Annotated in this window: 44 protein-coding genes, 2 pseudogenes and 1 riboswitch (2 of these 47 cut by a window edge); of the genes and pseudogenes, 19 read left to right on the top strand and 27 right to left on the bottom strand. The window is 57.2% G+C overall.

Going from position 1 to position 57671, the window contains the following annotated elements:
* The 3 genes from IB263_RS24750 to IB263_RS24740 form a co-directional block, all read left to right on the top strand.
* Positions 1–303, top strand: partial view of a glycosyltransferase family 2 protein gene (locus IB263_RS24750; RefSeq protein WP_034798004.1) — the 3' end only. The gene continues 714 nt to the left of window position 1, outside the view; 303 of the gene's 1017 nt are visible here — the last part of the coding sequence; the start codon falls outside the window, past its left edge; its stop codon occupies positions 301–303.
* Positions 304–307: 4 nt separating this feature from the next.
* Positions 308–1213 (top strand): UTP--glucose-1-phosphate uridylyltransferase, encoded by a 906-nt coding sequence (locus IB263_RS24745; protein ID WP_034798018.1) that lies wholly within the window; start codon positions 308–310, stop codon positions 1211–1213.
* Positions 1214–1286: 73 nt separating this feature from the next.
* Positions 1287–3647 carry a polysaccharide biosynthesis tyrosine autokinase gene (locus tag IB263_RS24740; RefSeq protein ID WP_110819094.1) on the top strand — a complete coding sequence of 787 codons (2361 nt, stop codon included), beginning with the start codon at positions 1287–1289 and terminating at the stop codon, positions 3645–3647.
* Between the two features lie 28 nt (positions 3648–3675).
* Here IB263_RS24740 and IB263_RS24735 read toward each other — a convergent pair whose 3' ends face one another.
* Positions 3676–5130, bottom strand: a complete 1455-nt coding sequence (locus tag IB263_RS24735) for a TrkH family potassium uptake protein (protein WP_034798022.1) — start codon at positions 5128–5130, stop codon at positions 3676–3678.
* Positions 5131–5484: 354 nt separating this feature from the next.
* On the opposite strand from IB263_RS24735, the gene IB263_RS24730 reads away from it, so the two are divergent.
* On the top strand, positions 5485–5727 hold the full coding sequence (locus tag IB263_RS24730; RefSeq protein ID WP_112977314.1) for a hypothetical protein: 243 nt from the start codon (positions 5485–5487) through the stop codon (positions 5725–5727).
* A 50-nt stretch (positions 5728–5777) separates the two neighbouring features.
* On the opposite strand, the gene IB263_RS24725 is transcribed toward IB263_RS24730, so the two are convergent.
* The 7 genes from IB263_RS24725 to IB263_RS24695 all read right to left on the bottom strand — a co-directional run bounded on the left by IB263_RS24725 (position 5778) and on the right by IB263_RS24695 (position 15617).
* On the bottom strand, positions 5778–6851 hold the full coding sequence (locus IB263_RS24725) for a glycoside hydrolase (RefSeq protein ID WP_371814211.1): 1074 nt from the start codon (positions 6849–6851) through the stop codon (positions 5778–5780).
* A gap of 46 nt (positions 6852–6897) precedes the next feature.
* On the bottom strand, positions 6898–8070 hold the full coding sequence (locus IB263_RS24720) for a polysaccharide pyruvyl transferase family protein (RefSeq protein ID WP_060529226.1): 1173 nt from the start codon (positions 8068–8070) through the stop codon (positions 6898–6900).
* A gap of 142 nt (positions 8071–8212) precedes the next feature.
* Positions 8213–9391 (bottom strand): polysaccharide pyruvyl transferase family protein, encoded by a 1179-nt coding sequence (locus IB263_RS24715; RefSeq protein ID WP_089044792.1) that lies wholly within the window; start codon positions 9389–9391, stop codon positions 8213–8215.
* A 38-nt stretch (positions 9392–9429) separates the two neighbouring features.
* Positions 9430–12111 carry a glycosyltransferase gene (locus IB263_RS24710; protein ID WP_113553403.1) on the bottom strand — a complete coding sequence of 894 codons (2682 nt, stop codon included), beginning with the start codon at positions 12109–12111 and terminating at the stop codon, positions 9430–9432.
* Positions 12098–13570, bottom strand: a complete 1473-nt coding sequence (locus IB263_RS24705; RefSeq protein WP_192439201.1) for a DUF6212 domain-containing protein — start codon at positions 13568–13570, stop codon at positions 12098–12100. The genes IB263_RS24710 and IB263_RS24705 overlap by 14 nt, the downstream gene beginning before the upstream one ends.
* A gap of 174 nt (positions 13571–13744) precedes the next feature.
* On the bottom strand, positions 13745–14998 hold the full coding sequence (locus tag IB263_RS24700; RefSeq protein WP_192439200.1) for a glycosyltransferase family 4 protein: 1254 nt from the start codon (positions 14996–14998) through the stop codon (positions 13745–13747).
* A 46-nt stretch (positions 14999–15044) separates the two neighbouring features.
* Complete coding sequence (locus tag IB263_RS24695; RefSeq protein WP_060521069.1) at positions 15045–15617, bottom strand: MarR family transcriptional regulator; 573 nt, start codon at positions 15615–15617, stop codon at positions 15045–15047.
* Positions 15618–15849: 232 nt separating this feature from the next.
* Here IB263_RS24695 and IB263_RS24690 point away from each other — a divergent pair, with 232 nt between their 5' ends.
* The 9 genes from IB263_RS24690 to IB263_RS24650 all read left to right on the top strand — a co-directional run bounded on the left by IB263_RS24690 (position 15850) and on the right by IB263_RS24650 (position 28672).
* Positions 15850–17595, top strand: a complete 1746-nt coding sequence (locus IB263_RS24690) for a type I secretion system permease/ATPase (protein ID WP_113187713.1) — start codon at positions 15850–15852, stop codon at positions 17593–17595.
* Complete coding sequence (locus IB263_RS24685; RefSeq protein WP_192439199.1) at positions 17592–19010, top strand: HlyD family type I secretion periplasmic adaptor subunit; 1419 nt, start codon at positions 17592–17594, stop codon at positions 19008–19010. The genes IB263_RS24690 and IB263_RS24685 overlap by 4 nt, the downstream gene beginning before the upstream one ends.
* 312 nt (positions 19011–19322) lie before the next feature.
* Positions 19323–19982: a calcium-binding protein gene (locus tag IB263_RS24680; RefSeq protein ID WP_192439198.1), complete on the top strand. Its 660-nt coding sequence runs from the start codon at positions 19323–19325 to the stop codon at positions 19980–19982.
* Positions 19983–20048: 66 nt separating this feature from the next.
* Positions 20049–22301: a glycosyltransferase family 2 protein gene (locus IB263_RS24675; protein ID WP_192439197.1), complete on the top strand. Its 2253-nt coding sequence runs from the start codon at positions 20049–20051 to the stop codon at positions 22299–22301.
* The gene (locus IB263_RS24670) at positions 22298–23143 is read left to right on the top strand and encodes a class I SAM-dependent methyltransferase (RefSeq protein WP_113189757.1); all 846 of its coding nucleotides are present in this window, start codon (positions 22298–22300) and stop codon (positions 23141–23143) included. Before IB263_RS24675 ends, IB263_RS24670 begins: the two co-directional genes overlap by 4 nt.
* On the top strand, positions 23140–24402 hold the full coding sequence (locus IB263_RS24665) for a glycosyltransferase family 4 protein (RefSeq protein ID WP_192439196.1): 1263 nt from the start codon (positions 23140–23142) through the stop codon (positions 24400–24402). The genes IB263_RS24670 and IB263_RS24665 overlap by 4 nt, the downstream gene beginning before the upstream one ends.
* A gap of 10 nt (positions 24403–24412) precedes the next feature.
* Positions 24413–25144, top strand: a complete 732-nt coding sequence (locus IB263_RS24660; RefSeq protein ID WP_192439195.1) for a hypothetical protein — start codon at positions 24413–24415, stop codon at positions 25142–25144.
* A gap of 10 nt (positions 25145–25154) precedes the next feature.
* Positions 25155–27374, top strand: coding sequence for a hypothetical protein (locus IB263_RS24655; RefSeq protein WP_192439194.1), 2220 nt, complete (start codon positions 25155–25157; stop codon positions 27372–27374).
* On the top strand, positions 27371–28672 hold the full coding sequence (locus tag IB263_RS24650; RefSeq protein WP_192439193.1) for a glycosyltransferase family 4 protein: 1302 nt from the start codon (positions 27371–27373) through the stop codon (positions 28670–28672). The genes IB263_RS24655 and IB263_RS24650 overlap by 4 nt, the downstream gene beginning before the upstream one ends.
* Before the next feature lie 23 nt (positions 28673–28695).
* On the opposite strand, the gene thiD is transcribed toward IB263_RS24650, so the two are convergent.
* Positions 28696–29571, bottom strand: coding sequence for a bifunctional hydroxymethylpyrimidine kinase/phosphomethylpyrimidine kinase (gene thiD, locus IB263_RS24645; RefSeq protein WP_192439192.1), 876 nt, complete (start codon positions 29569–29571; stop codon positions 28696–28698).
* A 117-nt stretch (positions 29572–29688) separates the two neighbouring features.
* Positions 29689–29792, bottom strand: a riboswitch (TPP riboswitch).
* 563 nt (positions 29793–30355) lie between these two features.
* Between thiD and IB263_RS24640 the strand changes: the two genes are divergently transcribed.
* The 3 genes and pseudogenes from IB263_RS24640 to IB263_RS24630 form a co-directional block, all read left to right on the top strand.
* Positions 30356–31159 (top strand): hypothetical protein, encoded by an 804-nt coding sequence (locus IB263_RS24640; protein WP_192439191.1) that lies wholly within the window; start codon positions 30356–30358, stop codon positions 31157–31159.
* Between the two features lie 33 nt (positions 31160–31192).
* Positions 31193–32560: a hypothetical protein gene (locus tag IB263_RS24635; RefSeq protein ID WP_192439190.1), complete on the top strand. Its 1368-nt coding sequence runs from the start codon at positions 31193–31195 to the stop codon at positions 32558–32560.
* Positions 32561–32772: 212 nt separating this feature from the next.
* Positions 32773–33150, top strand: a pseudogene (locus IB263_RS24630) (transposase); the annotation flags it as partial.
* Here IB263_RS24630 and IB263_RS24625 read toward each other — a convergent pair.
* The 5 genes and pseudogenes from IB263_RS24625 to IB263_RS24605 all read right to left on the bottom strand — a co-directional run bounded on the left by IB263_RS24625 (position 33128) and on the right by IB263_RS24605 (position 37701).
* Positions 33128–33795: pseudogene (locus IB263_RS24625) on the bottom strand (IS66 family transposase). The pseudogenes IB263_RS24630 and IB263_RS24625 overlap by 23 nt on opposite strands.
* Before the next feature lie 251 nt (positions 33796–34046).
* A complete protein-coding gene (locus IB263_RS24620) occupies positions 34047–34985 on the bottom strand; it encodes a class I SAM-dependent methyltransferase (RefSeq protein ID WP_192439189.1) in 939 nt (312 codons plus the stop codon).
* Positions 34986–35263: 278 nt separating this feature from the next.
* Positions 35264–36883 carry an IS66 family transposase gene (locus IB263_RS24615; RefSeq protein WP_192439188.1) on the bottom strand — a complete coding sequence of 540 codons (1620 nt, stop codon included), beginning with the start codon at positions 36881–36883 and terminating at the stop codon, positions 35264–35266.
* Between the two features lie 75 nt (positions 36884–36958).
* A complete protein-coding gene (tnpB, locus tag IB263_RS24610) occupies positions 36959–37231 on the bottom strand; it encodes an IS66 family insertion sequence element accessory protein TnpB (RefSeq protein WP_011970902.1) in 273 nt (90 codons plus the stop codon).
* Between the two features lie 68 nt (positions 37232–37299).
* The gene (locus IB263_RS24605) at positions 37300–37701 is read right to left on the bottom strand and encodes a transposase (protein ID WP_246811079.1); all 402 of its coding nucleotides are present in this window, start codon (positions 37699–37701) and stop codon (positions 37300–37302) included.
* Between the two features lie 752 nt (positions 37702–38453).
* On the opposite strand from IB263_RS24605, the gene IB263_RS24600 reads away from it, so the two are divergent.
* From IB263_RS24600 to IB263_RS24590, 3 genes are read left to right on the top strand one after another with little or no spacing between them, the layout of a single operon-like run.
* Positions 38454–40484, top strand: a complete 2031-nt coding sequence (locus IB263_RS24600) for a glycosyltransferase family 2 protein (protein WP_192439186.1) — start codon at positions 38454–38456, stop codon at positions 40482–40484.
* 45 nt (positions 40485–40529) lie between these two features.
* On the top strand, positions 40530–42737 hold the full coding sequence (locus tag IB263_RS24595) for a glycosyltransferase (protein ID WP_192439185.1): 2208 nt from the start codon (positions 40530–40532) through the stop codon (positions 42735–42737).
* Between the two features lie 18 nt (positions 42738–42755).
* Positions 42756–43793 (top strand): hypothetical protein, encoded by a 1038-nt coding sequence (locus IB263_RS24590; RefSeq protein WP_192439184.1) that lies wholly within the window; start codon positions 42756–42758, stop codon positions 43791–43793.
* A 56-nt stretch (positions 43794–43849) separates the two neighbouring features.
* On the opposite strand, the gene IB263_RS24585 is transcribed toward IB263_RS24590, so the two are convergent.
* From IB263_RS24585 to IB263_RS24525, 13 genes are all read right to left on the bottom strand, one after another.
* Positions 43850–44566, bottom strand: a complete 717-nt coding sequence (locus IB263_RS24585; protein WP_210338313.1) for a hypothetical protein — start codon at positions 44564–44566, stop codon at positions 43850–43852.
* 196 nt (positions 44567–44762) lie between these two features.
* Positions 44763–45638, bottom strand: a complete 876-nt coding sequence (gene rfbA / locus IB263_RS24580; protein ID WP_192439180.1) for a glucose-1-phosphate thymidylyltransferase RfbA — start codon at positions 45636–45638, stop codon at positions 44763–44765.
* Positions 45639–45675: 37 nt separating this feature from the next.
* Positions 45676–46572 carry a dTDP-4-dehydrorhamnose reductase gene (gene rfbD / locus IB263_RS24575; protein ID WP_192439178.1) on the bottom strand — a complete coding sequence of 299 codons (897 nt, stop codon included), beginning with the start codon at positions 46570–46572 and terminating at the stop codon, positions 45676–45678.
* Entirely contained in the window at positions 46569–47642 is a 1074-nt protein-coding gene (gene rfbB / locus IB263_RS24570; protein WP_192439176.1) for a dTDP-glucose 4,6-dehydratase, read from the bottom strand. Before rfbB ends, rfbD begins: the two co-directional genes overlap by 4 nt.
* A gap of 53 nt (positions 47643–47695) precedes the next feature.
* Positions 47696–48277, bottom strand: coding sequence for a dTDP-4-dehydrorhamnose 3,5-epimerase (gene rfbC, locus IB263_RS24565; protein ID WP_192439175.1), 582 nt, complete (start codon positions 48275–48277; stop codon positions 47696–47698).
* An 82-nt stretch (positions 48278–48359) separates the two neighbouring features.
* Complete coding sequence (locus tag IB263_RS24560) at positions 48360–50555, bottom strand: glycosyltransferase (protein ID WP_192439173.1); 2196 nt, start codon at positions 50553–50555, stop codon at positions 48360–48362.
* A 6-nt stretch (positions 50556–50561) separates the two neighbouring features.
* Positions 50562–51380 carry an ABC transporter permease gene (locus IB263_RS24555; RefSeq protein ID WP_371814201.1) on the bottom strand — a complete coding sequence of 273 codons (819 nt, stop codon included), beginning with the start codon at positions 51378–51380 and terminating at the stop codon, positions 50562–50564.
* Positions 51377–52423 carry a hypothetical protein gene (locus IB263_RS24550; protein WP_192439171.1) on the bottom strand — a complete coding sequence of 349 codons (1047 nt, stop codon included), beginning with the start codon at positions 52421–52423 and terminating at the stop codon, positions 51377–51379. The genes IB263_RS24555 and IB263_RS24550 overlap by 4 nt, the downstream gene beginning before the upstream one ends.
* Before the next feature lie 89 nt (positions 52424–52512).
* A complete protein-coding gene (locus IB263_RS24545) occupies positions 52513–53784 on the bottom strand; it encodes a capsule biosynthesis protein (protein ID WP_192439170.1) in 1272 nt (423 codons plus the stop codon).
* Between the two features lie 38 nt (positions 53785–53822).
* Positions 53823–54476 (bottom strand): ABC transporter ATP-binding protein, encoded by a 654-nt coding sequence (locus IB263_RS24540; protein WP_192439168.1) that lies wholly within the window; start codon positions 54474–54476, stop codon positions 53823–53825.
* Positions 54477–54484: 8 nt separating this feature from the next.
* Positions 54485–55762, bottom strand: coding sequence for a capsule biosynthesis protein (locus tag IB263_RS24535; RefSeq protein ID WP_192439166.1), 1278 nt, complete (start codon positions 55760–55762; stop codon positions 54485–54487).
* A 20-nt stretch (positions 55763–55782) separates the two neighbouring features.
* Entirely contained in the window at positions 55783–56832 is a 1050-nt protein-coding gene (locus IB263_RS24530; protein WP_192439164.1) for a hypothetical protein, read from the bottom strand.
* Between the two features lie 17 nt (positions 56833–56849).
* Positions 56850–57671 carry the 3' portion of a bifunctional 2-polyprenyl-6-hydroxyphenol methylase/3-demethylubiquinol 3-O-methyltransferase UbiG gene (locus tag IB263_RS24525; RefSeq protein WP_246811078.1) on the bottom strand. 33 nt of this gene lie beyond the right edge of the window, so 822 of the gene's 855 nt are visible here — the last part of the coding sequence; its start codon lies beyond the right edge, outside the window — the gene reads right to left on this strand; it ends in the stop codon at positions 56850–56852.

Genomic DNA, 57671 nt, shown 5'->3' with positions numbered 1-57671 from the left:
CGGGAATTCCTTGCCAGGCACACGCTCGATGCCGAGGCGCTAGCGATGCAGCGCCGGCGCGACAAAAGCCTCGTCGAGGCGCACGCCTTCCTTCGCCTTGTCGAACACCTGAAATCCAAATCGTTGGCCGGAGCCACCCAGGTGGCTCTGACCAACCCCAGAGCGCTTCGGCACCTCAGAATGCCGATCGCCGTGCGATTGCGCCGGCTACTTGCGCCAATCGCACGCATGAAGCCTGCCACCTCGACGGTGGCGGCCGAACGACCCACCTCGGGCGAAAGCCCACACGTAAGTAAAGGATAAGACCATGGACCGTATCAGGACCGTCAGGAAAGCTGTGATCCCGGTCGCCGGCAATGGAACGCGGTTTCTTCCCGCGACGAAGGCGATACCGAAGGAGATGTTGACGATCGTCGATCGTCCGGTCGTGCAATATGCGGTCGATGAAGCCCGTGAAGCGGGCATCGAGCACATCGTTTTTGTGACCAGCCGCAACAAGCAGGCGATCGAAGACCACTTCGACGACACGCCTGAACTCATCTCGTCGCTGACCCGCTCCGGTAAGAACGCCCAGATTTCCGAACTGGAGCAGATGCTGCCGCGCGCCGGTTCCGTCAGCTTTACCCGCCAGCAAGCGCCGCTCGGCCTCGGCCATGCCGTCTGGTGCGCCCGCGATCTCATCGGCGACGAGCCCTTCGCACTGCTCCTGCCGGACATGCTCTGCCACGGCGGACGCGGCTGCATGGCCGGTCTTGTCGACCTCTACCGTCAGACCGGCGGCAACGTTGTCGGCGTCGAGCAATGCGCTCCGGAAGATGCCTCGAAATATGGCATCGTCGGCAAGGGTACGGCCGTCCCCTATGGCTTCGAAGTCACCCAAATGGTCGAAAAACCGCTTATGGGCGAAGCCCCGTCCAATTTTTATCTGAATGGTCGTTACATCCTGCAGCCGCAGATCTTCGACATACTCGCCCATCAGCCGCGCGGCGCCGGAAACGAGATCCAGCTAACCGACGGCATGCTGAAACTGTCGCAAAATCAAGCGTTTCACGCTCATCCCTATGATGGGCGCACGTTCGACTGCGGCTCCAAGGAAGGCTTCATCGCGGCCAATGTCGCCTTCGCGCTGGCGCGTTCCGATCTCGGCGACGCGGTCTATGCCTCGGTCAAGGACATGGTCCTGTCTCACGAAGGCCGCATCCGCGCCGCATAACTGGCTTCGGCGCCTCTTTTGAAAAGAAGAGGCGCCAGCCTTCGGACCAAAGGGAAACGGACAGAGCGACCCAATGAATCAAAGAAGTCTCCCCTTCAACAGTGTCGTACCGCGCAACGTGGAGGAGCCCGACGGCTTCATCGACCTCGATCGTCTGTTTTCGGTCGTCTTGCGTCGCGCCAGAATGGTCGGCCTGTTTGTGGCGCTCTTCATCGCGCTCGGTGTCGCATACCTGGTCTTCGCAACACCGCTCTACACATCGGCAACGCAGGTCCTTCTCGACGAGAACCTGTCGAAATTTGCCGAAGAACAGGCGCCGCCGCAAAACAGCGCCCTGCTCGACACCCAGATTGCCAGCGCCGTGGAAATCCTGAAATCCGGCGAACTCGCCCTGCGTGTCGTCGACAAGATGAACCTTGCCGACAACGATACCGTCCTCAATCCGCCGCGCTCGCCGTTCGACGTCGTCAAGGACGGGCTGAAGTCCGTTACGGGCATCTTCTCGAGCGGGCCGGAGATTTCCGAGGATATGGCCCGCAACGGCCGGAGGCAAAAGGCGGCGGCACTGCTCCAGCAGGGACTGGCCGTCGAACGCGTGACGCGAAGCTCCGTCGTCTCGCTTGCCTATCGTTCCAGCGATCCGCAGCTTGCCGCCGGCATCGTTCGCACCTATGCCGACGCCTATCTCAACGACCAGCTCAACGCCAATTTCGAGGCGACCGAACGGGCCTCGGTCTGGCTGCAGGAACGTCTTGCAGACCTTCGGCAGCGCACGCAGACCGCGTCTCTCGAGGTCGAAAAATACCGCAGCGAAAATGGCCTGACGCTTGCGCGCGGCGAACTCATGTCGGAACAGCAGCTGGCCGATCTCAACAGCCAGCTGATCATTGCCCAGGCCGATAGCGCAAGCGCTTCGGCGCGCTACAAGCAATTCCAGGCGATCGTCGACCAGGGACCGGAGACGGCCGTCAAGAACGCCACGATTTCCGCCAAGGAAGGCGACAACTCGGTCATCCGCGATCTACGCACGCGCTACCTTGCGGTCAGCAAGCGCGAACAGGACGTGAGCCAGAGCTTCGGCGCCGACCATCCGCAGGCTGTGTCGCTGCGCAAGGAGAAAACCGATGTCGGCCGCCAGATCTTCCAGGAACTGCAGCAGCTGACGGCAAGCTACCGCAACGAATACGAGGTGGCGCGCTCACGCGAAGCGTCGCTGCGCGAAAACATAGAAGGCACCACCGGCCGCAACGCAAATGCAAATGTATCGCTCGTGCACCTGCGCGAACTGGAGCAGCGGGCAGCCGCGCTGAAGACGCTCTATGAGACCTATCTGAACCGCTACGAGCAGGCCTCTCAGCAGCGCTCCTTCCCGATCGCCAAGGCGCGGGTGATTTCCAGCGCCGGCGTCCCGGCCTCGCCTTCGAGCCCGAAGAAGACGATGGTGCTGGCCCTTTCGGCGGTGCTCGGCCTGATGGCGGGCGGCGCGTTTGCCGCTTTCCAGGAATTTCGCGAGCGGACGTTCCGGCTCGAAGGCGACGTGCGCGCCATCCTCGGGCACCGGTCGTTCGGCTACATTCCATTGGTCGGCCCACGTCACCCTGGAACGACGGATCTCGTTCGCGCCAAGCTGATGAAGAACAAGATGCCGCCACCGGTAACGCAAGGGGCTCCGTCTTTCGAGCGCCTCAGCCGCATCGTGCTCGACGCTCCGCGCTCGTCCTTCACAGAGACCTTCCGCAACGCCAAGCTTGCCTGCGACCGTATGCTGACCGGCAACGGCTCGCGCGTCATCGGCATCGCTTCGGCGGTGCCCGATGAAGGCAAGTCGATCATCGCCGCGAATTTTGCAGCCCTCCTTGCCGCAAGCGGCAAGAAGACCCTTCTGATCGATGCCGACATCCGCAAGCCGGGTTTGAGCAAGATGATCAATCCGCCACCGAAGGCGGGTCTGGTGGAAGCGTTGACCGGGCAGGCATCCTGGCCGGCGGGCATCAAGATCGACCAGCAGACGAAGCTTGCGATCCTGCCGGTCGGCGGTGAAGCAGTGGACGGCAACGGCCCGTATGACAGCCATGAGCTGCTTGCGTCGCCGGCCATGGCTGAGCTCATCGACAATGCACGCAAGTCCTTCGACTATGTCGTCGTCGATCTCGCGGCACTCGCCCCGGTCGTCGATGCCAAGGCCTTCGCGCCGCTTGCGGACGGCTTCCTCTATGTCGCCGAATGGGGCCGGACGCCGTCGCGCCTGGTGCGCGACCTCTTGCATTCGGAGCCGCAGATCAATGCCAAGATCCTCGGCGTGATCCTCAACAAGACCGACATGCAGGAACTGGCAAAGTACAGCGACTTTGGCGGTGCCGAGCATTACCGCCACCGCTATGAGAAGTACTACATCGAAAGCGCCGGCACGCGCCGCAAGACCGAGGCCGCCTGACAGGGCGCGCCTCGTTTCGACCTGTCGCTCAGTCCCTCCAGAAGAGCGGTGTCAGGATGACCAGGACGGTCAGTATTTCCAGACGGCCGAGCAGCATCATGAGCGACAGGAGATAGAGCGCCGGGTCGGTCAGCGTCGAGAAGTTGCCGGCCGGCCCGATGATCGGGCCGAGCCCGGCGCCAACGTTTGAAAGCGCCGTTGCGACCGCTGACACCGCCGTGACGAGATCATAGCCCATCGCCCCCATGGCGAGGCTGCCGAAAGCCCAGATGAACATGTAGGCCGTGAAGAACATGAACACGGTGCGCTGCACGTCTATGTCGACAAGTGTCTTGCCGTAGCGCACCGTGTGGACCGCATTGGGGTAGATCAGCTTGAAAAGACCGGCGCGGATTGAATTGAAGATGATGATGAAGCGGTAGGCCTTCATGCCGCCCGCCGTCGAGCCGGAGCAACCACCCATGAAGGTGGCGGCAAAGGCAAGTGCGACGATGAACTCACCCCAGAGCATGTAATCGTCGCTGGCAAAACCGGTGGTCGACAGGATGGACGAGACGGTGAAGAAGCCGTGCGCCAAAGCCTCGTGCGCCGAGACCCCGTTGACGATCCGCTGGTAGAGACTTGCGGCGAGCGCAAGTGCCGTCAGATAGGACAGAAAGACGATGATCTGCGGATCCTTCAGCGTATCCAGCCGCCCACGAACGATAAACAGAATGAGCACCGAAAACGGCAGACTGCTCAGCGTCATGAAGAAGGTTGCGACCCAGAGGATCGGCAGGCTGTTGAAGTAGCCGAGCGAGGCATCGTGGGTGGAGAAGCCACCGGTCGCGACCGTCGACATCGCGTGGTTGATCGCGTCGAAACGGCTCATGCCCAGATAGGAGAAGATGATCGTGCACGTCACCGTCATCACGACATAGATCAGGATGAAGGCGCGCGTGAAGGTGACGATGCGGGCGAAGGGCTTCTCGGTGGTGTCCGAGGACTCCATCTTGAAGAAGGACATGCCGCCGACCCTGAGATAGGGCATGACGAAGAGCCCGAGCGCCACAATCCCGATACCGCCGAGCCAGTGCAGAACCGAGCGCCAGAGAAGAATGCCCGGAGGCGCATGGTCGAGGCCGCTGATGACGGTCGAGCCCGTCGTGGTGATGCCAGATACCGATTCGAAGAAGGCCTTGGCGAAATCGAGCTTCAGCGACGACAGCCAGAAGGGCACGGCGCCGACGAGAGACACGACGATCCAGAGAAGATTGACGACGAGAAAGCCCATCTTGCGGCTGAACAGCGGCGAGCCGCCCTGCGTGGCGGCGATCGCCAGAAGCGACAGACCACCAGTCGCAAAGGCCGAACCGGCAAACACCCTCCAGTTGGGATGACCATAGAACAGATCGACTGCGGCCGGCAGCAGCATCGCGAGCGACAGATAGAACGCGGCCTTCGCGGCGATGTTGATCGCGGTCTGGTAAAGGGGTGCATGCAACGGTTGATCGCCTCAGCGCTTTGTCCAGGACCGAATCGGTCCTCTGGATTTGCGGCCATTCAACCTCAAAGGCGCGCGATTCGCACCGGCTCGGGGCCGAGTACCCGCTGGAGAGCGACAGTCAGTCCCGTATTTTCGCTGGTTCTGGCCCATGGGCGCGGCAATCGCGTCCAAGCATTCCCGGCAAACGCCATGTGAAAGGCGCCAAACGCATGCTGCACTGCGGCATTTTGCCCAATCAATTCTAACTCACGAAAAGATCACGACTTTTGGCCGCGGCAAGTCATCACCTTGACTTATTTCCACGTGTAAAGCCTGCTTCATCCATTCCACATGCAACCTTGAGCACAACCGATGACCCCCGCCCGTTTCACCCAATGCCTTCTCGTTCTTCGTTGGACGCCGATCAATCTGGCAAGCGCCCTCCATTGCAACCTGGCATGGATCGAGGCGATGGAGACCGGGGACGAAATGGTCCCGGAGGAACTGGCTACCTGGCTGGAAACGCTGGCGCGAACCCACGAGGGACTCGGCATTCCCGTCACCTACCGCGGCAAGGGGCTTGAACCGGCGACGAGCCGCGCAACGCGGCGCTGATCGACAAGGGCGCTTCGCTCCATCCAGCTCACAGCTAAAAATGCCTTGCATCAATCACCCTTGGCCGGTTCGATCGCAAGCGCGCCGGCCGGGCTTAGAGCACCGCAGCGCCATAGCCGGTAGTTCTGCTGGGTGTCCCAGTCGTAGTAGTAGGCCGCATTCAGGCGATTTTCTTCGGAAAACCGCTCGAAGACCGTCCGCATGGCCGTCATCGCCCCTTCGCGTTCGCGATCATCGACGGGGCAGCTGCGCAGTGTATTGGCAATCCCCCATTCCGTCACCCAGCAGGGCCGCCCTCTGTCGGCAGGCGCACAGAAATCGAGAAGTTTGGTGACGATCGAGGTGATTGCAGCCTTATCCTTGCGCGCCGGGTAGATGTGAATGCCATAGGCATCGACGAGCGCGTCCATGCCCCGCGCCTTCAAAAGGGCAATCACCTCGCCCGGATCCAGCCGCTCCATTCCCTGGCGGTCCGCTTCCCTGGCCCCCATGTCGGAGAGCCCGGCGGAGACGATGATCGCCTTGCTGTTGGCGCTCGCTCTTACGCCGTCGCGGGTGATCTTCAGCGCCTCGACGTAGTTGTCTAGACCTTTTCCGAATGCCTCGGGATCCCTGAGTTCACTGAGATGTCGCGGCGTCGCTCGGCCCGGCTTCTCGTAGACGGCGAGGTCGCCGTTATAGCCGGCGAGGTTGATCTCGTTTCCGGGTTCTACCGCATCCAGACGGATGCCAAGGGCATCGATGCGCTGCAGAGCTGACGCCAGGCCGACGCGGTAACGATCAAGGTCCAGATCGGACAACCGGTTGATATCCCAGATGCGCCCGAAGCCGGTGCGCGGGCGAACGCTGTCCGGATAATAGCTTTTGTTCGACAGCTGGATTTCGAGCAGGATCCGCAGACCCAGCCGGTTGGCAATCTCCAGCGCGTCGATGCTTTTGTCGACGGGGCGCGACAGCGATAGCCGCACATGCGTGGCGCCGCTGTCGGCGATTTCGCGAAGGATGCGTTCCTGATCCGTGCGCTCCAGCCAGGCGAGATTGAGCCGATTGACGCCGTAGCGCGCAGCCGCAACCTCGCCCGCGAACGCCGTTGCGCCACGCGAAAGCGCCGCCCAGGAGACCAGGGCGGCAAGGAGCAGCGCCAACGGCGCTGCCCGGGTCAGGGGCAGATTAAATGCCAACCTGTTTAAGCGCACTTTGGAAGTTCGCCTCGCATGCCGAATAGCGTTCGGTAACCGCCTGCGCATCGATCTTCGACAGGAAGTTGGCGAGATGCGCCTTCTTGTCCGCCTCACGATTCCAGACGCCCGCTTCGATATAGGGAAAGCCGATGAATTCGAGCATCTCGCGCATACGGTCGTCGACGGCGATCATCAGCGAAGGCGTGCCCGCCTGCATGCCGATGACGCAGCCATGGAAGCGCCTGCCGATGCAGAGGTCCCGGGTCGATGACCAGGCGCGCCACTGGTTGGTGTCGAAGAACACCATCAGTTCGTTCTGCCGCTGCCATTTTTCCTGATGCTTGTATTCGGTCTTGCCGGTGATGCGGCCGCTGGAGCGGTCGTAAACCGGCGCGTTGTCATCCACGGGCAGCGTGAGGTTATAGGCGACGATTTCGTCCTGGATGACGTAGCTGGCCACGCTCTCCGGCTTCAGCAGTGCGTGGGCATCGACGATGGTGTCGGCGACGCTACCGAGATAGCCGCCGAGCGCGAGCTTCTGTGCCGAGGCAAGGTCTGCGTTGGCAAGCGACGTCAAGGAGTGGCGCATCTCGTTGGGAGCGAAGAAGAGCGAGGGGCAGCCGGTCGGCTTGACGAACTTCATGCCCTCCGCGCGCAGGAACTCGGCGGTGAAATAGCCGCGGGTCAGGAAGAAGCTTTCCTTCTGCTTCAAGACCTCGAGGAACCGCAACGTACCGGCCGGCAGGTTTTCTTTCAGACCTTCACGCTTCTGGATGCCGATGCCCATCACCAGAACCGGCATCTTCAGCTTCTCGAACACATCCGCTTCGAGATCGGCCGAATATCCCGGACGCAGCAGGTTCGCCGAAGCGAACACGCACATGTCGAATTCCTTGTTCAGGGCATCGTAGACGTCGTTGGCGCCGCGGCTGTTGACCAGATGCCAGAACGGCACATAGGTCACGTCATGTCCGCGCAAGGCATAAGCTGCGCCCTCGCCGATCAGGTAGTTGCCGGTGTTGGCGATCTTCTTGACCTGGTCGACCAGATCCTTCTTGCTTCGGATATCGTCGAAGTAGGGTTTGTGATGAACCGTCGCACCGGAAACGCGCGCCACGGTACGCTGGAGGTAGGAAGGGATTCCGGTGAGCAGGATACGCATCGATACACCTGGTTTGTGGACTGGCCCACAGAGTTGAGGAAGAGGGAGGGCGGCACGAGGAAGCGGATCTGCAAACCTCACCGTGCCGCCCGAACATCATAAATTGAGCGCCTCGGATCGAACGCGTCCGAGGCATCACGGTTTAGAGGCCGATGCCGATCTCGCGCAGCACCGTACGGAAATTGCGTTCGCGATCGGAGTAGCGGTCGATCAGTTCAGACGCGTTCAGCCCGGCCAGATGGCTGGCAACGAACTCCGCCCGGTTTTCCGCCTTTTCGAGCTCCTGGACGTCGACCGACGGCAGGCCGGTAAAGCCCAGCATTTCGCGCATGCGATCGTCGACAGCCACCATCAGGCTCGGCACGCCTGCCTGCATGGCGATGATCGAGCCATGGAAACGACGGCCGAAATTGAAGTCCATGTGCGAGGCCCAGGCGCGCCACATGTTGGTATCGAAGAAGGTGCGTACATCGAAGGGCACCTTCTGGCGCTCAGCGCCCGGAAAAGCCAGTTCCCCGAGCATCTTGCCCGAGCAGGAATCGAAGACCCTGCCATCGGCATCCGGCTCGACCTTCATGTCGAAGTGCAGGAATTCGTCCTGGATGATGTATTGGGGCTTGGCGCCTTCCGGGTTCAGCGCGATCGCATCGACGATGCAATCGTGATTGGCGCCGAGATAGCCCGAAAAGATCGTCTTTGCCTGACCGATCTTGACGTCGGGCAGCTTCTTCATCGAGGCACGCATATTGTTCGGCGCGAAATAGACCGAGGGGCAGCCGGTCGGCCGGACGTATTTGAATCCCTGATCCTTCAGGTAGCCGGCGGTTTCGTAGCCGCGGGTCAGGAAGTAGTGCTCGCGGTCCTTGAGAACATCGAGCAGGCGCTTCGTCCCCTCCGGCAGGCCTGTTTCCAGGTCCTTGCGGTTCTGGTGGCCGATACCGAGCATGACGATCGGCATCTTGAGCTTGCTCAAGACATCAGCCTCGGCATCCGCAGAAAGCCCCTTGCGCAACAGATTGGCGCAGGTGAACACGCAGATGTCGAAGTTGTTGTTGAATTCATCGAAACCGGTGCCGTTCTTGTGGGCGTTGTAAAGATGCCAGAACGGAATCTGCTTGGCGTGCGGCGCGATGGCGCGCAGAGCCCCCTCACCGATCAGATAGTTGCCGGTGTTGCTGATGTTGCGAAGCTCCTGAAGAAACTCGTCCTTGGATTCGGGCTGTTTTTGCCGTTCCGAATAGGAAACCGACAGGCCATTGGCGCCGTTTGCGAGGCGCGTGTAATGACCAGGAATACCCGTCAGGAGGATTCTTGGACGCATGCGTAAGTCCCTTCTTTTTGAAAAGTCGTACGGGTCAATCAGCCTGCAGCTGCGACGCCGGTATTGGATGTCTCACGCGCCCGGATGACCTTGGCGCGCGAAAGCGAGGAATTGTTCACGGCGCCGTCGCACCAGCCGAGGAACTCCGAAAAGGAGTTCGCCCAGCCGCGACGCGCCGCTGTTCTCAGGCACCCTTCCATGATCGGAGCCAGCAGGTTGCGATCGCGGGAAACCTCGGCGATCGCCTTGACCATGTCGCGCACCACCTGGGGATCGGACGAGGCATCGATCAGGATGCCGTCCTCGCGATCGACGATCAGTTCGTCGACGGCGCCAACCGCGGTTGCGATCGGCACGCACCCGAGCTGTTGGGCTTCGGCGATCATCAGCGGGGCACCTTCCCAGCGCGAAGGCATGATCAGAACATCGGCCCAGCCGAGCGCCTTGATCAGGTCGCGGCTGGCAAAGACCGGTGGGCGCACGTCGACGCCCAGTTCCTTGAGCCGGTCCGTCCAGGAGAACGAGGCATCCGCCAGGATCTCGCCACCGATCGCCCGCGCGTCGAACGACACGTGCGCGGCACGCAGCTCTGCAATGGTCGCGGCCAGGCGGTCGATGCCCTTCTGCTGGTCAAGACGACCCATGTAGAGCAGCCGCAGCCGGTCGTCCTTGCGCTCGATCCGCCGCACCTGCAGAACGTCTGCAAGCACCTTGGGCGGCACGGAGAAACTTGCGCCGTTCGGAACGGCAAAGATCTTTTCGAGCGGCACGCCGAAGCTGTGCAGGTAGAACTTCAGTTGTTCCGAGCAGGTGAGGAAGGCGTCGTAGCAATGCTCGTGGGCGATGGCCGCAAAGGGCTGGCCGGCGGGGCGCTTGAACGGCGTGTTGTCGACGACGTGCAGATAGCACGCCGTGCGTGTCCCTTCCGAGCGCAGCCGCGCGATCAGCGGATGCATCGCCATCACGTGGTTGTTGATGACGAGATCGAAGCCCGAGAGCTGACCTTTAAGCGCACCCCAATCGACTTCATGATGGTCGGCGATGAAATCCTGGCCGAGGAACGAGCCGGAGCCGCCCCAGGCCGGGATGCCCTGATCCCAGAAGTGAACATAGTCGAAGCTCGAATCGAACTCGTCGATCACGTCCATCCGGCTGGTGCCGAGCACGAACAGATGCGTCTCGTAGCCCGCGGCCCTGAGTTCACGCGAGGCGGCGTAGATGACCTTCTCGGCGCCGCCAAACGACGCGTTCGGCACGAGAAGCGCTGCAGTCTTCTTGCCGGCTTCGCTGTGCCCGAGCGGCAGCACCGGCGAGCCGCCGATTTCTGTTCGCAAGGCCTTGTGCAGGTCGGAATAGGGCATGAGCCGCGCGGGTCGCCAGGTCCAGCGACGGCCGGCCGTGCGGCGAAGCGGACTGGTGGCGATCGCGTTGACGCAGTTGATCATCACCTGTTGCGGCGTGATCAGCGTGCGGCGCGGCAGGGCGCGCGGGAACGGGAAGCGCACATTGAGAACCGCCGAGGTCGGCCAGACCTGCTGCGTGCCGATAGAGGCAAACCAGTCGAGCGCATTGTTGCGGATGACGTCGCGCAGGAGCGCCGTCGAAATGAAGATGAGATCCGGTTGGCCGAGATGCTGGGCGCCGGCGTCGAGGAAGGTCGGCTCGATCTTGCGCTGCGTTGCGTCGTTGCCGAGATGAACGAAAACGACGTTGGCCTTCTCACTCAGGCGCTCCAGGTGGCAAAGCACGTTGGGCAGCATGCGCGAGCGCAAAAGCAGATCGATCGTCGCACCGCTGCCGGCCATGACGAAGGGCGGGAAATGCACGTTGTCGGGCTCGCCGGTGCTTGCCCAGAAGGCTGGGATGATGTCGTCGAGGCGCAGCCGCTTCGGTTGCTTCGTCGGATCTGTGAAGAACGAGATCGCCGCGTCTTCGGTGCGCGCGAAGAGATAACGCGGGCACTCCTCATGCTCGAAATCGACGAGCATTGGCCGCTGGAACAGAGCCTTGTGGCGCTTTCTGAGGAAGCTCACGGATGTCGCGCGGTCGCGGTTGGCTTCCTTGAAACGGCTTTCGGCACGCAGGCGGTATTCGAACGTCGTGTCGTGGCAGGGGGTTCCGACAAAACCGTGCTCGACGCAGGAAAGCCAGAACTCCCAATCCTCAAAACCGTTCTGCCGGTCGTCGTTGAACCGAACGCCCTCCTGGAAGACCTCGATCGAAATCATCGAGCCGGTGTCACAGATGTTGTCCGTGATGCAGTGGACGAGCCGCGAATACTGGTTGCCGTAATGCGCTCGCCAGCTCACCGAGAAGGTGTCGATGTTGGTATAGACCCAGCCGGCGCCGCTTTCGTGCAGGCGCCGATAGAGGGTCTCGATCGTTCCCGGCAAGACTCGGTTGTCGGCATCGAGGAAATAAACGGCCTTCGCCTCGGGCAGATTTTCGAGCACGTAGTTGATGGCGCGGTTGCGCGCACCGCCGGGGCCGGCGTTACGCCCGAAGACCACATGGATATCAGGGTGGGCCGCGGTATAGAGCAACAGCTGATCGAAGGTTTCCTGCCGCGGGTCGCCGTCGACCGAAACGACGATGGCAATACGGCAACCCTCGAGATCCGATGCAAGCGCGGATTCGAGCGCTTCGAGCGCCAGCGCCGCGTGGCCATAGAGCGGCATGGCGATCGCGATGAGGTCCCTTGGATCGCTATTGCTGTGCATAAGACGCACCACCCGACTGCTTGACCATCCGGAAGCCCGACACCTTGAGCCAGGAGAAATCGACCGAGTCGGTTACGGCGCGGCTGAGGATCATCAGATCCATGGGCTGGCGCACCGGCTCGTCGAGCTGGAAGTTGATGTTGATCGGCTGCTCGTTGGTGACCTCGCGCCAGCCGCTGAAGAAGGCGGACGGCTTGACCACCCCCTTGCGAGCCAGTTCCGCCACTTCGGAGCGCGCGTTCGAGCCCGCTGGAGCGAGCAGGAAGCTGACGGCCGCCGGGGCGCCCTTGGGATGATCGACCACTGCGCTTGCGGAGAAGGATATGGTGCCGGGCTCGACAGCGCGACCGACGGCGCCGGCCGATACGCCATTTGCAAGCGGATGGCAGACGACGGCGTGTTCGTGTTCGAGAAAGCGTACCGTCTGGAATTCCGGCACGACCGGCGTCACCGATACGTCGACGATCTGGCTGAGAAGATCGACCGACAGACGATAGTCCTCGATGAAGTGGCCGTCGAGCAGCGCGGTCGGCGCGATCATGTTCGGCATGCGCGTCGGCTTGACGCCGGGCAGACCGGTATAGACGCGGAACGCTAGAGGGCGCAGATCAAGGTCGGCATGGCGGGTCTCGGACCGAGCCGTATAGTGTTCACTGGCGATGGGATAGCCGAGCGAAAGCCCGATCGTTTCACTACCGGTCGTCGAAACGCGCAGCCGCAGGGTCTTCGCGCCACCCCCGCAGGTGCGCGGCAGGGCAAAGAAGTTCCAGCCTGGAACGAGCTGCGAGAATGGAACGGCCCACTCGGCAACCCCCTCGCCGCTCTCGACATAGCTCAAGACAACGACCAGTTCGCCGCCATCGCGCGGGACCGAATTGAAGTGAAGCGCGATGCCGGCGACGCCATGGCTGGAGACCGGCAGGAGCTGTTCGACAAAGGCATTGGCAATCAGATGGCCGATGCCCTCGTCCTTGGGATCGACATAGGGGTCGTGCGCAAAGACTTCGGCGACCGGCTCCCAGTTGCGTGCCTGGAACGCATCTTCGAGTGCGCGATAGTTTTCAAGTAGCGTTTCACGCTCGCGGCGAAGCAGCGCAAGCTCGGATGTGATTGCCGACGAAAACCGGGCAAGCCGCCCGACACCACCGTCGACCAATGCCTGAATGAGCCCAGCGCTTTCGCTGACGGCCTCGGCGCTCAAGCGCTTGATCGGGATATCCGGGACGGTGCCAAGCGCCCGCAGCGAGACGATGCCGTCGGCCAGATCCGCCTCGCCCTCCCTTGAAAAGGCGAGCCCGATCAATGGAAACACGTTTTCCAGGGTCGCATCAGGCCGATCGCCTGCCGGAAGAAAATGAACCAGGTGCTCGATGCCACTGCCCTGGACACTCGCCCTATCGTGATCCGAGGCCAACACCAGCTTTCTCTTCGCCTGCGAATACCTCACGCCAGAAGACACCAACCCTTGCACGCGCCACCCTCAATACAACCGAATTCTCTCTGTAGTTGAATCCGCCGACACGAAATAAACCGGCGAATTCAACGACCTAGAGGAAGCATATCAAGGTTATTTGCACTGCACAATAAGTTATATTTGCGTTTTTCGTGAAATAATACTTCGGGTTTTGAAGTATTATGCAGATGATACCCGTAATATTTGAGTGGATCCGGGATTTTCCATTGCCTTGTCCAGCAATGTCATCTGTCGTGCAATGCAATCACCCAGACGGAACCTTTGCTCGACGGTGCGACGGGCGGCTGCACGCAACTCGGTATACTTCTCCGGTTGCTGCAAGGCCCCGGAGATCGCCTCCGCGAGCGCATCCGTATCGAAGAACGGCACGAGGAGGCCGTTGCGGCCGGAGCTCAACACCTCCTGCATCGGCGCCGTATCCGATCCGATGACAAGAGCACCGCAGGCCATGGCCTCCAGGACCGACCAGGAAAGAACGAAAGGATAGGTCAGATAGATATGGGCGGCCGAAATCTGGAACAGCTGCTTCAGGACGCCATGCGGCACCACGCCTGGAAACAGGAACCGGTCGGCCGGGATATCCAGGGACTGAAGCAGGTAGTCTTTCCAGGAGCCACCACCGGGCGGCGGCGCGCCGTAACTGACGCCGTCGCCACCGACGAAAACGAAAAGCGCATCAGGATGGCGCTTCGCGACCTTTGCGGCGGCCTCCAACGCCTGCGGGAAGCCGCGATAGGGCTCAAGATCGCGGGCGACGAAAGTAACGATCGGCGGATCACCCGCCTTTAGCACCCGTCCGTCCGGAAGCTTCAATGATGCCGACGGATCGGGACGGAAGACGCGAGTGTCGACGCCCTCGTGGCAGACGCCGATACGGGCGCGATGCTCCGCCGGATAAAGGCTCCGTTGCCATTGGGTCGGGCTGAAGCCGCCATCGATCGCGTCAAGCGTCAGGAGTTGCGCCGTGTTGCGCAGCCGCAGCCGCTTGCGCGCATCCTGGTCGGGCTTGCCGTCGGGGGCAAAGCCGATATCGGCCCCTTCGGCTCGGTAGAAAAACTCGCAATAGCCGAGTGCCGGGACATTCGGCAGCACATCCTTGACGAAGGTCATGCCGCCCCAGCCGATGTGCCCGACGATAACGTCGGGCACCTGCCCCTGGCGGGCCATGGCATCGAAGGTTTCGGCGACCCGGTGACCGATCCGGACATGATGGTCAGGCACACCGAGGTGCCTTGCCATCTGCGAATTGGCCTGCGGGCCGGGTTCTGCTCTGTGGCGAATGACGCGCGTTGCCGGAATCCGCTGATCCACGGTTTCCGTCACGAGTGTCACTTCATTTCCCGTCTGCGCCAAATGAGACGCGAGAGCGGCGAACTGGCAGAAGCCGCGCCGGTGTACAAATGCTACGTGCATATTCCCTGCCTATAGCCGTTGAAAGGACAGCCTGTGCGCGGGCATCTCAGATGCCGTAGCGCGTTGCATTCCCCCAAACCAGCTCGAGCCGGTGCAGCGTTTGAAATGCGGTTTCGAGATTGCGCCGGTCCTGCTCGCCGTGGCTGAGGACACGTTCATAGGCGCCAGCCGCCTTGCGCAGGGCATCGCAGAGTTGCTTGCCCTTCTCCGAAAGCTTGATGCGGGCCGAGCGCCGGTCGCGCTGGGAGGCGGCCCTGTCGATATACTCCCCGTCACCCAACTGCTTCAGGTAGTAGGAAACGTTGGAGCCGACATAGTGGCCACGGTCCAAAAGCTCCGCCACCGACACTTCCGCATCGCCGATCGCCAGAAGGACCATCGCCTGTGCCGGGCCGATATCGTCGACGCCAAGCTTCGTCAGCTCGGCACGCAACAGGCCGGTAAAGCGCCGGCTGGCCCGTTCCATCATCCGTGCCAACTCGAAATATGTGACCACGGACGCTTCGCTCTCCTGGTCAATATTGTCATGTTCAGGGGCACTTCCAACTGCGTCATCCCCGGGGCGGATGGCAACAGCGCCGCCAAAATCTGCGAACGGATAGAGAATCCTTTGATTCATCCCTCTCTCCAACTGAGCATTACTACAATATTCAAAAATTACTTCAAATTTTGAAGCAATTTTTCACCCCCTTTACTCCCCCCGAATACGACTATCTTGAGCATTCCACCATTATTGTGTCACACTTATCACGGCAACACTGTGATTTAAGTGATAACAAACAAAATAGCTTCCTCAAGACCCCAACGAACTTATCCAGAAAATCGCCACGCGTGACAGCAAACGAGGCAATATGATTAGCAAGAACCAAATTGGGCCAAAGAAGGCGCAAAATGGAGCAAACGATCCGCGACTGCTTATTTTGAAGGCACGCCGCGTGTTCGTTTTGGCACTTATTTATGCAGCCCTGCTGAGTGCTTGCATCGGCATATTGCAGCTCTCGACACCACTCTACATGATGCAAGTTCATGACCGCGTTTTGAACAGCCAGAGCATGGACACGCTGACCATGCTGACGATTCTCGTCATCGGCGCGCTCGTGATCTACGGCGTGCTCGAATACATCAGGGCTTTGACGTTCCAGGCGATGGGTAGTGCGGTCGTGCGCTGGCTGAACCTGCCGGTGCTGACCGCCGCCGTTCAGGCGGCCGCCGATCAAGGGCTGACCCGGGCGACCCAGTCGCTGCGGGACCTGGCTGAATTGCGCAGCTTCCTCACGACGTCTGCCGTCAGCGCCCCGCTCGATGCCGCCTGGTCGCCGATCTTTCTCGGGGTGCTCTTTGCGCTGCACCCGATGTTCGGCCTTCTTGGCGCCATTTCCATTGCCCTGCTTGTATGCTGTGGATTGCTGACTGATTTGCTGACTCGCCGGCTGATGAAAGAGGCCAATCAAGCCAATATCGAGGCCGTTTCGAAAATTGGTTCAAGCTTGCGCCATGCCGAGGCGATCGAAGCGATGGGCATGCTGCCAGCACTCGCCCGCCGCTGGCGCACCGCACAGCTGCACGCGCTCGACGCTTTGGAAATAAGCGGAAGCCGCAGCAAGGCGATGGCTTCGATCACCCGTTCGCTGCGTTTCATGATCCAGGCGGCCGCACTGGCAACAGGCTCTATCCTCGTGATGAAACAGGAGATTTCCCCCGGCGCGATGATGGCGACGACCATCCTCGTCGGACGCCTGCTCGCCCCGTTTGATTCGATGATCGAGAACTGGCGTCAGTGGGTGCTCGCCATCGCAAGCTGGCGCCGGATAGAGACTGCGCTGAACCAGGATCTGGCCGTACGCCAGACCATGCCGCAGCCGCGCACGCAGGGCGATCTTGTTGTGGATAAGCTCGTTTACGCGGCGCCCGGCCTAGATGTGCCGATCATCAAGGGCGTTTCCTTCTCGCTCTCGCCCGGCGAAGTTCTGGGCATCGTCGGCCCCTCGGCGGCGGGCAAATCGACACTGGCCCGGCTCCTCGTCGGAATTCAGAAGCCGACCACCGGCGGCGTCTTCCTCGACGGCAACAATGTCTATCTGTGGGAACGCGCTTCCTTTGGCCAGATGACCGGCTACCTGCCGCAGTCCGTTTCGCTGCTCGAAGGAACAATCCGCGACAACATCTCGCGCATGGAGGAAGGCGAACCCCAAAAAGTGCTCGAAGCGGCTCGGCTTGCTGACGTGCACGACATGATCGGCCGCCTGCCGCTCGGCTACGACACCCCGGTCGGCGATGGGCATCTGACGCTTTCGGGCGGCCAGCGCCAGCGCATCGCTCTTGCCCGCTGCCTTTACGACCATCCTCGCCTGATCGTTCTCGACGAGCCGAACGCAAATCTCGACGCCATCGGCGAGCGCGCATTGATCCGCGCGATCGAGCGGGCGCGCAACGACGGTGCGATCGTCATCATGATCGCCCACCGGCCGACGATCATGCAGGCCGCCGACAAGCTGCTCGTTCTTGAAAACGGGCGCATCACCCAGTTTGGCCCGCGCACCGACGTGGTCGCATCCATGACACCCGGCGAGCCGAGACGGGAAGGCGTATCCGCATGACGAACAAACAGAACCTGCCGGCCTCTCGCGAGGCGCGCACACTCGTGGCCAAGGACGACCGCGCGAACCTGCCCGCGATCCCTGACCGGCCCCACCCGCTGCACGGGCTGGATGCGGACGCAGAAGGAAGCGCCACCGCGCCGCTGCGCGGCGTGGTCCTTGCGGGCCTGACGACGATCCTCGTCGCCTTCGGCGGCTTCTTCGGCTGGGCGTTTTCGACGGAACTCAGCAGCGCGTCGGTCGCAAGCGGCACGATCGTGGTCGATTCGAAGCGCAAGACCGTCAGCCACTTCGAAGGCGGCATCCTCGACCGCCTCCTCGTCCAGGAAGGCGATCGCGTCACGCTCGGCCAGCCGCTGGTCAAGCTTGCCGACACCCGCGCCCGATCCGACCTTGAGGCACTGCAAAGCCGGCGCCTTGGTCTGATCGCAAAGCTTGCCCGCCTCAGGGCGGAGCAGACGGAGGCCGCGCAGATAGACTTCCCCGACGAGCTGATGGGCACCGCGGAAACCGCTGCCGACGACGCGGTGAAGGCGGAGACAAACTTCTTCGACCGCCGGCGCGAAGCAAAGGCCGGCCGGCTAGAGGTTCAGGGCAAGACCATCGAAGAGTACTCGGAAAGGGCCAAGTCGCTTGCCGAGCAGATCAGAGCGACCGACCGCCAGATCGAACTGATCACCGAGCAGCGCACCGCGATCGCGACGCTGGTTGCAAAGGAATTTGCCCAGCGCTCCAAGCTGATCGAGATCGATGCCAAGCTCAGCGAACTTGCCGCTTCGCGCGGTGAGCTTGCCGGCAACAAGGCCCAGGCCGAAAAGGCGGAAGCCGGAGCGGAACTCGGGCTGACCGGTATCGAGAACGAATTCCAGTCGGAGATCGCTGGCGAGATCACGACGGCCCGCCTCGAACTTGCAGATGTGGGACAGCGGCTCGTCTCGGCCAAGGACGTCTTGAGCCGCCTCGAAATCCGCTCGCCGCAGACCGGCATCGTCACCAACATTCAGTTGCGCACACCCGGCAGCGCGGTCTCTGCCGGCCAGCCCTTGCTCGACATCGTCCCCGAGGACGAGCCGCTCCTCGTCGAGATGCATGTCGGCACCCGAGACATCGATAGCATCGGCATCGGCTCAAAGACGCAGATCCGGCTGACCGCCTACAACCAGCGCTCGCACCTGCCACTCGACGGCGAAATCAGCTACGTCGCGGCCGACCAATCGGTCGATGACAAGTCGAACGTCTCCTACTACGTGGCGCGCGCCCGCATTGCCCCGGCGTCGCTCACCGCCAACCCGGACATCCGCCTCTATCCCGGTATGCCGGCGGAAGTGCTGATCGTGCACAAGCCGCGCTCGGCGATCGATTACATGGTCTCGCCGATTGCAGAGAGCCTCAATCGATCCTTCCGCGAAGACTGATCCAGGAGACTCCAGCACTACCTGCGCCGGCGAAATTCAATTTCGCCGGCAATTTGTTTCTAATTTTGAATTTATTTCTAAGTAATAACAAAACTATCGCCCCTTAGATCTCAGGGATAATCATCAAACTGATACAAGATATACATCGTAGGTAGCAGATAATAATACAGTACAGCTGTTTTTATTTCTTTTTTGCTGTTGCCATATGTTTTTTTGCAGTGCAATGTCGCCGCGCTCGCCACCGGTTTGAGACCGGGGATGAGCGCAAGCAACAACCAAGATGACGTAAGCAACAACTAAGAGGAGTAGCATATGGCCACGTTGGAAGGCGGCGCGTATGATGACGCCCTTTTTGGCTCACGCTTCGACGACTTCATCCATGCCCGTGCTGGCGATGACTTCGTGAACGGAGGCAATGGCGACGACACCATTTTCGGCGACGAAGGTGATGACATGCTGTTCGGCGGTAACGGCAGCGATACCCTGTTCGGCGGCTGGGGCGACGATGTTCTCCATGGCGACAACGGGAACGATGTCCTGTTCGGCGGCCAGGGCAACGACCTGCTCTACGGCGACAACGGCAACGACATTCTCATTGGCGGCGACGGTAGCGACCTGCTGATGGGCGGCCGCGGCAGCGACATTCTGTTCGGTGGTGCCGGCAACGACATCATCAACGGCGGCCAGGGCGACGACGTCATGACCGGCGGTGAAGGCAGCGACGTGTTCGTGTTCGACGGTGGTGGCGGCAACGACGTCATCCTCGACTTCACGCCCGGCGAAGACCTTCTGCAGATTTCGAAGGACATCAACGGCCTCGACATTTCGTCGCCGGAAGATCTGGCATCGCGCGTCACCCAGGTTGGTGGCAACGTGGTCATCGACTTCGGTCATGGCGATACGCTGACGCTCGTCAATGCGGACGCCGACGACATCCAGGCGAACCCGAACCACTACTTCACGATCCATTGAGATTGACTGGCGCGCCCCACTTCCTCCCGTGGGGCGCCCTCCCTTTTCGTCCTTCAGGAGTAGCGCGTGACGGCAGACGACCGTATCAGAAGCTTCGGCCTCGACTTCACAAGTGCCGCAGCTTTCAGGCTCGGCTTCGACGTTGCTGTGCTGATCTGGGACGCACCTTCCGAACTCCCGGCAAAGACCAAATACGCCCTTACTGCGTCGCGTTCCCTCGTACCTCTCGTCAGCATGGCGCTTCCGCGCGCCCAAGGTGGCCAACGGATCTTCTGGGCGATGCGCCCCGGAAACGACCGCGAACTCGGCGAAATCGCGGCGGACGGCGAGATCTTGCAGACGGTGGTTCTGGAACCGACCGCCAAGCTCCCTTTCCTCGATCTGGCGGCCCAGCTTTCCGATCTCCAGCCCGAAGGTCGTCTCAAGTTTCTCAACAATCTACTGACGGTCTGGCGAAGCGCGTTTCGCCTGTCTCGTGACGAGTTCTTTATTGGCCTCGTCGATGACGTGATCCACGCCCTGAACCTTGGGCAGCGCCCCGCAACCATCGCCTGTCGGCTCGCGCATGGCCGCTATCTGGCAGAGACGACCGTCAATGCCGAGCTCGGCGAGATCAACGCCATCTATGCGCTCGGCGCCGAGGCGATTTTGCCGCTGCCGCAGCAATTCGCCGTAACCGGCCGAACCGAGCGCGGCCAGCGCCGCTGCCATTTCGTTCTAGAATCGCCGCGCGCGCCCCAGGCGCTCTCACTCATCATCATGGGAAAGCGCGGTATCGCCGTGCGCGAGCTTTCGCCGCGCGGTTCCCGATATCCCAACCTCCAGCAATGGTGGCCCGAGCACGGCGCAGCGCCGGGCTTGCGCGAGTTCGTCGTGCGGTCCTTGAGCGAGGTTCCGGAAAGCGGGACGGCCCTTGCGATCGACCTGCAGCTTCGCTCCGCCCTGCCGGCAAAGCAGGCGGGCAAGTCGGCACTGCATCCGGGTGCTGAGATCGACCTCGCCCTTGCCATGTCGGAAGGCCTGCTCATCGGCGGATGGAAGCGGGACGCGAACGGCGTCCTTGCCGGCATCGACTATCTCCAGGAAGACGGCACGGCCTTGCCGCTCGATGGCAACTGGTATGAATTTCCGGGCTGGGCCCGCGGCGCCGAAGAAGGCTCCAAGACCGACGTGACCGGTTTTGTCAGCTGGCTGCCGATGCGCGATCCACTTGGTCCCCTTCTTCAGCCGCGCTTCCAGTTGCGGCTGGCGTCGGGCGCAGTCAAGCCGCTGGTGCCAAAACCGCAACCCTTCGATCCTGCAACGCAACGCAACCGCATCCTGCGTGCCGTTCCACCCCAGCACGCCAACGATCAGGCATTCCGCACGATCCTTGCGCCGGCGCTGAGAGACGTGGAGCAGCGACTGGGCAAGACGATCAGGGTCGACCAGACCAAGGACTTCGGCCCGATGATGGCCGCGCCTCTCGTCTCGATCGTCGTTCCCCTCTACCGCGTGCTCGACTTCCTGCGCTTCCAGCTGTCGGGACTTGCGACCGATCCTTTTGTCGCGGCCAACGCCGAGATCATCTACGTGCTCGATTCCCCGGAGATCCACGACGAGACGGAACACCTGCTCGGTGGCTTCCATCTGCTTCACGGGCTTTCGATGAAGCTCGTGGTGATGAACCGCAACGGCGGCTATGCCCGCGCCTGCAATGCCGGTGCGCGCTTTGCCCGCGGTTCTGTCATCGTCATGCTCAACTCGGACGTCGTTCCCTGCGGGGCCGGCTGGCTGGAAAAGCTTGCGCTGCCGGTGCTGAAGGAAAAGTCGATCGGCGCCATCGGCCCGAAACTGCTGTTCGAGGACGGCTCGCTGCAGCATGCGGGCCTCTATTTCGCCCGTAACAAGCAGGACATCTGGCTCAATCACCATTTCTACAAGGGCATGCCGGGCGCCTATGCGCCGGCGCAGGAAATGCGCAGCGTGCCCGGCGTCACCGGCGCCTGCCAGGTGATGCGCAAGGAGGTGTGGGACCTCGTCGGCGGCTATGCCGAGGACTTCGTCATTGGCGACTACGAGGACAGCGATCTCTGCCTCAAGATCCGCCAAGCCGGCTTCGACATCGTCTATGAGCCGGCAGCCTGTCTCTATCATCTGGAGCGGCGCTCGATCAGCCGCAGCCAGGATTACACGCGCGGCGTCGCCAGCCAGTACAATGCATGGCTGCATACCGAGCGCTGGAACCAAGACATTACCACCCTGATGCCATCCTACCTCGGCGCCGAAGAGGCGGCAGCGCCGAGCACCCGTAAGCCTGCCGCCAGGAGCGCCGCATGAACCAGCCCGCACTTCGCCACGCAGACAACCGAGAGCCGGCCTGGCAACAGAACGAAGACCGTATCGAAGGCATGCTTCAGACGGTTCTCACCAATCGTTTCCTGCCGCAGCCGGACCAAAACAGCGTCTTCGTCGGAGATGGCAACTACCGGGCTGTCGGCGCGGAGTTTCTCGGCCACTTCATTCGCATGGGCGGATTACAGTCGAAAAGCAGCGTGCTCGACATCGGCAGCGGCATCGGCCGCATGGCAGTTCCGCTGACGCAATATCTCGATAGCGATCACGGGCGCTATGTCGGTATCGACCCGGTGGAAGGCGGCGTCACCTGGTGCCGTCAATCCGTCACGCCGGTCTATCCGAATTTCACCTTTCAGCATGTCGACATCGCCCACGAACTCTACAACCCGTCAGGCAGGATCAACGGCAAGGCGCTGAAGCTACCCTACCCGGATCGACAGTTCGACTTCGCCATCATGACGTCGATCGTCACCCATCTGCCGCCGGACGAAGTGCTCGTCTATTTCAGCGAGATCAACCGGATGCTGAAGCCGGGCGGACGGCTTTTCGTTACCGCCTTCGTGGTCGACGGCATCGCCGCGAAGGATGAACACGGCCGGCGGGACCCCCGTCTTGCCTTCGTACGCAGCGGCGACGGCCCCTGCTGGTTCGTGCCCGGCCTGCCGCCGCTTGCCGCCGTCGGTTTCGACGACGGCTTCCTCGACCGGGCGCTGGAGCGGGCAGGCTTCACGACGGTCCTGAAATCGCTCGGTCACTGGCGGGGCCAAAGTGCCGGTCACTACCAGGATGTCTTCGTCGCCGAACGTCGGAGTGTGAGCGGATGAAGAAGCGCATTCTGGTCGCCGCGCACAACCATCCGGCGCTTCACCCCGGCGGCACGGAGATTTTCGCGCACGACCTCTTCCGCGCCTATCAGCGGGCCGGTCACGAGGCGCTCTTCCTCGGCGCCACCAACCAGACCCACCGCCAGGTGCGGCCCGGCACGAGCTTTCAGGCGATCGGCCCCGAAGGCGACGAGGTGCTGTTGTGGTCCGGCCATTTCGATCGCTTCTTCATGAGCCAGATCGACCTCTATGGCGTCGTGCCTGACCTTACCGAGCTTTTGCGCGATTTCCGGCCGGATGTGGTTCACATCCACCATCTGCTGCTGCTCGGCGCGGAGTTTCCGCACATCGTCCGCCGCACCCTGCCCGACTGCCGGATAGTGATGACGTTGCACGACTACTATCCGCTTTGCCATCACGATGGGCTGATGGTGCGCACCAGCGGCAAGGAGCTTTGTCACAAGTCGAGCCCCGACCGTTGCCATAGCTGTTTCAAGGACATTCCGCTCGATCGTTTCGTGTTGCGCGAGCAACATCTCAAGGCCTTGCTCCGGGCCGTTGATCGCTTCATCTCGCCGAGCCAGTTTCTGAGGCAACGCTTTATCGACTGGGGTCTTAACGGCGACCAAATCGACGTGATTGCCAATGGCCTGCCGCCACGAGACGCGCCGTCGCGCAAGGGCCAGCCGGAGAACGATCGGCCGGTCTTCGGCTATTTCGGCAATCTCAATCCGTGGAAAGGCACGTCCGTGCTTCTCGAGGCTGCGCGGCAGCTGATCGACGAGGGCTTGCGTTTTGAGCTGCGGGTGCACGGGGGCGCCCCCTTCCAGGCCGACAGTTTCAAGGACGAGATCGCCCGCCTCTTCAAGAAGACGGCGCCTTCGGTCCAGCAGCGCGGCGCCTACAGGCGCGAGGACATCGGCGAGCTCATCGCGGCGGTCGATTGCACCATCGTGCCTTCGATCTGGTGGGAGAACGCACCGCTCGTCATCGGCGAGGCGCAGTCCCAGCGCAAACCGGTGATCGCCAGCAATATCGGCGGGATGGCCGAAATGGTGCAGGACGGCGTCAACGGCATCACCGTCTCGCCAAACGATCCGCGTGCATTGGCTGCCGCCATGCGCCGCATGGCGGAAAGCCCTGACCTTCGGCGCCGACTTTCGGCCAATGCCCGCAAGCCCAACGATATCGATACCACTGCCCGGCGCTATCTCACGCTCATCGACGCGATCGAGCCCCGAGAAACCGTCGCCGCCTAGAGGGAAGACCATGTCTGTAGCAGCCGACAAACCGGACGTCGCACCGGAGCAAAACAATGCAAAGCCGCTGAAGGGCCGCGTGGACGCGATCGACCAGGGCCGCGTCTTCGGCTGGGCCTTCGACCCGGAAACCCCGGAGAAGCGGCTTGCCATTCGCGTGCTTCTCGACGGCAAGGCGATCGCCGAGGCGATCGCCGACCGCAACCGGCCCGATCTCAAGCGCAACGGGATTGGCGACGGCAACCACGCGTTTGAAATCGCGTTGCCTGAGATGGCGAGCGCGCGCAGCGGCGAACTCGTCGTGCTTGCGGCGACGGGCAAAGGCGGCGAACTGCCGCTTCGTGTTCCCAAACCCGATGAACAGGCGGCCGAAGCGCTGATTGCAGCACCGCTTGCAAAAGTGCTCGACAAGCTCGACGTGCTGATGGCAGCGCAACGGCAATTGCAGGTCTCGCAGCGTTCCGCCCTGCGGTCGAAAGTTGACGACGGCGATGAAGCCGAAAGCCCCGGGCTTGCGGCAATCAGCGACGATGTCGCGAACCTCCGCGGAGAGATCACCCAACGGTTGACCGATCTCGACGTCCACCTGATGCGGCTCGACGGTGTAATCGCGGGCATGGAAAAGAGCCTCAACGCACTGAAGCAGCGCTCGAACGGCGATTTGAAGCCCGCGTTTCTGCTACTCTTCGTGCTTGCGGGCTTTGCGGCAGGCGCGATCCTTTCCGTCTTCCTTCGGACCTGAGGCGCATCTCATGCCCAGTTCGGAACTCAGCCTTTCCGCAAGCCCAGCACCGCTTGGCCGCATCGCGCGTAGTGGACGGATCATCGCCTGCCCGATCGACGAGACACTGTTGCTCGTTATCGGAACCGGTGGCCCGATGGCCGATCAGTTGCCGGTTGAGATCAATGAAGATGCGTCAAGCCAGGTCATGGCGTCGGTCGTCGGCTGGCGGCTGGCGGCACCCCAGTCTTCCGCCACGCATGGCTTCGCCGCGCTGTTGCCGGTCGAAGGTTCTGAGCGGCTGCCGACTACCCTGCGCTTCGGCAAGGCGGGTAACGGCAAGCGCTATATGGTTGCGCCACGCACTGTTTCGATCGGTGAAGTCACGGCGATGCTGAAGGATTTTGCCGGTCCGCAGTTTGTCCATGTCCTCGGCCGTCTGGTCGACGTGCTGATCAAGCCACCGCATGCCGATCAACGGCTCGCGGCCATTACGACCCTGCTTAAAACGGGAGCGGCGAGCGACGGATATATCGAACTGCTCGGCGAGGGCCATGACGGGACCATCGCCCTGAAAGGATGGGCGCACGACCTGCCCGCCGGCGTCTGCCGGGCGATCGTCAAGAGCGAGGATACCTTCCTTGCCGATTGCAACGTCGCCATTTTCCAGCGCAACGACGCGCCTGACGGCTCGGCCGGCTTTGTCGGCCTCCTGTCCGCAAACGATCTGCCCCGAGCGCGCGACATCAAGGGCATATTCTATCGCGGCCGCGGCGCCTGGCGTTATGTCGGGCTCCACGAACGCCGGGTCGTGACCGGTCCGCTCGAGACACCCGGCCATATCCGCGCGATGCTGCTCCAGAGCCAGAGCTCGCCCCAGGTCATGCTTCGCCTGCGCGATGCCGCCAGCGGATACGATGGCACCGAGACGATCTCAAGCCTTCCCGTTCCTGTCCGCCTTGGCGTGGATGCACTCTACCAGGGTGAGGATGGTGCCTTCCTGATTTCGGGCTGGCTTTTAGACCCTGATGGGTATGTTGAAAGCGTGCGACTTTGCCGACAGGGCGGCGGAGCGCGGCTGGACGCAGCCTGGACCCGTACCGAACGATCCGACGTCGAAGAGGCCTTCGTCGATCGGCCGGAGTTCAAAAGCGCGATTTCCGGCCATCGCCGGTCCCATGGCTTTATCGGTCGCGTCGAGGCGCTTGGTGGCGAGGCGGAGGGACCAATTCACCTCGAACTCACCCTCAGAGATGCCCGCCGCGCCTACATGCCACTTTTCCCCGTGCGGCTGCCCGCACGCGCCGCCGCCCTACGGCTTCTTGGCTCGATCGATCCGACAAGCTGGGCCCTGCCCGATATTATCGACCGACAGATCGTCCAGTTTCTGACGGCGGCGCGCAACACCGCACCGACCATCGAGACCGTTGTCGACATGGGCCCCTTCGACCAGGCCGAGGGTACCGCCATCCTTCTTGTCGCCGGAGAAACCGAAACGGATTTCGCACCGCTCCTGGGGCTGCTCGCGCTTGATCCGCAAACGCGCCGGGCCCCGATCGCGCTCGTGCTGCAGACCGAGCGGTTCCGACGATACGCGGTCCACATCCGTCAACTCTCGGAATTCTATCGCTTGCCGCTGCGGCTCGTCTCCGTCGAAGGCGCCGGCGATGCCGGCGACCTGGCGCAAGCGGCCGCCGAAAGCATGAACAGCGACGCGGTCGTTCTGCTTTCCTCGTCGCTGACGCCAGCCAATGCCGGGTGGTATCAGGCACTCGTTTCCGCTTACGAGGCAAAGACGGGAAGCATCATTTCTCCGACCCTTGCCTATGAGGATCACTCGATCCGCTGGGCCGGCAGCACGTCGCTTGATCGCCCCGACCATCTGCAATCGAGCCGCTACGCCGGCTATCCTGTCGGCGCCGTCAATCGCCTGAAGCTGACCCGGGTCGCAACTGCATCGCTCGATTGCTGCATCCTGCCGCGTGAGGCGCTTTTGGAGGACGCTGGCCTGTCGCAGACCTATCTCGGCGCAGCGCTGAAGGGCCTCGATCTTGCCCTTCGCCTGAGCGGCAAGGGCTATGAAGCCTACTGGCTTCCTTCCCTGCAGATGGTCGGATCGGACGACATGCCCGGAGCGGGCTCTGCCGCCACAGCCCGGTTCGTGGAGCGTGTCGATCGGACGCTCTTCCGCGCCCGATGGATGCCCGCCTCCGAAACCGCCCAAACATTCTTCGAGGAGACTGACGCATGAGCGAAAAACTCCGCGTACTGGTGGTCTCCCATGGCCACCCGACCCATTCGCTTGGCGGGGCCGAAATTGCTTCGCATGGCCTTCACAAGGCGCTGAACGGCCTGTCGGGCGTGGAATCGATCTACCTTGCCCGTGTCGGCAATCCGGTTCCGCGCCATGGCGCCTCCGCGCTGATGAGCCTGCGTCTTGCCATGGACGAAGTGCTCTACCACGCCGAAGACTTCGACCATTTCTTCCTCTCCAACGGCGATACGGACGCGATCCGCCGCGACCTCTTGCGCTTCGTCGGCGACATCAAGCCTGATGTCGTTCACTTCCATCATATTCTCGGCTTCGGCCTGGAAGCGCTCTACGCCGTTCGCGATGCTCTGCCCAAGGCGCGCATCGTCGTGACGTTCCACGAATATCTGCCGATCTGCCACAATCACGGGCAAATGGTGAAACGCCCTTCGGGCCAGCTTTGCAACGGCGCCTCACCGATCAGTTGTCACACGTGCTTCCCTGAAATCCCGGTGTCGCGCTTCGTTCGCCGCGAACAGTTCGTGCGCGGCATGCTCAATCTCGCCGATGCCTTCATCGCGCCGAGCGCCTTTCTCGCCAACCGCTATGTCGAGTGGGGGCTCGAAGCTGCAAAGATCTTCGTGATCGAAAACGGCATCGTCATGGGCGACAAGGCGCCAGCCCGCGAATTGCCGTCGCCGACGGCCCGACGCAACCGCTTTGCCTATTTCGGGCAGATGACACCGTTCAAGGGCGTTCACGTGCTGATCGACGCGGTATCGCGCGTGCCCGACGACATCTGGGGCGATGATTCCTCGCTGATGATCTTTGGCGGGAACCTCGAGCGTCAGCCGAAGGACTACCAGGAGAAGGTGGCAAAACTGATCGAAGACGCCGGTCGTCGCGTCCGCTTCTACGGCGCCTACCAGAACCAGGACATGCCGCGGCTGATGCGCTCGGTTGACTGGGTGGTGATGCCCTCGGTCTGGTGGGAAAATTCTCCCGTCGTCATCCAGGAAGCATTGCATCACGGCCGGCCGATCCTGTGTTCGGATATCGGCGGCATGGCCGAAAAAGTTCGCGACCGGCTGGATGGCTATCACTTCCGCGCCGGCAGCGCCCAGGATCTGGCCGACCGCCTTATCGACGTTTTGAGCGCGCCGCGCTCATGGGACAATCTTCGGGCAACGCTTAGGCGGCCGACAAGCCATGTCGATTGCGCGCGCGAGCATGTGGCGCTCTACCGCAAGATGCTGAAGGGCGAGCAACCGGCTGCGCCGAGCGCCGCAGTGGCCTGAGATAGACCCGAAGCCCACACTGCTCAGCCAGATTGCGAAGCACGACCAAGAGCGCCCTGGGCTTCGGCTACTTTCGAAGCCGCGGCGCCCGACCCCTTGTCGTTGCCCCACCAATGATGAAAGTGATGCACTGGCCCATGCCCCTGTCCGATGGTCAGGCCATCGGCCGCCACCAGAGCGGCATGCAAGTAGGCCTTGGCTGCCACAACCGCATCGTCAATTGGCATGCCCTTGGCAAGCCCCGAGGCGATTGCTGCCGAGAGCGTGCACCCGGTGCCGTGATCATTCCTTGTTTCGATCCGCGGCCGTGACAGGTTGAGGACGTCCTCCCCGCTATAGAAAATATCGATCGCGTCCTTGCCCTTGGCATGGCCGCCCTTCATCAGAACTGAACGCGCACCGAGCTTCAGAAGCATCTCCGCCTGACGCGCGACCTCGCTTTCGGTTTCGGCGATTGCGCGTCCGGTCAACAGCGCCGCCTCGGGCAGGTTCGGCGTCAGAATGAGCGCCAGCGGCAACAACTCCTCCTTGAGCGTCGCGATCGCGTCGGGGCGCATCAGATGATCGCCGGAGGTTGCCACCATCACCGGGTCGATGACAGCCAGCCGGTCGTAGCGCTTCAGACCAGCCGCGATCACTGCGATCGTCTCGTGCCGCGAGACCATGCCTATTTTCACCGCTCCCACGGCGAGATCCGAAAACACCGCGTCGATCTGAGCCGTAACGACGGTCGGGGAGATATCTGCAACCGCAGAAACCCCACGGGTATTCTGCGCCGTGACCGCCGTGATCACGCTGGCGCCATAAACGCCCAGAGCCGAGAACGTCTTCAGATCCGCCTGGATGCCAGCCCCGCCACCGGAATCCGAACCTGCGATGGTAACGGCAATCGCAGTCATCGGACCACCCGAATGAGGCTTGAGCCTTCTATAACTGGTTCAAAAACAGACAGCAGCAACGCGATCTCCCGCAAACGGACTTTGACCCGAACAATGGGCGCGGAGACGGCTGGTGAGCAGAAGGGCCCTCGCCGTTCCTACGCCGGTATGATCCGGATCAGGTTCAAGGGTCTGGCTCACCGCCATCTCAGCACCGTGACAGTGCGCCCCTCGGCAAGAAGAATGCTAGGGGCGGATGATTGGGGATGTCAATGGTCGAAGTTTGGAACTCGAATGCGTGGTTCGATGCAATTCGCGAGAAATCCAAGCTTTCACAAGGACAAAAAAGGCCCTATTGCCGTGAGAGCGCAAGGAGCCTTTCGTCTGAGCGTTCGAATTCACAGACGCGCCCACATTACTTTTTTCATCCGACAAGGCAAGCGGCAAGCACCCGCATGCATCTCAGGAATCAGAGAATGCCGGGGTCCATAGTGGCTGGATACACCGGGCGCGGCACGGAGTCTGGCTCGATCCTCAACCTCGATCGTTTGGGGGTGTCGCCTTCAACGTTGTAAGCCTGTGCTTAAGCCTTCCTGCTTATGCTGAGTGTCCGGTCGAAAGTGGGGGCAGTTCAGGGGTCTATGGACCGCTTACGGTGCTCCCCCCGAACAAAGGAGGCGTTCACGATTTGGGATTTATGAGGCTAGTTCAGAGCCACTATAGTTCACAGCGAGGTCCAAGAGTTGTAAGGGTGCCGCACCGCCCCAGAGCTGGTGCATATCAGGGGCCGCAAAGAGCGAGTGCTATGATTACGAGTGGCGACAGTTTCAGAATTAGATCACGTGATTTTCGGTTCACAGATCACTCATTAGACGAAATCAACCAGGAGATATTCGAAGTCAACCAGCTTGCTGAAGAGGTCGGCGGAGTTTTCTATCCCGGCGCAGACGACTCTAGAACTCTCGTGCTTTTCGCTGGTTACATGGAGAAATTCGCAACTTTGAGCTTCGCACGGTATGTTAGTTGCAATGTCCTGGCCCTGCAGGACGTATCCAGTCCCTGGTATCAAGGCTCATCAACACTGCCACCAATCCTCGACCTTACCCGTATCCTCGAAGATGATTTGAAGAATCAAAAGCTCTATCTATTCGGTCAGGCCTCCGGCGCATATGCCGCGCTGGTGGCGTCCAAGAATCTGACGGAAGCCAAGATCATCGCCGTTTCTCCGCACTCATTTTCGGACGCAGACTTAAAGCGGAGAATAAGATTCGGCGCGGGGATAGCACCTTGTGTCACTCCAGACGGGTTGCTTGACCTTGTCGATTTTTTACATGATGCCGACGAAAGTAGCGATCGTGTCGTAATATGTTCGAGCTCTGAAACTAACAACCCCGCGCGTGACTATTTCTGGCTTGATCATTTGCATGCTCTAAGATTGGCTCATCTCTCGGCCGTGCGAGTTTTTGTCGCTAATTCTACTAGACACTCTTTCGCATTCCAGAATGCCCAGATTTTCGCCACCACGCTTCAGGCAGCCATCCATTCACGGGACACTTGGGACGCAATTATGGATCGGTGTTTGTTCAACATTTCTGTGCAGCCGGCCTAAGCGAAGATTGGCCGAATTTCGTACGAGGGACGCATGAGTTTAACTGGGATCGTCGACTGCATTTCTTTTCCGTCAACCATATCGGGCTGGGCGTATGCCCATGACAACCCATCGGAGGAGATCCAGATTACAGCGCTAAGGCATGGGCAGCCGCTTTCAGGGCGTTGCGTTTGGGGCCGGCAGCGGGAGTTTTTAGACTTAAACGGCGGTAAGATTGGCTTTTCGCTCGAAGTAGACGACACAATCACACCTGATGCAGTAGCCGCGGGGCAAATCACATTCGAAGCGAAGAGCGAAACGCATCCTGCGACGGCAATTCAGATCTGGAATGAGTTTCTCGCATTCTTGAAGAACATCCTCATCTTCAGCGAGGGTGGAGTGCCCACAGATTTTTCGGACGCAAAATTCAGCGAAACCGTCAAGTGGCTAAAGCGTTCCAATTTGCGAATGAATGGGGAGTGGTACGAACGGTTTGTCTCTTCTGTTAACTACATTGGGCGCAGCATTCATGCGCCGCACCCCTCGCCCTCCGAGGTGTCGTCTATAACAGTACTCGGCGGCTTGCGATCAATCGACGGCTCAGCCCTGTTGATCCCCGGTGGGCACGCGGTCCTTATTGGAGGGTCGAATCGAGTCCAGGAAATGTACGCGGCAAGTGAACTCGATGATGACGCTGTGTCCAGGTTAAAGCAATGGGAGAAGATCCTTCGAAGGCGGGCTGAACAACTGCTTCCTTCATACAAATACGTACACCTAACGATTCCCGAGAAAACGTCGTCCCTGAGAAACCTTGTGAATTTCCACATTCCTGAGAGGTCGTTTGTCTACGGCCAGATCGAGAACTTGTTTTCACAGGCACAATATTACCTATCAACTTTCGACTTGCTCGACGGGCAGCAGGACTATTTCCGCAAACTAGATACGCACCTATCACCGAAGGGTAGCTGGGAAGTTGTCAAATGTGTTCTCGACAGATTTGGAATTGAGTTGTCGCTCCGACCTGAGTTCACGCAAGGATTCTTTACCCTCGGCGATCTATCGAACCGCTTTTTTGATGTTGCCGCCTACGATCACCTCATGGAAACCAACGCTGATTTGTTTCATCAACCCCGGCTCATCATGTCCAAAGATGCCGACCGTCCCGGTGGCCATATTGGAATCCGGCGTCACTGGCTGAATGATTCAGCACCTGTGAACGCTAAGTTGTTCGTCGCAGGAAACTCTTTCTGCGGCTTGGGTGAAACTCAATCTACACTGAATTGGTGGTTTTCCAGGATTTTCCGCGAAGTTTTTTTTGATTTCAATCCTAGCCTAAATATGGATCTTTGTCGTTCCACCTCTCCTGACTATGTCCTTACTCAGACAATCGAGCGGTTTCTTTCAGCAGTTCCAATCGAATGACCCTTAATCGCGATCTCCATGCACGCCTCTTAAGGGCCCTTCTTCGGGAGGGCCCGGCTCGTCATAACCTCTTACTCCGAGGGTTGCTCGGTAGCGACCAGCTGACAGCGTCTGACTTGAATCTCCAGAACATGGGGGCTTCGATACTGAACGCTGCCCAGCGATGAGAATACGGGTCAGGGTTTGGTAGTCGAGCGGATCGCGGGGGGCTGACGATCGAAAGGATGCGCGTGCTTTGGTCGATCGAGGAAACGGTGAAACGGTGCCAGGCCAGAGCCCTGATGTTCGCGTTGCCGCCCGCCAAGATTCTTCCGCTGCATTCGTTGCCGATCTCTATAAGCTCTGGCAGGACACGCTGCCCCGCATCTCCGGAAAATCAAAACTCGCCGATGCGATTCGCTATGCCTTAGTCGGCGTGAAGCTCTCGAACACTTCCGCCACGACGGGCGCGTCGAAATAGTCTCCAACATCGTCGCGCGTGCCATCCGGCCCCAGGCAAGCGTCCGAAAAAATAGCCTATTACCGGAAATGCCAGCGGCGGAAGAACATGGGCAAGGCTCTCCACTCTCATCCAGACCGCCAAGACGTAACCATCCGGCCAGGGCCGCAGGCTAAGCAGCCTGATGTTGTCGGGATTTCGGTGGCTGCCAATTCCACGGGAGAAATTGCTCGAGCCTGGTGATCGAGGATCGAGGTGTCGGCGAGCCACGCTTGTGGATCGATGTCATTGAGCTTGGCGCTCATGATCAGCGTTGCCATGAATGCGGCGCGATCAGCACCACGGTCGGAGCCGGCAAAGAGCAATGCCTTCCTGCCCAGAGCGAAGCCGCGCAACGCCCGTTCGGCGGCGTTGTTGGTGAGGCAGATCCGGCCATCGCCGAGGAAGGATGTGAAGCCGTCCCAGCGCTTCAGCATGTAATCGATCGGCTCGGTGACCGGTGAACTGCGAGACAGCTTTGTTCGCTCAGATCGAAGCCAGGCCTCAAGCTCATCAGCGAGCGGACGGCTGTCCTGCTGAGTCGTTGCAGCCGGTCGTTGGCCGAAAGTCCGTTGATGTCGCGCTCGATGTCGAACAGCGCGTCGATGCGCTTGACCGCCTCGAGCGCAACCGGCGAGATCGCGGCAGCATTCTTTCCGCGTTTGGCGTTGGCGGCGATGTCGACAAGCAGGAAGAACTTGCGCCGCGAATGCGCCCAACACAGCGCCTGGGTCAGCGGACCAGGATCACGATCCACCTTAAACAGCGGATTGTAGCCGCTGACCTGAGAGCCTCGAGCGCATTGCCAACGGCTGGCCAAGCAGCGAAATCGACGCGCTGATGCCGTGGAACTACGCCCGCTGAACGGCCTCAACTTGCCGCTTACGAAGTAACGGCCTCACTCCTCACTTCACCTTCACCGCATACAACGTACAACCCTTGTCGTGCCCCATAAGAAAACCCCGCTCTACGGCGGGGCTTAAAAACGTCGCGGTTACCTGTCGGAGGCTACCCTTTGCGCATCCAGAATGATTGACCAAGGATTCTGCCCGTAGCAGGCTTGATATTGTCGTGCTGCAACAGCGGTTGGAGTGGTTCGTAGACGCGAGGTCGTTGAGATACATAATAGGCGGGAAACACGATCTCATCCCCGCCGCCCCCCCCAGAAAGATAGGCCATAAGCATGTATTGCTCCGAGTAATGGCGCGGTAGCCAACTCTCCGGATAGTCCTCATCAGGATAAAAGATATCGTGGATACCGTAGAGCATGCCTTTCGGCAGGTTTGGCAAAATTTCACCAAAGAACACCGCAACATCCCCGCCCTGATCAACGCGATGACTGCTGTCGAAAAAGAAAATGTCATCAGCAGTGAAACCGTCGAAGAAGGAACGATCAACGTCCTGAAAGGGAAAGCGCATCACCTCGTCGCATATCTCGTTGATTTCATCACGCGGATAAGGGTCGATCGAGATCAGCTTGGTATCAGGGCTGAAGTCTTTGATCGCGCGCCTGGCAAACTTCGTTGAGAAACCGGATCCGACCTCAATATAACGCTTCGGTTTGTTGGCGGCGATTAAACAATAAGTGGAAATCGCATCCACAAATGGAAACCACGGGTTTCTCCAACTAGGGTTTGTCGAGATGTCCGCCTGATCTTCGATTTCCATGGCCAACGAAAAATACGGAGAGAAGTCCAAGAGCATTCGAAAGTACTTTTGCTCATGACCTTCAAACCATTCTAAATCTCGCTTGATATTCGGCAGATTCGCGTAGTTCCTCTTCTTGGTAAGATGGCCATACTCAAACTCGACAATCTTACCTTCCTTGATTTTAGCGGTGATCCCGTCGATAAACCGGTAGGCGGTATCAAGTTCGGCGCGAACCGCCTTCACTTCATCATAAGGTTCCTCCGCAATCTTAGCAGGTACCTGCTCCCCGTCTTCCATGGCGCTCCTCCCATCATGGCGTATGACTTTATGGCAGGCGTGCTGTAAACCAGTCAACCATACGGCGCGTGCGCGCCGGCCGAACTCCGCGGCATCTATCCAATCACGGTCTTGTCGACATCAACGTCAACTCACGGGTAAGTAGTGCTCAAATCCTAGCCAATTGGCACGATACGGATGTCACTCCACGGCATCATCTTTCCAACCTAATCCTTCGAGGATCAGGTAGCCTTGTTTTCAATTTTGAAATTGGGCTAGTGCACATTTCTAGTAAGCGGTTAGCTGACGGCGTCTGACCTGAAGTTCCATGGCATGAGGGCGTCTATTTCTGACACGGGCCAGCCTTGAGCGATGCGGGTCAAGGTCTGGGAGAGCCAGTCGAGGGGATCGACGTTGTTCATCTTGGCGGACTGCAAGAGGGTGGCCAGCGTCGCCCAGGTCCGTCCGCCACCTTCGCTTCCGGCGAATAGACTATTCTTCCTCGTAATTGTCTGGGGCCTGATCGCGCGTTCGACAATGTTGGAGTCGATCTCGATGCGACCGTCCGCTAGAAAGCGCTCCAGCGCCTCGCGCCGAGTGAGAGCATAGCGGATCGCCTCGGCGGTCTTGGACTTCCCGGAGACCTTGCCGAGCTCTCTTTCCCAAAGGTCGAAGAGACTTGCGACAATGGCTGCGGACTTTCCCTGGCGAAGTGTGGAGCGGCTGTCGGCATCCTTGCCACGAACCTCATCTTCGATGCGCCAGAGCTCGGTCATTGCCAGGACAGTGTCTGTGGCGGCCTGCGAGACACCGCTGATGTGCAGATCGTAAAACTTGCGCCGTAGATGTGCCCAACATCCTGCAAGCTGGATCGTCTCGTTGCTGCCGGTTTTCGCCCGCGTCTTGGCGAGATTGGTATAGGCCGAGTAGCCATCAACCTGCAGGATGCCGGTGAATCCGGAGAGATGACGCGTCACGCAATCCGCGCCTCTGCTGTCTTCAAAACGATAGGCAACCATCGGCGGACTGGTTCCACCATAGGGGCGATCGTTGCGCGCATAGGCCCAAAGCCAGGCCTTGGTGGTTTTGCCCGAACCGGGCGCAAGAGTGGGCAGGGTCGTCTCGTCGGCAAAAATCCTTTCGCCCTCCTTGACCCTCTCCAGAATATAATCGGCCAGCATCTGCAGTTCGAAGCCCAGATGCCCCATCCATTGGGCCATCAGCGATCGGCTGATCTCGACGCCGTCACGCAGATAGATCGATTCCTGCCGATAAAGAGGAAGACCATCGGCGTATTTGGAAACGGCGATATAGGCGAGCAGCCGTTCCGTCGGCAGGCCGCCTTCGATGATGTGTACCGGCGCCAGGGCCTGGACCACGCCGTCGCTGCCCCGGAAGGCGTATTTGGGGCGACGCGTCACGATAACCCTGAACTTCGGCCGCACAACGTCCAGACGTTCGCAGCGGTCCTCACCGATCAGAACCTTTACCAGCCCCTCGCACCCGGCCGGAATTTCCGGCTCGATGACCTCCTCGATGCGCTCGAGATGGGCGGCAAAACCCTTGCGCGGACGCGGCGCTCGCTTCGGCTTGTCTTTGGCCGCGCGGTCGAGTTCGCTGCGGATTGCCGCTAGGCCCGTTTCGACCTCTTCGAAGGCAAAGGAGACCTGCTCGTCGTTGACCCCGAGGCGGAGCCGCTCAGAGCGCTTGCCATTTTGCGTGCGCTGCAAAACCTTCATGATCAAGGTCAGGTTGGCAATCCGCTCGTTGGCGCCCTTCTCAACCGCCTCCAACCGCGCGATCTCAGCCTCGGCCGCCTTCAACCGGGCCTCCTTCGCAGCCTGTTCGCGCGCCAACGCGAGAACCATCGCTTTCAGCGCATCAACGTCGTCCGGCAGGTCGCTAAGGGGCAAATCCATGAGGTCGAATAGAGCACAAGAACAGCCGCTTTCCCAATGATTACAGCAGCATGATTCATCTTGCCGCAGTCCCGCTCAGCCCGTCAGCAGCGGCCGCCTGACCTTGGTTGGCCGGATCTTCTTCCAGTCCAGACCGGCCAGAAGCGCCATCAATTGCGAATGGTCCAGGCGTATCCTGGCGGCCGATATGCCCGGCCAGCAAAAGCTCTGCTCCTCGAGCGTTTTCGAATAGAGGCAGACGCCGCTGCCATCCCACCAGACGATGCGAACACGGTCCGCCCGCTTCGATCGGAACACATAAAGCGCTCCGTTGAACGGGTCGAGACCGCCATCTCTGACCAGAGCCATCAAGGATGCCGCACCTTTGCGGAAGTCGACCGGCTGGCACGACACGTAAACGATGACACCGGACGCGATCATGCCTTGCGGACCGCCCGAAGTATCTTCGCCAGGTGATCCGCCTCGATATCGCCGGCGACGCGCACAACGACATCACCGATGACGATTTCGACCGTAGAGCTTGCCGCCGGCTCAACGCGCGCGAACTTGATCTCCGTCTTCGCGGTTTCCGTCAGAGGCGCAACCAACCCTGATGACAGCGCCTTGCGACGCCATCCGTAGAGCTGCGAGGGATCCAATCCCTCAGCACGCGCGATCGCAGAGACATTGGCTCCAGGCAACAACGTCTCGGCAATTAGGCGCTCCTTCTCCTCGTCCGGCCAGTCACGCGGCTTGCGTCGCGCCGGCGCCGCCGTCAAAACCTCAAATGTTCGCGGCTGATTCACACTGTCACTCATAGGATTCTCCGCATGATTCATGCAGAAAATCCCCGATCAGCGGGCCAAATGATACGTGGGGGTCCCTACGCGCTTACCATTTCTAATCTGACCGATGCCAAATCGCCGGAAGATTCCGCAACATCTGTGATTGCCGGACGGACGTTGGCAGAGCTTCCCACCGCTCCAACCGCCGACGTCACGGTCAATGGAACATTGCCCCTCCCGACACAGGCGACCGACCGGCGCTGTGCTGTTTTCGCTTCCGTGGCAGATGTGGACGGCAACGCGCGTCATGTATGCGCCCCAAACTACAACACTGGAATCGCGCTCGCCGCTAAAGCCTCCGCCAGTATCAGGGCGCGATCTTCAAGCGGCCATCGGCGACGCCGCTCTGGTGCTATCAGCACGATTGCATTTTCCATGAATTGCTCAGTCCGATCTGAAAAGCTCAGCCTCACGGCACACCAGGAGCTTGCCCGGGCGACGACCGCCCGAGGGAGGGAGTTAGCCTAGCCGACCATCGTCTCTGCGCTCGACTGCACGGCAACGCAAAGTGGTCCCAATCTTCTATCGCGCAAACGCGTAATCAACGAACTGCCCCTCTTCCGATTTGCCCACTTGCGGCCATGGCATCGAGACTGAGTTTCTGACCTTCAGATAGCGACAGGGCAGCCGCCGCCCACCTCCGAAACAACATCCTAGAACCTGAAATTGCTCAATTTGTCATTGAATTATCGAGCAGAATGGTTATGAGGAACCGAATCTAGATTACAAAAATTTGAGGATTAGACATGAGCATTTTCTCTTCCAATCAGTTTAAGAAAAACTTCAAATTCCTCAATAAATCGAAGTTATTCGATCAAGAATGGTACATTTCCGAATATAAATTGCCGAGGTCTATTAACGCACTGGAGCACTTCATCAAAAGAGGCTGGAAGAGCGGGTTTAATCCTTCAGTATATTTCGACACAAATTGGTATCTCCAAACGAACACAGACGTCAAGAGTGCCGGCATATGTCCACTAACACATTTTCTCCGATTTGGTATTCATGAAAATCGATCGACAAGCCCATTCTTTGATCCCACTAAGATGACGCACCGCGCACGAGCAGCGTTAAACGAAACTCATCCGCTTCTTGCATACATAACAAATCATGACTTGTTCAAAAAGGACGCAGTGAATCTCTTTGATATTGACTTCTACCAGAGCGCAGCTGCTGTGCAGGGAGTGTCTATTGATGGAGATCCTTTCAAACATTTCATGCACAACGGATGGCGCTTAGGTCTTGATCCGCATCCTTTGTTTTCAGTGTCCTACTATATTAACAGCAATCCGGATGTGAAGCTCGCAGGAATCAACCCCCTTGCTCACTACGCCTCCGCAGGAGGAGCAGAATTACGTCGTCCACATCCACAGTTTGATTGTGAGCACTATGTTCGTCAAATTGCCGACTGGAGTAAGCAACAAGGTTACACGCCGCTTCAACATTTCTTGGACGTCGGCGTGCACATTGGCGCCAACCCAAACTCAGATTTTGACGTAAACTACTACCTGCGAGTGAACCACGACGTCCGGGATGACGGAATAAACCCTTTTGTGCATTTCATTGTGCACGGACAGAAAGAAGGTCGTCCACATCAAGACCCATCAAGAAAACGCCGGACCCGAGAGCAGGGCCTTTCTGCGGCTGAGAGCGCAACTCTCGGAACCAGCCTGAGATCGCCGACCACGCCAATTTCAGTTGTAATTCCTACGTATAATAGAGTCCAAGTTCTTGCTGAAACTCTTGCATGCTGCTTCAGCCTCGGAAGCAAGCCGGAGATTGAGTTCATCATAATCAACGATGGCTCAACGGATGGGACCGCTGATTTCCTAAACGACCTCAAAGGCAGGATGTCCAACGTCGAGGTTATACACACAAGCAACGGCGGTCCGGGTTCAGCACGCAATCTCGGCGTTGCTCGCGCTAGACACGACGTCGTGCTGTTTATGGGGGATGATATCAGGCCCGCGGGACCGGATTTTTTTAATGCCCATAGTGACTTTCATGAGCGCCGCAACTCTCTAGGGGAGGCCGTGGTAGGCAAGACCATCTGGCCAAACGGTCGATCGCTTGATGTCGGCCCAGTCATGCGACATATCCAAGGCCGAGGCGGCGAACAGTTTGGCTTTGCCGACTTGACACCGTACGAGTGGATTGATTGGCGATTCTTTTACACCTCCAACATTTCTATGAAGAAGGCAGCAGTCAAAGATTGGTCCCAAGACGGCTTCTCTGATCATTTTAAGCTATATGGATTTGAGGACATTGAACTAGCTTATCGGCTATCGAAGGGAAACAATGGCCTTCGAATCTTTTATGATCCGTTGTCTGTCGGAGAACACATTCACCCCTACAACTTCGAGCAGTTTGTACAACGTCAGCTCAATACTGGACGTATGGCGAGGACTTTCCTTGACATTCACCCAGATGCCGCTGAGGCGCTCGGACTAACCACGATCCTTCTCTCTCTCTCCGACGAGAACCACGATAAAAGCAAAGATATGTCAGATATTCTGGCAATTTTCGAGGGGATCCGGGGATGGACGAACTATCTTGAGCGCCATCTTTTTCTTGGAAACAGCGGATTTCATGACGATTTAATGTCAGCGTTCTTCGAATATTCTTTCTACGTGGGCTTCATCAATGCAGCCCGCTCTCCCACTGAAAATACCGGCGCAGCACTACAGGCAGCATTTAACACCTTCTTAACTCGGATGCGTCGCTCGCTCCGGACAGAAGTAACGTCTCATGAGCACATTTTTCCATTGGTACCGTGAAATCCAAGAGATTCACGTTTTCTGACGGAGATAAGAGGATATTTTATGTTTTCTGCGCTGATCCCAGTATTTAATCACGAACACTACGTATACGAAGCAATCCACTCCTGCATCGTTGACCCCTTGGTCACGGAGATTTTGATTGTTGACGACGGTTCCCGAGATCGCTCCGTCGAAATCATCGAGAGCTTCTCGCAGCACCCCAAAGTAAAAATTCTCGACAATGGTGGAATCAATAAGGGCGCTCACAATCGCATCAACCAACTATGCAGAGCGGCAACGAACAAATGGCTCGCGGTTCTAAACTCCGACGACGCGTTTGTACCGCACAGATTTCAGTTGGCGCGCCAAGTCATTCGGGAGCTTCATCCGGCACTGATCACCGGTAGCATTTCGATTATCGATGAAGGAAGCAGAACCATAGGGCGCAAACGAGGACCTGCGGATCCCGAGTACGCCCTCCCGGAAGGCTTGAAGGACGACGGGCACCAGTCGTCTTTTCTGGCAATGCTGCTCAATCAAAACTTCATCGCGACAACCAGCAACATGATTTTCTCAAGGCAGTTGTTTGAGAAGTTAGGTGGCTTTAGAGACTATCGCTACATTCATGACTGGGACTTCGCCCTCCGCGCCTACCTTACTGACGTTTGTCACTTTTCGCCCGTAGCGCTGACCAAATACCGCGTTCACTCTAGTAACACAATTAAAGAGAACCCTTTATTCGTTGACGGCGAGATCACTCGAATGTTTGCAGATCTCTTCCGTGAATTTGCCCCAAAGCTGCAGGGTGATGAACTTGCAATTGCAATTAGGGGAAATTCCCACCTCGATCGCGGCACACGCGAATACCTTGCTCGGTTGAGCGATCCAGAAGAACAAACCACGAGAATTGACGAACCGGGATCTTCAAGCGCGGAACACCCAGTCGCTTGGGAAACCTGCGCGGTGCACGGCTCGTACAATCGGCGTGTCTCGCTAGCTAAGCATGTCTTGCGACTGGTCGAAAGACGACCAGATGACCTGTTATTCGAACGGACATGCATCCCCAGAGCAACGATTGACCCGAATAGGATATACGTTCCCAACCTTGGCGTTGACGGTGCAGTCGATTATGACTGCACCCATGAATTCCTCACATCCGCCCCAAGACCAGTGGTGTTCGTCCTTTCCGGCTTCTTTGCTGTTGGCGGGGTCGAGAGAAACACCGTAGAAATCATGCGGCAACTCCGAGCGGAGTTCGAGTTTGTCGTTGTTACCTTCGAGCCGCATTTCACGGAGGTAGGTTCACTCCACCATCAACTTGACGAGATAGGCGTCTTATGCGTCGATCTTGCGCATCTGGTGACGGTCGACCGGTATGAGCAGGTAATTCAAGAGTTAGCAGCCCTGTTTCCGCCTGACGCCGTATGGATAATCAACGGTGCGACATGGATCGCTGAAAACGCCGGACGCTTGCGTTGTATCTTCGCTGACAGCCGAATTCTCGATCAACAAGTCTACGACACCGAAGCTGGCTGGATCCAAGAGTTTCGCCGCCCTGGCGTACTCGCTGCCGACCGCTTCATTGCAGTTAACAAAAAGATTGAAGCTACCTTTCGAGAAAAGTTCAATATACCCCCCCAGCTCATTTCGCAGATTTATCCAGCGCTTTCATTCGAACGTGTGGCTCAAATAGATGCGAAAAAGGCTTCGCGGCAGGCGATTGAAGTCAGGTTTGGGCTCCAGAACGACAAAACCAATATAGGGTTTATTGGAAGACTTACCTCCCAAAAGCGTCCCGAACGATTCCTTGATTTAGCAAAACGCTTTTTAGATCGACCCGAAATTCAGTTTGTTATGGTCGGCACTGGACCGTTGGACGACTTTTGTCAAAACGAAATCGCAACGAACAATTTAACGAACACGCGCACAATTAAGTTCTTCGAGGATGTAAGCGACATTGGTGCATTCCTTGATGGACTCGTGATCTGCTCGGACTACGAAGGTCTGCCTATAGCTCTCCTGGAATCGATGTCCATGGGCATCCCTTTTCTCAGCACAGATGTCGGCGATATCCGCGCCGTCAACGACGTGTACGGAGGTGGCATCATTCTTCCAAATTGGGACGCCGACCGCGCGGAAAGTGAAACCGCCAATTGGTTGGACAGGACACCCGAGTTACGTGCGCTCCTTGAGGAGCAACGCGAAGATATAAAGGCCAATTTTTCGGCCAGCACGCTTTCGCGACGCTATAGCGAACTATTCACGAGCTGAAAGTGTGTATATTTGAGCATGTCGAACCAAGACAAGATACTGTTTTTAACCAACCATATGACAGATCTGACAGGATCATCATTTGTCGTCTTGGAATTCGCGCAAGAATTTATTAAGCGCGGGTATCAAGTCGACGTAGGATGTGTCGCGCTCAGGGAGCCAATGTCAGCTCTGCTTTCGCGGAACGGCATTAATGCCTTCACCATCCAGGAAGTAATCGATCCTTGCCAATATCGCATCATTTGGTGCCAACATATTACATTTGGCTGGATAGACTTGAAATTTCTGTCACGCGCCAAACATAGAATCAGTTTTGTATTCTCGCACCTTGGACCAACAGAACCGCTAGAGCAGATCACCTGCCCGTTGGAACTCAGTCTAGCAGACGCAATCCTTTTCAACTCGCCGGAAACCCTTTCATCTTCGCAACTACCGGCAAGTCTCCAACACAAGGCGATGGTGTTTTACAACGCGTGCCCTGAGGCCTTTTTCAAAGCTCATAGGATCAGAGATGAATTGGCACGCATACTCTACGTTTCCAATCACTCCGTCCCGGAATTGGATCGCGCCCTCGAAATGTTACGGTCAAATGGGTATCATGTTGAGCGTATCGGCGTTGCAAATGGTGTCTATCGACCAATTCTCCCAAATGACTTGAACTGGGCAGACACCTTGGTCTCGATCGGCAAGACCGCAATCTATGGACTCGTCGCCGGTGTGCCCGTTTACATCTACGGGCCTCACGGAGGGCCAGGCTATGTGACATCAACAAATTTCAACAAGAATGCCTCTTACAATTTTTCCGGTAGGCCCTTTAACATCCGGAAATCCGCTGAGGTGATAGCTTCAGAGCTCGTTAGACGGCGCCAGGCGCCCCTCAAATTTACTTCCAATCTGTCTGAGCGACGAAGAAAACGCTACAATCTATCCGCGTTCACAAGTGAACTTATAAAGAAGACCGCCGGCGGATCCAAAAAAGAAATCAGCCATGATATGCTAATCCAACAGCAGCTTTACCGAAACGTATGTGAAGCATGGCGGCGAAATACGTCTTAAAAGGACCGCGCTGCCTTTCCGACTCTTGGCAGAAGGGCACATATCTGTATAAATGATTAAGAATATCGATCAAATTGGTCATCAATTCCGAAAATATCTTTTACCTCAATGATCTTCATAGGAGGCTTACCTGGAAAATTCAGATCCTGGCCGAATTCCCATTCACCGTAAGCCGCTTTCACCTTTGACATAAACTCTGTTGCGGCAGCGTTTGACGAATTATTCAGTTTGTTATTTAGATCTATCCGAACCAGGTTCATATGGCGCATTGAAATTAGCTCCAGAGGTAGTAGAAGCGTCTGATTGGAGCCATTCAAGCGCCGAGTGGGATCGACAAAGGCCGCTGGATAAGGCGCATCGAGAACCAACTCATCGGCCTCCTCGATCTTAGTAAGGAAGGCGCAACACGTATTATCCGGCATCTCCGAACGCCAAATCGGGCGCTTTATGTGCAAATACGTCCTCACGGCCGTGGATATAATATTGTTAGCCTCAATAAAGTTCTTCGCAGCGGCAAATTCATCTGACGGATAATACTCGTCACAATCCATCGTGAGAAAATGAGATACACCGGCGTTCTTCGCTAGCTGCAGTCCAATATTACGCTTATTCAATTCGTTCCTTACGGGAGCTATTGAAAAATCGGGCTCGTAGATATGAATGTCATCCACCAAACGTTCTGCCTCGATTTGGTGTAGTACCACTTCGAGTCCCGGAGCCGCCGAATTGCCGACATTGGACACAAATTGAACTACAATATTTATGTAGTCCAAATTCCTCCGCATCAAGCGAAGTGAATGAAGGAGGTGCTCCTCGCCATTAAACACGTTGTAACTTGCGCCTGAAATCATACGGTTATCTCGCGAACATGTCGTCGACTGTATACTTGCGTGATAGCATAGAAGAAGCAATCGTAGAGGCTACAGGTCGCCGCCCGCGTCGAAATTGGAACTGACACGATAGCCCAAATCACCTATCCTGCGACTGAGCTAGATTAGCCAGATATCTACCGTACGAGCTCTTGCCCATCTTTCCCGCGAGCAACCCAAGCTGTTGTGACGAGATAAAATTCATCTTAAACGCAACTTCTTCGGGGCAAGATATTTTGAACCCCTGCCGCCGCTCTAATGTCGCGACGAACTCGCTAGCATCCAAGAGGCTATCCGGAGTGCCAGTATCAAGCCAAGCGTAGCCTCTGCCAATTAACTCCACATTGAGCGCTCCTCGCTCTAGATATGAACGATTCACATCCGTAATTTCAAACTCCCCACGGGGGGAAGGTTTCAAGTTCGCAGCTATTTCGACGACGCTCGAATCGTAGAAATACAGACCCGTTACGGCCCATTGCGATTTCGGTACCGTGGGTTTCTCCTCTATGGAAATCGCCTTCATCGCAGCATCAAACTCCACCACGCCGTACCGCTCCGGATCTGTCACGTGGTATGCGAAGACCGTGGCTCCGTCAGTTCGGTTAGTTGCTCCGCGAAAAAGCTCAGTAATTCCGTGCCCGTAAAAAATGTTGTCACCCAGTATGAGGCAGGACGGGCTAGAACCGACAAAGTCCGCACCAATAACATAGGCTTGAGCCAAACCATCGGGCGTTGGCTGCACCGCGTAACTAAGCTCAATACCCCAATTAGACCCGTCTCCCAGCAACCGTTGAAAACTCGGAAGGTCTTGTGGCGTCGAAATTACTAGTATTTCACGAATACCGGCCAACATGAGTGTAGACAGCGGATAATAGATCATCGGCTTATCATAAACCGGCATTAGCTGCTTCGACGTTACGAATGTCATCGGATGAAGCCTTGTTCCACTTCCCCCTGCAAGAATTATTCCCTTCATCGGCACTTACATCCCATTACTTATTAAAATAGCATCATTACGTAGACAGCAATCTTCGAATGACTTCCTCAGTCGACTTTTTCCAGAACGGTAATCTGACCCCGTGACTAGCTTCCAACTTTGTACAATCAAGCGCTGAATTTGGAGGTCGACGCGCAAGTGTGGGAAAGTCTGAACTCGGGATTTTTACTACATCCGCATAGGGGCCGCCGCACTCCTTAGAAATATCGAAGATATAGCTCGCGAAATCCGCCCAGCTTGTGATCCCTGTTCCCGCAGCGTGGAAAACACCTCGAAGCTCAGGCGCCTCGCTCGAGAGCAGATTTCTCACTACACCTAAGATACTGTCGGAAAGGTCGAGCGCGCATGTCGGATTCCCTACCTGGTCGTCGACAACTCGGACAACGCTTTGCGTCTCCGCCAACCGTAACATTGTGAGTAGAAAATTCCTTCCAAACGGGCTGTAGACCCACGCAGTGCGCAAGATCGCATAATCTTTGGTATGCTCAGCGACAGCGTGCTCGCCAAGCAATTTTGAGTGCCCATAAACTCCAGTTGGGTTGGTACGATCTTCTTCCGTATATGCAATCCCCTTCTGGCCATCGAACACGTAATCTGTCGAGATATGTACCATCGGGATACCTAATTCCGCCGCAGCTTTGGCTATTTCAGCTGGGGCATCACCATTAACCCTGTGCGCCTCATCCCGATCGTGCTCCGCCTTGTCTACTGCGGTATATGCGGCCACGGATACGATCGCATCAGGTCTCGCATCAATCAACGCACCAGAGATGCGAGCAAGATCAGCCAGGTCTAGTTGTGGGCGCCCCAATGAAACAACTTCTACATCAAGCAGCGAACGGGACCGTTCAAGCAGGCATCGAAGCAACTGTCCTTCGCTGCCAGTGACAACGATCTTTCGCCTGTGTGTCATATCACACCTGTCCCGCTGCTAGTGCTCTCCAGAAGTCCAAGTCGATCGCCGGAATATCCCTCCCTGAGTGGGCTCCACCACCATTGATTCTCGAGGTACCATCGCACAGTTTTCTCAATTCCTGTGTCGAAATTCTCCGCGGCCCTCCAACCCAATTCACTCTCAAGCCGTGTTGCGTCTATAGCATAGCGTGCGTCGTGGCCGGGTCGGTCGGCGACATAGGAAATGAGTGAGGCATACGCGGAAGGCCGAGGTCGATGAATGTCCATCGTCTCGCAGATTCGCATAACCACATCTATATTCCGGCGTTCGTTCCGACCGCCAACGTTATACGTTTCACCAATTTTTCCGCGTTCTACGATGACATCAAGCGCACGTGCGTGATCTTCGACAAAGAGCCAATCGCGAACGTTTGAACCTGTGCCATACACGGGAAGTGGTTTAGCCTCGAGAGCATTGATGATAGTGAGTGGGATCAGTTTCTCGGGAAAATGGTAAGGACCGTAGTTGTTGGAGCAGTTTGAAACAACAACCGGTAGTCCGTACGTCCTTGACCAGGCTTTCACCAAGTGGTCAGAGGAAGCCTTGGATGCCGAATACGGAGAACTCGGGTCATAGGCGGTTTGCTCCGTAAACAGACCGTCGTCTCCAAGTGAGCCATACACTTCATCTGTTGACACATGCAGAAAGCGGAATTTTTGTCTTCGGATTGGCTCCAGCGACGCCCAGTATGACCTAGCGCACTCTAACATATTGAATGTACCAATCACGTTCGTCTCGATGAACGCTCTTGCGCCGGTTATGGAACGGTCCACATGGCTTTCGGCCGCGAGGTGCATAACTCGATCTGGACGGAATGTCTCAAACGCCTCCGTTATCAAGCGCTGATCACAAATGTCGGCTTTCAAGAATCTATGATTTACACGACCCTCAACCGCCGCGAGCGACGTGGTCGTACCCGCATAGGTCAGCTTGTCAATGGTCAGCACCTCATAGCCCTTCTCCAGGACCAAGTACCTGACTAGCGCCGATCCTATGAACCCGGCGCCGCCCGTCACCAACACACGCATTTAAATTCCTCGTTCTAGATGAAGATGAATGACCGACCGCGGCGAGACGGTCCTTACTTCTCCGCTCCTTCAGGTGCAACATAGTCAAACCAGTCCTCCGATTTTGAAAGGCTGGGATGAAGCTTATCTTTTTCAGAGAGGGTTGCCGCGCTTTCTCGCACTGGCCAAGCGATGTTGAGTTCCGGGTCATTCCAAATAATTCCGCGATCGCAAGCCGGGCTGTAGTAGTCTGTTACTTTGTAAGAAACCTCAGTGTTGGGCTCCAATGTGCAGAAACCGTGCGCGAAACCGGGCGGCACCCACAATTGCGAAGCGTTTATTGCAGACAGTTCGCGGGCCACGTGCTTGCCAAAGGTCGGAGAACCACGCCGGATATCAACTGCGACATCCAGAATTGCCCCCGCGACGCAGCGAACAAGCTTACCCTGGGCCGCGGGGTGAACTTGAAAATGAAGACCGCGAATCGTACCCGCATCTCGAGAGAGAGAGTGATTATCCTGAACGAACTGGTAGTTCCCTACGGCTTCCTCAAACAACGACTGCCGGAAAGACTCCATAAAGAAGCCCCGATCGTCTCCAAACTTGCGTGTATGAACCACAAATACCGCAGGGATCTCAGTGCGTTCAAACTGCATGTTGCCGCCTTATCTCTTTGCAAGTTGGTAGTCCCACCCAATAGCCGACTCTGGGCAGGTTCGAAAGTCGTCAAACAATTAATTATTGAAACCAACGTCTCGGTTTATGGAGCTGGTCGGGGATAGAAACTATAGGATCGCTCCTGTCTTTACTATACCCAGGATTGATTGCCGGATCGCTGAAAGCTTCGGTTTGGTGGAGCCTCCGAAGGTTCTGCTTTTCCCGCTCAAACCGCTTTCCTTTAACGCCGCCGTGATCCGGGCCTCGTGACACAGACTCATGATGGTAAAGGCAGGCAAAAGGCGTCCATACAGCGCGATAGCCAGCCTTGTAGGCACGAATACAGTAATCTACGTCATTGTAAGCGACAGCAAAATTGTGCTCATCCCACTCTCCGAGCATTTTCGCGCATGCTCCAGAAACAAGCATCACGGCGCCCGTCACGCATGTCATAGACTGTCGAACGCTTAACCGGTTCATCGGCCCAGAAAAATTCTTGTGCTTGTTCAAGAACCAATGACCTGCAAGCCCGCCGAAACCAGCAATCACACCCGCGTGCTGTATAGTGTCGTTGGGATAAAGAAGCTTCGCACCGACAATTCCAACATCGTCAAACTGCAAGCAGGAAACCATCTCTTTCAACCAATCACTGTGGATGACTTCAACATCATTGTTGAGGAGCAACAAGTGCTCGCTCGAAGCGAGTTTCATACCGCGGTTGACGGAACGCGCAAAATTGAACTCTTCGACGCAAAAGTCGACAATGAAGGAATCTGGATGGTATGTCCGGTAATATTCATACAGTTTCAGGACCTCAGGGTCATCCGTGCCGTTGTCCACGACGATTACTTGAAGAGCAGGATAGTCGGTTTTCAAGTAGAGGTCGGACAGCACCCTTTCTATCAGCTTGAACGAATTCTTACTCGGAATAATCACGGTTATCGACGGCCAGTTATCATTCTGTATCTGAAATTCGATTCGATGAAGCGTCTTCGTTATCGCTTCGCCAACTTCAATTTGTCGATCGGGACTGGAGAACGCCTCACACAGTGCGCGGCGCGCGCTGTCTGTGGCTTTGCCGATGAACTTCTTGGAGAAACTTTTGTTGCTCTGTCGCCACCAGTAGGCGGGATACGGCAGGTGAACGATGCTGCTCTCTGGCAGATCAGAAAGATATCGCAACAGCAAATCGTAGTCCTGCGAACCTTCAAAACCGAGCCGCTGGAGCCCGACCGCATTCAGGCGTTCACGCTTGTAGACAGAGAAATGGTTGATGTAATTCACGCCAGATAAAAGCACAGGATCATAGGCCGGTTTGAGCATAAGACCTGTGGGCTGTAGATTTTCATCAACGATGACTTCGTCCGTGTAGAGAAACTCAATCGTAGGGTCGCCCTCAAGGACTTGACGGATCACATATAGCGCCCACGGCGCGATCACGTCGTCGTGGTCCAAGAGAGCGATCCATTTGCCACGAGCCTCCTTGATACCAGCGTTCGTTGTTGCCGCAATACCCCGGTTCTCCGGATTCATAACCACACGAACTTTGTCAGAATTATTGAGACCGAGAAGCCATTGACGAGTCTCCGGACTCGTCGACGCGTCATCGCTAAGGATCAACTCAACGTCCTCATCGAGTTGTTCCCGAAAGGAATTCAAAAGGTCGCTGAGATACCGCACCGGTGCATTGTAAACTGGAACGATCACGCTCAACCAAGGCTCCCTGCCGAGGATCTCAGCTCGTGTCAACGACACCTCCGCCATCGCGTACATACTATCTAAGTAGCGCACGGTCGCGGATCGCTTCCCCCCAACCTTGGTCGGCCTCCATCTTCGCCAGAATCGCGGCAGCTTGCCAAGTTCGACGATCGCAAGGTCCCGATGTCGCCGCTCAAGCTCACGAACGAAACTGGCAACCTCGCGCTGCGTCGAGAAATCCCGTACATCAAACGAAAATAATGCAGGACCGGTGCATGGATCGACACGGAGAGAACAGATCGTGCCAAACGATCCGACATCGATTTTGATCGCGAAGGCCTGCCCCGCACCTAACTCTCTTGCGTCTTGTTCACGAAAACCCAGGCCGTTGTTGATGTAGATTTTCGGATCAATCGTGTCGCTCAAACTCGCAAGGTACAGGACTACAAAGCGCCGCCGGACGACGGAGAATTCAATCCGAAAACCAGGATCTTCACCGTCGGCCTCCCAGCACGTCTCACGTTTTGCCGTATCCGCTTTCCGGGCAAGGTCCTGAATAGGAGTTACAGTCAATGTCATGCGGCATTACCCCTCGAGCATGCGCCGTCTCAGGAGACGCTCCAATAGCAGCCCAAGACACAAAGATCCCGCACCCCAAGACAAAAGATACCCCTTATCCACGTAATGCCGGCTATAGCTCTCAAAATATGCCGATCTCATCCACTCTACGCACTGAAACACTGGATTATAAGCAAGTGCTTCCGCCAACTGTGATGGCATGGAAGCAGCTACAAACAGTGTTCCGGACGAGATATATATAATAATAAGAAAGAGCGCGTAGAGCGTAACAAAAAACTCAAAGAACATACTAATAACGCCACACAACGACCCTATACCAACAGCCAATAGGAGCGTGGCCAAGAATGCATACGCCGCTTCGACAATATCGAAAGGGTATGGATTCTCTCCCATAAGAGCAAGTAAGGAGAACGCAAAGAAGGCCGTCAAACAGGCTGCTATTATTTCGAGAAATGCGCGTGCAAAGACAATGTCTATCATCGTAACTGCCGGAAAAGCCAGCATAGGCTTATTCAAGATAATGGAATACGACATGAATCGAGAAACGTACATGAAGGTAAGCGTCGGTATCAAGCCGGTGAGGAAGAACACGTTAAGGCTATCGCCAAATGGTGACTTTCTCCCCATCATAGTATATATGAGCAATAGTACAAACATGTGACCTAGCGGCCATAGCGACACCACGAGGAAGCCAAGCCCATGGTTGAAAAAACGCGTACGCATATCGCGAAGCATAACGGCTTTCATCACATTCGTCTTTTGCGCTAATGCGTAACGTATCGTCGTCGGATCTTTTGCTTTTTCGGGATAAGCGTAGGTTGTCACTTCGTCGGTTCTCTTGAAAGTGGGCTGAGCCCAGGCAGCGTTAAGGAGCTACGGGCCACCATCTGCTGCAGCGAACATCTAGTAGCCACTGCAGCCGTTCGCCTTTTCTCGGATGATGCCACCAACTCGTCGATTGCGGCTATCCAGCACTCGAACGTGTTTTTAACGTGGATCTCACCGTGCTGGCGGTTTCGGTCAAAGACTTCAGTTTCGGAAAAAATAGCCGCCGCTCCAGACCGACAAACGTCTATTCTTTTTGTATCTGCTCGGCAGGCGTTCGCCTGGTTTGGCAACAAAGGAACTAAGGCGATGTCAACCTTAAACATCCCGCAATAGTGAAGGTAATCAGCCCAAGTCAACTCCGGCAGAATATGAAGCCTTCGAGCGTCAATCCTTGCACGGCGCCAGACTGCAGCATTTCGTCCGGACGCAACCACCTCAAAATGAAGGTCGCCGTGGCGGGCCATCGCAGCTTCAACAATTGGCACAAGAAATTTATGTTCCACCACGTGCACTCCAGTAGCGTGATAGGCCATTGTCAACGGTCGCGCCTGCTTAAAAGAAACGATTTCCTCATCAGGCGCCGGTGGCAACAAAAATACATTTGAACTTCGAGTTTTAAGAGAAGTGGCTAACGGCTCAGTGGAAGCCCATACAAAGTCTAAGAGAGGATTGAGTCGGAGAAGCGGAAAAATTCCAAACAACAACAACTTAAACTTGTAGCGAACGCTTACGTCGGGACTCGTGACAATAGCCGCCATATCGTCATCTAGAAACAAACTGATGCCGCTTAATCTATCAATGTTCCCGCGAAGCCATCTAATCTGTTCTGGCCTTACATAGCGGCAAACAACTACGAACAGGCCGTCTGGCTCAATATCACTTGGCGCGCCATCATTGATGGAGCGAATGACCACGCGGACGCTGCGGAGCGCCCCTAATCTCTTTTCGAGATAGTAAGAGAAGGACGGGTTGGGATGTTGCGAAAGAACCAGGACCGTCTCAATCTTTTTTCTTGGGCCAGGCCGCAATGCAGCACCCATTGCGCGTGGCTTGGGAAGCATCCGGTAGACCAAGAATTGGTACAGGTTTCGCACACGAGTAAGGAGTAAATTCTGCGGCCCAGGCAATATCAACTGAGTTTGGTCCGCGCGATCGAAATCAGGCCTATTGAACCGGCCCAAGCCACGAGTGAGATGCCAAAAACGCAAACAATCCAAAACAAGCGTTTAGGATACTGTGCATCATCGGGAAGGCTTGGAGCGAGGAAAGCGTCGAGATACATAAGTTGCTGGCGACTTACAAATTGTACTTGCTCGAAAGTCCGCATACTTGACGCGAACTGCTGCTCAGCCAGTTGCCGCTCCAACTGTAATTTAGTGAACTCAACGGAGACATCGGCAAGATTCCGTGTTCCCGCACCGCCCTGTCCGGCTAGTTGTCGTTTCAGATCCTCAATCTGATTCTCCTTGCTGGCAATCTCCCGCGCGAGTACCTTCATTTGCGGTGAGTTCTGCGACATGCTTTCGAGCTTCGACGAGTACGCTTCCTCCAGCGTGAGCTTTTCTCCTTGCACGGTGGTCAGCAAATGCGACAAGATCTCCGACGTGCCCTCAACGGTGAAAACACCAGAGCTGTTCTGTTCGGTGGCTATCCTCTCCCGCACGCTCTGAAGGTTCTCGCTCGCTCTGTCGAGACTTGACTGTGCAGTTGCAACCACATCGCGCCATATACGGGAATTGAGATCGTTGATAACTCGCTCGGAGGCCCCGATCACCGCCCGAAGAATCGTTTGCGCATCTTCACCAGAAAACGCCTTCACTTTTACCGTCACGATACCGCTCGACGCGCTGACCGTCGTGGTAACCATACGCTTCCAATAATCCAAAAATTCCTCGTAAGTAACATCAACTGGCAAACGCGCAATTTGATCGATCTCAGGTTTCGAATAGAGAGCTCTCACGTTCAGTTGCGCGTCTAATGCCTCGAGCATAGCTCGGCTGACAACGTAGTTCGTGACTATCTGCGTATCCTGAACGATTTTTGCCGACGGTATTCCCGTTACCTTCCCGAGCTGATCCTTACCTAGAGCCGGCGTCGATGCGCGCACCGTAAACCGCGCCTCGGACTGATATTGGTCCGACGCAATCAGCCCGAAGTACATAAGCGATGCCACATTAGGGACTACAAAGACAAAAATTGTTAAAGCAATTGCAGCTGCTCTGAAAAGGCGATCTGCCAGCTTTGGCCGCAATCCAACCGCCTTGTAGAGCCGGCTGCGATTAGACGTCGAGAAACGGAGCTTACGCGCGGTGGTAGCCAAAGCCTGAGCTACAGCACGACTTTGCTGAAGTGCTGAAGGAGAGGCCGACTTGGCCTCGATTTTCGGTGTGTCCTCGCTCATACCGGCTACGTGTATCTCACTGCAAACAATTCCAGATGTTAACGGTTCAGGCGATAATACGTCTCGACCGCCGCTTCGACATTGTCAAATACTAGCAGCTGTCCGTCGACCAACACCATACCCTTGTCGCAGTACGCATTGATGGTTTCCATGCTATGCGATATCATAATAATATCCGAGTTTTTTCGGCGGTTCTCAAACGCCACGCGACACCTCTCCTGAAATCTGGCATCTCCTACCGCTGTAATTTCGTCAACAAGATAACAATCAAATTCGATCGCCATTGAGAGGCCGAAAGCCAGTCGAGCCATCATACCTGACGAATATGTATAGACTGGAGCATTGATGTAGTCTCCGAGTTCGGCGAAGTCCTCCACGAAGTTTGCGACGCGCCTAACATCCTCTCCGTAGACCCGAGCGACAAAGTTCAGATTGTCTTTACCTGTCATTCTGGGATGAAATCCCCCGGCAAAGCCGAGCGGCCAAGAAACGCGCAGGTCTTTCTTAATCTTTCCCGTGTTCGGCAGAGACGACCCTGCGATCATTTTCATCGTAGTGGACTTGCCGGCCCCATTCACGCCCAAAAGACCGTAAGAGTAACCCGGCAAGAACTCGACATTGGTCCTATCGAGGATGACTTTCCTGTGTTGTTCTGTCTTGAAATGTTTTGATACGTTCTGAAAGCGAATCATACGTACCTCTATAAACGATGATCTTCCACAGAAGCCCACGCCAACGCAATTGTAACCCAAGCAATAGTCAACGCTAAGAGCATTAGTAGCGGTGTTGCCAGTCGGCGGGGGTAGAGCGCTTCCTGAGGCGTACTGGGCTCCACGAAGACTACGACGTAGAGGGCTTTGCGCAAGGCTTCGGCTTGTGCCACCTCAAAATTCTTCCGTGCAATTTGATAGAGCCCTTCGGCGACGCGTCGGTCGGTCTCCAGTTGCGAAAAGCGGAGAAGCGATTGGGAGATATTGCTATCCGCCTTGGATGATCCAGCTATTTGCTGTTGAAGCTTCTGCAGTTGTTCTTCAAGACTCTGCTGTGTAATGGTCAGTTGCTGATACGCGGGCGACTCTTCCGCAAGAGACTGTCTAAGAACAAAAAGCCGAGAGTCGATTTCTAGCTTCTTTTCCAGGAGACCCGTCAAAAGCTTTCCAGTCTGTGTGGCCTGTGTCGCAGGATTCAAAAAACCCGCTGAGTTTTGGTACTGGTTCATCATCTGCAGCGAGGCTTTGTACAATGCGGCTGTACGATCAACCTCGCCGCCAAAGCGGCGGATAACATCCTGTTGCGCCCGCTCCGACAGTTCATTTATAAGCCGCTCACTCTCCTCTACAATTACGCCTGCAAGTTGCGCGGACTCGGCAGGCGTGAATGTCCTGACCTTGAGAGTGACTATCCCCGATGGACCATCGATAAACGTAGTGACTTGCTCGTTCCAATATTTAAGAAAATCTTCATTTGATCTTCCGGTGTCAAATCGAGACAGAAAATCTGCATCAGGCCGCGCGAATATCGCGCGAAGGTCAAGTTTCTCGGAAACTCGGCGCAGAATTTCCGTCGAGTGAATAAAGCTCGTAACTACATAAGCGTCTTGCGACACATTGCTCATGGAAAGCACGTCACTGTCGACGTCATCTTGCGCGCTTTCGCGCGCGATTGTTCGCACCGCGAATCGTGCCTCCGCCGTATATTGGTCAGAAGCGATAAATGCAAAATATAGAACACTGGCCAAAAATGGCAGGATGACAGCTGCGACATAAGAGACAACCGCAAAGGGGGACTTTCCGCCGGATCGTGTCTGGGGCTCATTTATTTCGGCGCCCGGTTCCGCGATCTCACGATTGTCGAGGACGTCAAGCGCGCGGCCGCGCAACTGGCGCTTGAGAGTCAAGGGCGCCAGCTTGCGAAAGATTTCCGGCATACCTGAAACCCTGGAGGACAGGCGCGGTTCTTTTGGCTTTGATTCAATCATTCGGCGCGCTTCTGAAAACCTCAGCTAAGTTGCGAATGGCGTAGCTGTGTGGCCTGCCGCACGTAGTAGTCAAAAATCAGATCATCTTCAAGAAGCAGCTCCGCGATAGGCATGGTCCGGAGTGTTCCGGCCAAACGTTCGACCAACACATGAGGCTCTGCGATCAGCATACCATTAGTCTCAACGCCCAAGAGTTCGCTGATCGCATTTGCAAATGGGAGTGTGTCGTTATTGTGCCCAACGATTTCAAAACGAGAGAGCAAATCGATGGCCGCAGCGATCTCCCGTCGGGTGGGAAGTTGCTCGGGCGTCGAACAGGCCAATTGTCGCGTTGTAGGAGAGATCAAAACGTTCCTGACTTTCTCGGGTGCCTTTCTGAGCGAACGATTGATCGCTGCTGGATCGTCCAAATCCAAATCTTCAAAAAACTGCGCGGCAGGGTTCAGCATTAGTCTATCTCGATCTCCCAAGAACTTAGGCGTAGACCGAGCCATGCGCTTGAGGATTGCTATGCGCGTGGCCAACTCATAGTACGGGTCGGTCAGCAGAACGATCCCCTTAAAACCCTTGTCAAAGAACTGCTGGTAGTTACGCAAGAGCAGACGGCCGCTGAGATAGATCGAATCGACAGCGTTGAGGTGAAACGCTTGTAGTGTTGTCTCGTGTCCGAAGCGTTCGACGCTTTGCAGAGCGTATTGAAATGACCCGCCTAAATATTGATCAAGCTTAATCATTGGGAGAAGTTGCGTCTCAAGTCGGATGACCTTCATATCTACCTGAAAAAAGGGCCTTGGACGGCGATAAACCAGTAAGCCTGATTTTTGGTCATGGACGGACAGGGTTGTGCGCTGACCCAAGTTCGGCACGTTACTTTCATCCAAACGAAAACCCACCTCGCCGGTTTCATGGCGTCCCGACGCAACAACCGCGGGGCGCAATTGATCACAAGGCAAGGTGACGATTGCGCCCTGATGATCGGCGACAACGATATGGGGTCTTTCGGAAAACCCATCAGGTATCACGTAACCTTCGACTACGTCCCCAAAATCACGCTCGAGATTGAAAAGCACCTCACAGTTCCCCTGATCTATCGCTGAGCAAATAAACAGAAACAGGGGCCTCCACTGTGGTCTAGTTCCTCGTGAGCGATTTCCAACCGCTGAAAGCCCAAGGAGCGCAGGAGCTGAAGGATATCGTCGCGATGCATCCAATAGTGACGGTCCCTCATTCCTCCACAAAACGATTTGTTCGAATTTGCGCTGAAGTACCCTCGTTCGTAGTAGCGCACCGGGACATCGTTGACGACACGGCGCTCTACCTTACCACTAAATGGAAGTCTTCGAACGTCGCCTTCCGGCATCACCTCATCGAGGAAGAAATGGGTCCAGATAAAAACACTATCCGTCCGCCGCGCCAACTGAACCAAAAATTCAGCGGGTTCATGCATGTGATAGAGTACGCCGGACGCTATGGTCAGATCATAGCGAATTTCTTGCTCTTCCAACCATCGCTGAGCATCTCCTAAATAAAAATGGGCACTGTTGAGCTGGAGAATTTGCTTGGTTACTAGACAGCGTAGGAAGCACAGTTGGTTCGCCTCTACAGCGTCGATCCTTGCTGGGCGTTGCCGATCGAGCATGTAGGTATGCATGCCCTCCAACGGACCGATTTCAAGCAGCTTTCGTCCTTCTATCGAACCGAACTGGGCAAGCGCCCACTCGATCCTGCCGTCCGCGAAAAGTGGATGTGTGCCAGCCGTCACTCCGGCCTCTGCAGGGAACGCGGAATTCCATCCAGGCAATGCGTCGATCGCATTCTGATCGCTAGGAACACTTTTCGAGTATTGGTCGAATACCCGGTCGACAATCTTGGTTGTGACAAGGTTGCCCGGCGTCATCGACGCGTCTCG

This window comes from Ensifer sp. ENS03, from assembly GCF_014852035.1.
Lineage (GTDB): Bacteria > Pseudomonadota > Alphaproteobacteria > Rhizobiales > Rhizobiaceae > Ensifer > Ensifer adhaerens.
The sequence above is the reverse complement of the archived record's forward strand: the minus strand, read 5'-3'. Positions and strand labels throughout refer to the sequence as shown.

Coding starts and splice junctions, on each gene's coding strand:
- IB263_RS24745 (WP_034798018.1), top strand. CDS start 308: ATGGACCGTATCAGGACCGTCAGGAAAGCTGTGATCCCGGTCGCCGGC.
- IB263_RS24740 (WP_110819094.1), top strand. CDS start 1,287: ATGAATCAAAGAAGTCTCCCCTTCAACAGTGTCGTACCGCGCAACGTG.
- IB263_RS24730 (WP_112977314.1), top strand. CDS start 5,485: ATGACCCCCGCCCGTTTCACCCAATGCCTTCTCGTTCTTCGTTGGACG.
- IB263_RS24720 (WP_060529226.1), bottom strand. CDS start 8,070: ATGCGTATCCTGCTCACCGGAATCCCTTCCTACCTCCAGCGTACCGTG.
- IB263_RS24715 (WP_089044792.1), bottom strand. CDS start 9,391: ATGCGTCCAAGAATCCTCCTGACGGGTATTCCTGGTCATTACACGCGC.
- IB263_RS24710 (WP_113553403.1), bottom strand. CDS start 12,111: ATGCACAGCAATAGCGATCCAAGGGACCTCATCGCGATCGCCATGCCG.
- IB263_RS24700 (WP_192439200.1), bottom strand. CDS start 14,998: ATGCACGTAGCATTTGTACACCGGCGCGGCTTCTGCCAGTTCGCCGCT.
- IB263_RS24695 (WP_060521069.1), bottom strand. CDS start 15,617: ATGAATCAAAGGATTCTCTATCCGTTCGCAGATTTTGGCGGCGCTGTT.
- IB263_RS24690 (WP_113187713.1), top strand. CDS start 15,850: ATGATTAGCAAGAACCAAATTGGGCCAAAGAAGGCGCAAAATGGAGCA.
- IB263_RS24685 (WP_192439199.1), top strand. CDS start 17,592: ATGACGAACAAACAGAACCTGCCGGCCTCTCGCGAGGCGCGCACACTC.
- IB263_RS24680 (WP_192439198.1), top strand. CDS start 19,323: ATGGCCACGTTGGAAGGCGGCGCGTATGATGACGCCCTTTTTGGCTCA.
- IB263_RS24670 (WP_113189757.1), top strand. CDS start 22,298: ATGAACCAGCCCGCACTTCGCCACGCAGACAACCGAGAGCCGGCCTGG.
- IB263_RS24665 (WP_192439196.1), top strand. CDS start 23,140: ATGAAGAAGCGCATTCTGGTCGCCGCGCACAACCATCCGGCGCTTCAC.
- IB263_RS24660 (WP_192439195.1), top strand. CDS start 24,413: ATGTCTGTAGCAGCCGACAAACCGGACGTCGCACCGGAGCAAAACAAT.
- IB263_RS24655 (WP_192439194.1), top strand. CDS start 25,155: ATGCCCAGTTCGGAACTCAGCCTTTCCGCAAGCCCAGCACCGCTTGGC.
- IB263_RS24650 (WP_192439193.1), top strand. CDS start 27,371: ATGAGCGAAAAACTCCGCGTACTGGTGGTCTCCCATGGCCACCCGACC.
- thiD (WP_192439192.1), bottom strand. CDS start 29,571: ATGACTGCGATTGCCGTTACCATCGCAGGTTCGGATTCCGGTGGCGGG.
- IB263_RS24640 (WP_192439191.1), top strand. CDS start 30,356: ATGATTACGAGTGGCGACAGTTTCAGAATTAGATCACGTGATTTTCGG.
- IB263_RS24635 (WP_192439190.1), top strand. CDS start 31,193: ATGAGTTTAACTGGGATCGTCGACTGCATTTCTTTTCCGTCAACCATA.
- IB263_RS24620 (WP_192439189.1), bottom strand. CDS start 34,985: ATGGAAGACGGGGAGCAGGTACCTGCTAAGATTGCGGAGGAACCTTAT.
- IB263_RS24615 (WP_192439188.1), bottom strand. CDS start 36,883: ATGGATTTGCCCCTTAGCGACCTGCCGGACGACGTTGATGCGCTGAAA.
- tnpB (WP_011970902.1), bottom strand. CDS start 37,231: ATGGCTCTGGTCAGAGATGGCGGTCTCGACCCGTTCAACGGAGCGCTT.
- IB263_RS24605 (WP_246811079.1), bottom strand. CDS start 37,701: ATGAATCATGCGGAGAATCCTATGAGTGACAGTGTGAATCAGCCGCGA.
- IB263_RS24600 (WP_192439186.1), top strand. CDS start 38,454: ATGAGCATTTTCTCTTCCAATCAGTTTAAGAAAAACTTCAAATTCCTC.
- IB263_RS24595 (WP_192439185.1), top strand. CDS start 40,530: ATGTTTTCTGCGCTGATCCCAGTATTTAATCACGAACACTACGTATAC.
- IB263_RS24590 (WP_192439184.1), top strand. CDS start 42,756: ATGTCGAACCAAGACAAGATACTGTTTTTAACCAACCATATGACAGAT.
- rfbA (WP_192439180.1), bottom strand. CDS start 45,638: ATGAAGGGAATAATTCTTGCAGGGGGAAGTGGAACAAGGCTTCATCCG.
- rfbD (WP_192439178.1), bottom strand. CDS start 46,572: ATGACACACAGGCGAAAGATCGTTGTCACTGGCAGCGAAGGACAGTTG.
- rfbB (WP_192439176.1), bottom strand. CDS start 47,642: ATGCGTGTGTTGGTGACGGGCGGCGCCGGGTTCATAGGATCGGCGCTA.
- rfbC (WP_192439175.1), bottom strand. CDS start 48,277: ATGCAGTTTGAACGCACTGAGATCCCTGCGGTATTTGTGGTTCATACA.
- IB263_RS24560 (WP_192439173.1), bottom strand. CDS start 50,555: ATGACATTGACTGTAACTCCTATTCAGGACCTTGCCCGGAAAGCGGAT.
- IB263_RS24550 (WP_192439171.1), bottom strand. CDS start 52,423: ATGGGTGCTGCATTGCGGCCTGGCCCAAGAAAAAAGATTGAGACGGTC.
- IB263_RS24545 (WP_192439170.1), bottom strand. CDS start 53,784: ATGAGCGAGGACACACCGAAAATCGAGGCCAAGTCGGCCTCTCCTTCA.
- IB263_RS24540 (WP_192439168.1), bottom strand. CDS start 54,476: ATGATTCGCTTTCAGAACGTATCAAAACATTTCAAGACAGAACAACAC.
- IB263_RS24535 (WP_192439166.1), bottom strand. CDS start 55,762: ATGATTGAATCAAAGCCAAAAGAACCGCGCCTGTCCTCCAGGGTTTCA.